Below are 56,775 nucleotides of genomic sequence, written 5' to 3' on the forward strand. Positions count from 1 at the left end.
CCCTGTAGTGGGGCAGGACACGATCAGCATAAGCGAGGTTTGAAGAGCGGGGATAGGTATACATTCACAAGTACGTGAACGCGCCGCCCGGCCTGCCCTCGATTTGTAGACATGGACGTTTCCATAGCGCAGGCGATAGAGAACCGGAGCGGCGTAGGACATCTTCAGGGAGCTTTCGATGAAACGCATTGTACTATCCGCCATGCTCGCCGCCATGCCGCTGGGCGTTGTTCACGGCGCCGATGGTGCGCCGCGCGAACCTTATGGCATCGGCCTCGAGGGTTTTGCCTATCCCTATCCGGTCAGCATGCTGCCGCTGGTCGACGACGGGGAGCCGGTTCGGATGGCCTATATGGACGTCGCCGCGGCGGCGCCGAACGGACGCACCGTGGTACTGCTGCATGGCCGCAATTTTCCGTCCAGCTACTGGGCGCCGGTAATCAAAACGCTCGGCGGGGCCGGCTACCGCGTGGTGGTGCCGGACCAGATCGGCTTCGGCAAATCATCGAAGCCCGCGGCCGAGCTGCACTTCGACACGCTGGCGCGCAACACCATCGCCCTGCTCGACCATCTGGGAATCGCAAGGGCGGACATCGTCGCGCATTCGCTGGGCGGCATGCTCGGTGTGCGCATCGCCCGCGCTTTTCCCGACCGCGTCGCGCATCTGCTGCTTGCCGCACCGATCGGGCTGGAGGATTACCGGCTCTATGTGCCGCCGACGCCGACCGAGAAGATCCTGGAAAACGAAGACAAGCTCACCGCCGACGGCTATCGCAAGCAGTTGGAGACCAACTATTCCTTAAAACTGCCGCCGGAACAGGTGACGCCATTCATCGACGCCCGGTTCAACATCAAGGGCGCCTCGGACTATCCGCGCTGGCTGCGCGCCTTCGTCAACTCGGCGCAACTGATCTATCGCGAGCCGGTGGCGCATGAGATCCCGCTGATCACGCAACCCACGCTGTTCGTGATGGGCGAAGACGACCACAACGCGCCGGGACGGCTCAACGCGCCGGAAGCACTGCGGGCGAAGATGGGCCGGAATGCCGAGCTGGCCAAAGCGCTTGCCGCCCGGATGCCGAATGCCGGCGCGGAGGTTATTCCCAACACCGGCCACCTCGTATTTCTGGAAGCGCCGCAACAATTCGACGGCCTGATGCTGGGGTTTCTATCCCGGTGACGCCCGGCATGTTTTTAAGAAAAAGCGCGCATTCATTCCGCGTTCAGGCTCCGGCATTAAGCTCGCCGGCAATATTCAAGGTGCTGTAACAATGAACGTGCCGAATCACACGGCTTGAATAACGCGGCGCCCCGGCGGCGACCCGACAAAACGGAGGAAACATGAAGACGCTTTTTGCAGCAGTTCTGGTTGCCGGCACGTTCGCGGGCTTTGGTGCCGCCGACGCCGCCGGCGGATGCGGCCCCGACTTCCATCGCGGACCCTATGGCGACTGCCGCCCCAATGGCGGCGCGATCGTGGTCGCGCCCCGGGTGGTGGCTCCCCGCGTCGTGGTCGCTCCCCCCGTCGTGGTAGTGCCTCGCGGCCGCGTCTGCCCGCCGGGCTTGTTCTGGCGCTACGGCCGTTGCCGCCCGATCTGATCGTCCCGCTGCAACGCCTGTGCGCTGCACCATGCAAAAACCTGCCCCGCGGCGAAACAATCCGGGGAAAACGGCGTACTTAAAATGCCAGCAATTCGTTGGCATCATTCCAAACGAGGTCATCGATGAGAAAAGTTTTTTTCGCGGCCGCGATGTTGCCGGCTTTGGCTTTCACCCCGGCGTCGGCCAAAATGATGAGCTGCTCGGGCGAGAACATGATGAAGTCCAACGCAGCCATGAGTAGCATGCCCTATGGCCCCAACACGATGGCCATGAACAAGGAGATGGGCATGGCCAACATGGAAATGAGCAAGGGCAACATGCGCGGCGCCTGCATGCACTACATGAAAGCGCAGAAGATGGGGTCATCCAAGTAGCAACGCCGGTTGTTGGACCTGTCATTCCGGGGCGACGCGAAGCGTCGAGCCCGGAATCCATGACCACCACCGGGGTGCACGGATTCCGGGCCCGCGCCAAGTGGCACATCCCGGAATGACGGGCTTGGTTTCACGCCGCGCCGAATTCCTCCGCCAGCACCAAAACCTCGCGCGTGCGGGTTATATCAGGCCAGTCCCGGTTGAAGTCGGCCACCAGCCGCTTCATCTCCTGGCCCTCGGTCGCGCGGTCCAGCGCGGCCTTGTCGGGGAATTGATATACCGCCTGATGCAAGGCGGGATCGGTGACGCTCCAGTATCGCCACGCCTTCTCCGCGCCGAAGGTTTTGACCGCATCGGGCAAATGCTCGCGTGCGTACCAGGCGTCGAACGCCGCGCGTTTGCCGGGATCGGCGACGGCAGCGCGGACGACGAAGAAGTAGCGCGGCATGCAGTATCCTTCAGCAATCCAGGGCGGGGTAGGCGAAGCCGTAACCCGCCACAAAACGATACGGACGAAACGATGGCGGATTACGCTGCCGCTAATCCGTCCTCCGAGCTACAACGGCAGATTGTCATGCTTCTTGGCCGGCACTTCCACCTTCTTGTCGCGTAGCATCGCCAGCGCGCGGGCAATCCGCCGCCGGGTCGAGTGCGGCAGGATGACGTCGTCGATATAGCCGCGCTCGGCGGCGATGAAGGGGGAGAGGAAGCGGTCCTCGTATTCCCTGGTCCGCGCGGCGATCTTGTCGGGGTCGCCGATATCGCTGCGAAAGATGATCTCGACCGCGCCCTTGGCGCCCATCACCGCGATCTGCGCGGTCGGCCAGGCGTAGTTCATGTCGGCGCCGATTTCCTTCGAGGCCATCACGTCGAACGCGCCGCCATAGGCTTTGCGGGTGATCACCGTGACCAGCGGCACCGTGGCCTGCGAGAACGCGAACAGGAGTTTCGCGCCGTGCTTGATCAGGCCGCCATATTCCTGCGCGGTGCCCGGCAGGAATCCCGGCACGTCGACAAAAGTGACGATCGGGATGTTGAAGGCGTCGCAGAACCGCACGAACCGCGCGGCCTTGCGCGAGGCGTCGCTGTCGAGCACGCCGGCCAGCACCATCGGCTGGTTGGCGACAAAGCCCGTGGTACGCCCCGCGATGCGGCCGAATCCGGTAATGATGTTCTTGGCGAAGGTTTCGGATATTTCGAAGAAGTCACCTTCGTCCACGACCTTGAGGATCAGTTCCTTCATGTCGTACGGCTTGTTCGGATTGTCGGGGATCAGCGTATCCAGCGAGCTGTCTTCGCGTTCGATGTCGTCAAAACTCGGCCACTCCGGCACGCCGTCGGTGTTGTTGCTGGGCAGGAAGTCGATCAGCCGGCGCATCTGCAGCAGGGTCTCGACATCGTTCTCGAACGCGCCGTCCGCGATCGAGGAGCGCGTGGCGTGCACCGACGCGCCGCCGAGTTCTTCCGCGGTGACCACCTCGTTGGTGACGGTTTTTACCACGTCGGGCCCGGTGACGAACATGTAGGAGGTGTTCTTCACCATGAAGATGAAGTCGGTCATCGCCGGCGAATAGACGTCGCCGCCGGCGCACGGCCCCATGATGACGGAAATCTGCGGGATCACGCCCGAGGCGATGACATTGCGGCGGAACACGTAGGAATAGCCGGCCAGCGCCGCGACGCCTTCCTGGATGCGCGCGCCGCCGGCGTCGTAGAGGCCGATGATCGGGGCGCGCGCCTTCATCGCCATGTCCTGGATTTTGACGATTTTTTGCGCGTGGGTTTCCGACAGTGACCCGCCGAACACCGTGAAGTCTTTGGCGAACACAAACGTCTTGCGGCCGTTGACGGTGCCCCAGCCGGTGACCACGCCGTCGCCGGGCACCCTGGATTTCTCCATGCCGAACTCCACCGAGCGGTGCTCGACGAACATGTCGAACTCCTCGAATGAACCCTTGTCGAGCAGCAGCTCGATGCGCTCCCGCGCCGTCAGCTTGCCGCGGGCATGCTGCGCCTCGATGCGCTTGTCGCCGCCGCCGAGCTTGGCGCCGGCGCGGCGTTCTTCGAGGGTATCCAGGATGTCTTTCATGGGTAGCTTCCGGGTGATTTGAGCGGGTTCTACCACGGCATTTTGCGGGCTGGAAACCGCCGATTGACCGTCTGGTGGCCTCCAACCCCTCGTCCTGCGCGGGCTTGACCTGCGTATCCATCGATCTTCGCAAGATTCGTTCGAAGGGAATGGATGCCGGGTCAAGCCCGGCAATGACGGCTAGGGCCTCCCCGGCTGCTTGCCCAGATCGCGGTTGTCGACATAGCGGATCATGATCGGCCGTCCGGCCAGCGTGCCGCCGAGGCCGCCGGTGAATTTCAGCGGCAGGCAGGCGTCGAGCGAGGCCGATATCGCCTTGCGATAGAGGTCGCGGGTCTGCTGCGGCACATCGCGGGTCGAATAGGTGACGCGGGGGGCCGCGATGAGTTCGCCGGAGCGCTTGAATGAAAACAGCACCGACATCTGCATGCCCTCGCGCGCGTCGTCGGACGGCGGCGGCGACCAGCAGGAGCGCAGCGCCGCGAACAGGTCGCTGATGGTGTCGAGATCGCGGTCGGGCTTGCGGTACTTTGCGGCGTCGTCGCGCGGCGGCACGCTCTGGATGGTGAGCTGCAGGTTCTGGCCGATCGGATAATCGATCTCGGGAATGCACGGCCCGTGGTTGAACACGCTGCAGAACGACGGCGTGCACGGCTCGCCCGACAGCACGCCGCACGGCGCATGCGCGAACGGCGCGGCGTCGACCGGGTGCCGACGTCGCGCGTCAGCGGAGGTAGCGAGCACGGCGCTCGCCGCGACGATGAGATATTGAACCACGCGGCTAAGCATGAATCCCTCTCTCTCTCGTCGTCCCCGCGAAGGCGGGGACCCATAACCACCGATGGTTATTGTTCGGCAGATGTTTCCGCAGGCTACCGACACCTTCCGCACCTCAGCGACAGAGCGTATGGGTTCCGCCTTTGCGGGGGACGACGAGACTATCCTTTCTTCTTCACATCCTTGATGCTGGAGAACGTAATGCCCTCGGCGCGTTCTTTGGTGTAGCCGAGGTAGAACTCGTTCTTGGCGAGATACACCGGATCGCCGTCGACGTCGTCGGCGACGCCGGAGCCGTTGGCGGCGATGAAGGCGGCGAGCTTCTTGGGATCGTCGGAGGAAATCCAGCGCGCGAGCTGGAATTCCGAAACCTCGAAATCCACCGGCAGCGAATATTCGGCGTCGAGCCGCGCCTTCAGCACGTCGAGCTGCAGCGGGCCGACCACGCCGACCAGCGCCGGGGCGCCGTCGCGGGGGCGGAACACCTGCACCACGCCCTCCTCCGACATCTGCTGCAAGGCCTCCTTCAACTTCTTCGCCTTCATCGCGTCGGTCAGCCGCACCCGGCGGACGATTTCCGGGGCGAAGCTTGGCACGCCGACGAAATTGATGTCCTCGCCCTCGCTCAAGGTATCGCCGATCCGCAGCGTGCCGTGATTGGGGATGCCGACCACGTCGCCGGCAAACGCCTCGTCGGCCAGCGCACGGTCCTGCGCAAAGAAGAATTGCGGGCTGGAAAGGCTCATGTTCTTGCCGGTGCGCACCAGCTTCGCCTTCATGCCGCGCGTCAATTTGCCCGAGCACAGCCGCGCGAACGCGATGCGGTCGCGGTGGTTCGGGTCCATGTTGGCCTGGATCTTGAAAACGAACGCCGTCATGCGGGCCTCCGACGCTTCCACCCTGCGCAGATTTGAGTCCTGCGCGCGCGGCGGCGGCGCGAAACGGCCGAGGCCCTGCAGCAGATCGCCGACGCCGAAATTGCGCAGTGCGCTGCCAAAATATACCGGCGTCAGATGGCCCTCGCGAAACGCATCGAGCTCGAACGACTTGCAGGCTTCCGACACCAGCGCCAGTTCGTCCTTGACCTCGGTGACGTCGAGATTGGCATTGCGCCCCGCAAGATCGGCAATGTCGATCTTAAGCGCCGCGCCGATCTTGGCGCCGCCGCCTTCGAGCAGGCGTACCCCGCCGGTTTCGAGGTCGTAGGTGCCGAGGAAGTCGCGGCCGCGGCCGACCGGCCAGGTCATCGGCGTCGTGTCCAGCGCCAGCGTCTTTTCGATTTCATCCAGCAATTCGAAGGTGTCGCGGCTTTCGCGGTCCATCTTGTTGATGAAGGTGATGATGGGAATATCGCGCAGACGGCAGACTTCGAACAGTTTTCGCGTCCGCGCCTCGATGCCCTTGGCCGCGTCGATCACCATCACGGCGGAGTCGACCGCGGTCAGGGTGCGATAGGTGTCCTCGGAAAAATCCTCGTGGCCCGGCGTGTCCAGGAGATTGAACACCAGGTTCTCGAACTCGAAGGTCATCACCGAGGTCACCACCGAGATGCCGCGGTCGCGCTCGATCTTCATCCAGTCGGAACGGGTGTTGCGACGCTCGCCCTTGGCCTTGACCTGTCCGGCAAGATTGATGGCGCCGCCGAACAGCAGCAGCTTTTCGGTCAGCGTGGTCTTGCCGGCGTCGGGATGCGAAATGATCGCAAAGGTACGCCGGCGCGCGACTTCGGCCGCGAGCGGCGAACGCGGCGGCTGTTCGGTGGTGAGGGCGAGATCGGACATCGAGCGAGCGTGTGGCAGGGAAACGGGACCGGATCAAGGAGATATATGGGAACAGGCCGAAGCGGTGTCCAGCCGCGTGCCTTCTCCCGCCGCAAGCGGAGCAGCGGATGCACATATCCCGTCATACGCCGGTTTGACCCCGCCTATCCGTAGCGGGGAGAGGTGAACGTCAGCGCAGCAGCGCCACCGCCCAGTACGACAGCGCCGCCACGACCGCGGAGGCCGGAATCGTGATCACCCAGGCATAGACGATCGAACTGGCGACGTTCCAGCGCACCGCGGAAACGCGGCGCGCGGCACCGACGCCGACGATGGCGCCGGTGATGGTGTGGGTGGTCGACACCGGCACCCCGAGGAAGGTGGCGATGAACAATGTCGCCGCACCTCCGGTTTCCGCGCAAAATCCCTGCATCGGCGTCAACTTGGTGATCCGCAAGCCCATGGTGCGGACGATCCGCCAGCCGCCCATCAACGTTCCCAGCGCCATCGCCGCCTGGCAGGCGAGCACCACCCAGAACGGCACCGAAAAATGTTCGCCGAGATGTCCCTGCGAATACAGCAGCACGGCGATGATGCCCATGGTCTTCTGCGCGTCGTTGCCGCCGTGGCCCAGCGAATACAGCGATGCCGAGACGAACTGCAGGATCCGGAATGCGCGGTCCACCGCAAAGGGGGTCGAGCGCACCGACAGCCATGACACGATCGCGACCAGCACCAGCGCCAGCAGGAATCCGACCAGCGGCGACAGCACGATGGCCAGCAGCGCCTTGGACAATCCGCTCCAGAGCGCGGCCGACAGCCCCGCTTTGGCTACGCCGGCGCCGAGCAGCCCTCCGATCAAGGCATGCGAACTGCTGGAGGGTATTCCCAGCGCCCAGGTGACCAGGTTCCAGACGATGGCGCCCATCAGCGCGGCAAAGATCACCCGTTCGTCGATGATGCCGGGATCGATGATTCCGGTGCCGATGGTGTTGGCGACGTGCAGCCCGAACACCAGGAAGGCGACGAAATTGAAGAACGCCGCCCACAGCACGGCGTATTGCGGCCGCAGCACGCGGGTCGACACGATGGTCGCGATCGAATTGGCGGCGTCGTGCAACCCGTTGAGGAAGTCGAACAGCAGCGCGACTGCGATTAATCCGACCAGAATCGGAAGACCTAGCGTGGCGTCCACGGCGCGGCCCTGCCCTATACCTGCTCGATCACGATGCTGTTGATCTCGTTGGCGACGTCGTCGAAGCGGTCGGCGACTTTCTCGAGATGATCGTAGATTTCGGCGCCGACGATGTAATCCATGGCGTTGGCGCCGCGGTGCTTGAGGAACAGTTCCTTCAGGCCGATGTCGTGCAGGTCGTCGACGCGGCCTTCCAGCTTTCCGAGTTCCTCGGTGATCGCGCTCAGCATCGCGACGTTGTCGCCGATCGACTGCATCAAAGGCAGCGCCCGGCCGACCAGGTTGGCGCATTCCACCAGCAGCGTGCCGATTTCCCGCATCGGCGGCTCGAAGCTCCGGACTTCGAACAGGATGACCGCCTTGGCGGTCTGCTGCATCTGGTCGATGGCGTTGTCCATCGAGGTGATCAGGTTCTTGATGTCGACACGATCGAACGGCGTAATGAAGGTGCGGCGCACCGCGGTGAGAACTTCGCGGGTGATGCCGTCGGCGTCATTTTCGAACTGGCTGACGCGCTGGCAGAATACCGGCGTATCCTCGCCGCCGCGCAGCATGCCTTGCAACGCTTCGGCACCCTTCACCACGGTCTGGGAATGCCGCGCGAACAGCTCGAAAAACCGTTCCTCGCGCGGGAGAAAGTAGCGAAACAGGCGCATCATCGGTCAGGTCCATCTCTGCAGGCAAACGGCGGCAACGACTGCAACTGTCACCGGACTGTCATAGTGCATTTCGTGCAAAAGCGGGCGCTTGCAGGTGCGCAAAGCGAGGTCATCCACCGCTTTGTCGGTTCCCCGGATCGCGTCATCAACGCCGGAACCCGTCATTGCCGGGCTCGACCGGCAATCGATCCTCTTCGAAAAGACGCTTGGCGAAGATGATGGATAGGCGGGTCAAGCCCGCGATGACACCGAATATGCTGCCTACAGCGACCGCCGGAAATAATGCGCGATCTCGCCGATCACGCCGCGGCGGAATGTCAGCACGCAGATGACGAAAATCACGCCCTGGATCACGGTGACCCATTGCCCGAATCCGGCCAGATACTGCTGCATGGCGATGATGACGAAGGCGCCGACCACCGGGCCGAATACCGTACCGAGGCCGCCGACCAGCGTCATCAGCACGATTTCGCCGGACATGGTCCAGTGCACGTCGGTCAATGAAGCGTTCTGCGCGACGAACACCTTCAGCGAACCCGCCAGGCCCGCCAGCGTTCCCGACAATATGTAGGCCAGCAGCTTGTAATGGTCGGTCTTGTAGCCGAGCGAAATCGCACGCTGCTCGTTCTCGCGGATCGATTTCAGCACCTCGCCGAACGGCGAGTTGATGGTGCGGTAGATCAGCAGGAATCCGAGCAGGAAGCCGGCGAGGATGACGTAATACAGCGTGGTGGGCCGGGCCAGATTGAAAATTCCGAACAGATATCCCTGCGGGATGCCCTGGATGCCGTCTTCGCCGTGGGTGAACGGCGTCTGCAGATAGATGAAATACAACAGTTGCGACAGCGCCAGCGTGATCATCGCGAAATAGATGCCCTGGCGGCGGATCGCCACCAGCCCGGTAATGACGGCAAGCGCCGCCGCTCCGACGGTGCCGATCAAGATGCCGAGCTCGGGCGTAACGCCCCATACCTTGAGCGCATGGGCGGTGAAGTAGCCGGCGCTGCCCAGGAACATCGCATGGCCGAACGACAGCAGTCCGCCATAGCCGATCAGCAGATTGAAGGCGCAGGCCAGCAACGCAAAGCAGAGCGCCTGCATGACGAAGAACGGGTACACGCCGGTAAACGGCACGAGCGCGAGCGCCGCGGCCATAACCACGAACAGGATCATCTCGTCGCGAATGGCGCGCGGGGTCACCGGCAGCGTATCATCGGTCATGGCTGTCATGTCAGGCCGCCCTTCCCGTCAGTCCCGATGGTTTTACCAGCAGCACCAGCACCATCAGCACGAATACTACGGTGTTGGAGGCTTCGGGATAAAAGTATTTGGTCAACCCTTCGATCACGCCGAGCGCAAAACCGGTGATGATCGATCCCATGATCGATCCCATGCCGCCGATCACCACCACCGCAAACACCACGATGATGAGGTCGGCGCCCATCAGTGGCCGCACCTGATTGATCGGCGCCGACAATACCCCGGCCAGTGCGGCAAGGCCGACGCCGAGACCGTAGGTCAGCGTGATCATCCGCGGCACGTTGATGCCGAAGGCGCGCACCAGCGTCGGATTTTCGGTGGCGGCGCGCAGATTGGCGCCGAGCCGCGTTCGCTCGATCAGGTACCAGGTGAGCAGGCAGACCACGAGCGAGAATACGACCACCCAGCCGCGATAGATCGGCAGGAACATGAAGCCGAGGTTCATGCCGCCTTTCAGCTCATCGGGAATTGCGTAGGGCAGGCCGGAGGAGCCGAAATAATTCTGGAAAATGCCCTGGATGATCAGCGCCAGCCCGAACGTCAGCAGCAGGCCGTAGAGATGGTCGAGGCCGGACAGCCATTGCAGCATCGTCCGCTCCAGGATCATGCCGAAGATGCCAACCGCGATCGGCGCCAGGATCAGCGCCGGCCAGTATCCGATACCGGCCACGTTGAGCAGGAAATACGCGCAGAACGCGCCCATCATGTAGAGCGCGCCATGGGCGAAGTTGATGATGTTGAGCATTCCGAAGATCACGGCGAGGCCGAGGCTCAGCAGCGCGTAGAACGAGCCATTGATCAATCCTACCAGAAGCTGTGCGTAGAGAGCCTGCATGACCGGTGTTTCCGCTCAATCCCACATGACGCAAGATGGATGCCCGCCGGCGCGAGGCCGGCGGGCAATGTCGTTATTTCTTCAACAGCGCACACTTGCTTTCCGAAAGCGGCGTGAAGGCTTGTTCGCCCGGGACCGTTCCGACCAGCTTGTAGAAATCCCACGGGCCTTTCGATTCGGACGGCTTCTTTACCTCGAACAGATAGGCCGAATGAATCTTGCGCCCGTTGGGTTGAATCGAGCCCTTGCCGAACAGCGGGTCATCGGTCGGCATCGACTTCATCTTTTCCACCACCTTGACGCCGTCATGCGGATTGCCGCCGAGCGCTTCCAGCGCCTTGAAGTAATGCATCAGTCCGGAATAGACGCCGGCGTGAACCATGGACGGCGGCGAGCCGTTCTTCATGCGCGCGGCGAACTTCTTGGAGAAGGCCCGGGTGTCGTCGTTCATGTCCCAGTAGAACGTCTCGGTGAAGTTCAGGCCCTGCGCGGTCTCCAGGCCCATGGCCTTGACGTCGGTGATGAACAGCAGCAGCGCGGCGAGCTTCTGTCCGCCCTTGACGATGCCGAATTCGGCCGCCTGCTTGATCGAATTGGTGGTGTCGGCGGCGGCGTTGGCAAGCCCGATGATCTTGGCCTTGGACGACTGCGCTTGCAGCAGGAACGACGAGAAGTCCGACGAATTCAGCGGGTGCTTGACGGCGCCGACGACCTTGCCGCCATTTGCCGTGACGACCGCGGTGGTGTCGCGCTCGAGTGCTGCGCCGAAGGCATAGTCCGCGGTCATGAAGAACCAGGTATCGCCGCCCGCCTTCACCAGCGCCTGCCCGGTGGTATGGGCGAGCATGTAGGTGTCGTAGGTCCAGTGTACGGTATTCGGCGAGCACTGCGCGTTGGTGAGATCCGAGGACGCCGCGCCCGAATTGATGTAGACGCCGTTCTTTTCCTTGATGACGTTATTGACCGCAAGCGCCACGCCGGAGTTGGGCACGTCGACAATGACGTCGACCTTCTCGACGTCGAACCACTGCCGCGCGATGCTGGTGCCGATGTCGGGCTTGTTCTGGTGATCGCCGGAGATGATGTCGATCTTCCAGCCCTTGGCGGTCAGGCCGGAATCCTCGACCGCCATCTGCGCGGCCAGGGTCGAGCCCGGCCCGCCGAGATCGGCGTACAGACCCGATTGATCCCCGAGCGCGCCGATCTTGACGGTCTTGTCCTGGGCAAGCGCGAAACCCCCGTTGGCGAGGGTCAACGCCGTGCCGAGCAGAAGCGCCGAGATTTTGCTTTTCATAGTGGTCGTTCTCCGTTGTTCTCGTGGTTCCTAGACACCGAGATAGGTGTGAAGCTTGTCCATGTTGGCCTGCAGTTCCGAGTTGGCAAAGCCGTCGATGACCTTGCCGTGTTCGACAATGTAGTAGCGGTCGGCTACTGTCGAGGCGAAGCGGAAGTTTTGTTCAACCAGAAGGATGGTAAATCCTTCCGATTTCAGCCGCGCGATGGTGTGGCCGATCTGCTGAATGATGACGGGAGCGAGCCCTTCAGTCGGCTCGTCCAGCATCAGAAACCGCGCGCCGGTGCGCAGGATGCGCGCGATCGCCAGCATCTGCTGCTCGCCGCCGGACAGTTTGGTGCCCTGGCTGTTGAGCCTTTCCTTCAGGTTCGGAAACAGCTCGAATATCTGGTCCAGCGACAGGCCGCCACTGCGCACGATCGGCGGCAACAGCAGGTTCTCGCGGACGTCGAGGCTGGCGAAAATGCCGCGTTCCTCCGGACAAAACGCCACGCCCATGCGGGCGATCTTGTCCGAGGAAGCCCGCGTGATGTCCTGATCGCCGAAGCGGATCGAGCCGGTGCGTTTGCCGATGATGCCCATCACCGACTTCAGCGTGGTGGTCTTGCCGGCGCCGTTGCGGCCAAGCAGCGTGACGACCTCGCCGGCGTTCACATCGAAGTTGATGCCGTGAAGGATATGGGATTCGCCATACCAGGCTTCGAGATTCTGAACCGCCAGCACGGGACTGCCGGTGGCGGAGGCAGCGGCGCGGCCGGCCATTTTCGCTTCAGCCATGACCTGCCCCCAGATAGGCTTCCTTGACGCGCTCGTCCTTGGTCAATTCGGCGTAATGACCTTCGGCGAGCACTTTGCCGCGGGTCAGCACCGTGATGATGTCGGACAGATTGGCGACGACGCTGAGATTATGTTCGACCATCAGGATGGTGTATTTCGCCGAGATGCGCTTGATCAGCGCCGCGATCTTGTCGATGTCTTCATGACCCATGCCGGCCATCGGTTCGTCGAGCAGCATCATTTCCGGATCGAGCGCCAGCGTGGTCGCGATCTCCAGCGCGCGTTTGCGTCCATAGGGCATCTCGACCGCCGGCGTCTTTTCGAATTCGCTCAAGCCGACGTCGTTGAGCAGTTCGCGGGCGCGGCCGTTGAAGCGGTCGAGCACCGCCTTGGAGCGCCAGAAATCGAACGATTGTCCGTGCTGGCGCTGCAGCGCGACGCGCACATTCTCCAGCGCGGTGAGATGCGGAAACACCGCCGAAATCTGAAACGAACGCACGAGGCCGAGCCGCGCCACGTCGGCCGGGGCCATCGCGGTGATGTCCTGTCCCTTGTACAGGATCTGGCCGGCGGACGGCTTGAGGAATTTGGTCAAAAGATTGAAGCACGTAGTCTTGCCGGCCCCGTTGGGGCCGATCAACGCGTGAATGCTGCCACGGCGGACCCGCAGGTTAACATCGCTTACAGCGAAGAACCCCGCAAATTCCTTGGTCAATCCGTGGGTTTCAAGAATGAACTCATCGGCCAATCGAATTTCCCCCACCGGCCTTCGCACGCGAGTGCCCCGCGCACGTGGCCGAATTTTGTAACTGCCTGGCCCCGTGACGTCTTGGAAACCGTCCCGGACCGGCCGCCTCTCCGGGCGGGAATATGCCGTCAATGGACCGGTTTGCGCAAGGCGCAAAGCTCAGCATGCGACCCACGGGCGCGGCGCCGGTGTCGGCAATTAGTCGAATTGCCGGAAAGACTTACTGATTTGCAGAGGTTCCGGCGATCGGGTCCCTGATCGCGGCACGGACCGTTGCGCCGGCTGCCGAGGCGGCCGTTAAGGCCGTTTCGCTGCAGTTCGGGTTTTACCGGGCCGCACGCTAGGCGACTTCCTTCTCATACACGTCGGGCTTGAATCCGACGAGCAGCTTGCCGCCGGCTTCAAGCACCGGCCGCCTGATCAGCGACGGCTGCGCCAGCATCAGCGCGATGGCGCCGCGCTCGTTCAGGCCGTCCTTGTCGGCATCCGGCAGTTTGCGGAACGTGGTGCCGGCGCGATTGAGCAGCGTTTCCCAGCCGAGTTCGTCGGCCCAGCGCGTGAGCTTCTGTTTCGAAATGCCCTCGGTCTTGTAATCATGAAAACTATAGGCGACGCCGTGACTGTCCAGCCACGCGCGAGCCTTCTTCATGGTGTCGCAGTTCTTGATGCCGTAAATGGTCGTTCTCAACGTAAACCCCCGCCCGTCCGATCGGGCCGAAGCTAGCCGCGCCTGCAGCGCCACGCCAGTTGCAAATACTCGCTTCCGATGGAACCGACGCAGTCCTTCGCCGTTGCACCGCTATTCGATGGTTCCCGCGCCCACGTCCAGGCGATCCGGAGAGTACGATGGCCGACATCAGCATGGCAACGCGGCCGCTCAAGGAAGCCATTCCGTCACCGGCAAAAATCTCGATTGCGCTGACCGTCAACGGCATCCGCAAACAGCTTGCCGCGGCACCGTGGACCACCCTCCTCGACCTGCTGCGCGACCACCTCGATCTCACCGGCACCAAAAAAGGCTGCGCCCACGGCCAGTGCGGCGCCTGCACGGTTCTGGTCGACGGCCGCCGCATCAACTCATGCCTGACGCTGGCGGTGATGAAGGACGGTGCGGAAGTCGTCACCATCGAGGGCCTCGCCAAGGACGGCGCCTTGCATCCGTTGCAGCAGGCGTTCATCGACCATGACGCGTTCCAGTGCGGTTACTGTACGCCCGGCCAAATCTGCTCGGCGGCGGGAATGATCGCGGAAGGCAAGGCGAAGACACCGGACGAGATCCGCGAACTGATGAGCGGCAACATCTGCCGTTGCGCCGCCTATCCCAACATCGTCGCGGCGATCCAGCAGGCGATGAGCCGGCCATGATCAATTTTCAATACGTCCGCGCCGACGACGTTTCCGACGCGGTGCGCCAGATGGCGGCAGATCCCGCAGCAAAGTTCATCGCCGGCGGCACCAACCTGATCGACCTGATGAAGGAGGATGTCGAACGTCCGACCCGGCTCATCGACATATCGCGGCTGCCGCTGGCGACGGTCGAGGAAACCGAAGGCGGCGGCCTGCGGGTCGGCGCACTGGTGCCGAATTCCGATCTCGCCTGGCATCCCAAGATCGAGCAGCGTTATCCGCTGCTGTCGAGCGCGATCCTTGCGGGCGCTTCGGCGCAACTGCGCAACATGGCATCGACCGGCGGCAATTTGTTGCAGCGGACGCGCTGCTGTTATTTCTACGACACCGCGACGCCGTGCAACAAGCGTGAGCCCGGCAGCGGCTGCTCGGCTATTGAGGGAATCAATCGCATGCATGCGATCCTCGGCACCAGCGAAGCCTGCATCGCGACGCATCCCTCCGACATGTGCGTGGCGCTGGCGGCACTGGAGGCCAGCGTGCATGTGGCCGGGCCTTCCGGCAAACGCGCGATCGCATTTTCCGATTTCCATCGCCTGCCCGGCGACACGCCGCAGCGCGACAGCAATCTCGATGCGGACGAGATCGTCGTCGCGGTCGAACTTCCCGCGCGGGGCTTTGCGGCGAATTACAGCTATCTGAAAATCCGCGACCGGCTGTCCTACGCCTTCGCGCTGGTTTCGGTCGCGGCCGCGCTGGAACTCGACGGCGACAGCATTAAGGATGCGCGGCTGGCGCTCGGCGGTGTCGCGCACAGGCCATGGCGCGATCCGGCGGCGGAAGCCTTGCTGCGCGGGCAGCCCGCGACGCCGGCGACCTTCGAACACGCCGCCGATCTGCTGCTGCGCGGAGCAAAAGGGTTCGGCCACAACACCTTCAAGATCGATCTGGCGCGGCGGGTCATCGTCCGCGCCCTGACCCAGGCCGCGCAAGCCACGCCGCAGTCGCAGTCCAGCAAGAAAATCCGGTAGACGTCATGGCTCCCTACATCGGCACACCCACGTCCCGCGTCGACGGCCACGCCAAGGTTACCGGGGCTGCGAAGTATGCCGGCGAATTCGGCGCGCCCGACCTCGCTTACGGCAACCTCGTTACCTCGACCATCGCGAGCGGCCGCATTGTCTCGATCGACATCAGCGAGGCAAGTTCGATTGCCGGCGTAATCGCGATTTTGACGCACAAGAATCGGCCGCCGATGGCGGATGATGACGGCTCCTACAAGGACGACGTCGCGCCAGAAAACGGATCGCCCTATCGACCGCTTTATGATGATAAAATACAATTCAGCGGGCAACCGGTTGCGATCGTGCTCGCCGAAGATTGGGAGACCGCGCACTTCGCTGCCACAAGGGTGCGTGTCGCATACGAAGAACAAGCGCACGTCACCAGTCTGCGGCAGAAACTCGACCAGGCAAAGCCGGCTGGGGAGCCGCCAAAGCCGCGCGGCAGCGCGGAGAAGGCGCTCGCCGCCGCCGCGGTACGCCACGAGGCCGATTACTTCGTTCCGATCGAGCATCACAATGCGATGGAGTTGTTTGCCTCCACCGTGATCAGGGAAGCCGACGGCAAGCTCACGGTCTACGACAAGACCCAGGGGGTGCAGAATGTGCATCGTTATCTCTGCGGCGTGTTCCGGATGAAACCGGATGAGGTGCGGGTGATGTCGCCGTTCACGGGTGGCGCGTTCGGCTCCGGACTGCGCCCGCAGCATCAGGTAACGCTCGCCGTGCTGGCGGCGCGCGCGCTGCAACGCTCGGTGCGGCTGGTGCTGACGCGGCAACAGACGTACACGCTCGGCTTCCGCCCCGGCACCGTGGAACGCGTGGCGCTGGGCGCCGGCCGCGATGGCTCGCTGGAAGCGGTCGAGCATGACGTCGTCGCGATGACGTCGCAATACGAGGACTTTGCACGCAACGACACCGGCTGGTCCGGCGCGCTGTACACATGCGCCAACACGAAATATTCGCACAGGCTGGCGAAGCTCGACATCCCGACGCCCTGCGACATGCGTGCGCCGGGGGCCGCGACCGGGATGTATGCGCTGGAATGCGCGATGGACGAACTCGCGGTCGCGCTAAAGATGGATCCGCTGCAATTGCGGCTGCGCAATTATTCGGATCGTCAGCAGGACGAGGACAAGCCCTACACCAGCAAGGAGCTGCGCGAATGTTACGCGCAGGCGGCGGAAGCGTTCGGATGGAGCAAGCGCAGTTCCGAGCCGCGCTCGATGCGCGAGGGCACCGAGCTGGTCGGGTGGGGCATGGCGTCGGGGGTATGGGAAGCGCTGCAGATGGAAACGTCGGCGCGCATCGTGTTGACCGCCAATGGCCACGCCGAGGTCGCCTGCGCGACGTCCGACATCGGCACCGGCACCTATACCATCATGGCGCAGGTCGCCGCCGACATGCTGGGACTGCCGATCAACAATGTCAGCGTCAAGCTCGGCGATTCCTCGCTGCCCGCCTCGCCGGTTGAAGGCGGCTCATGGATGGCGGCCTCGGTGTCCCACGCGATCAAGAATGCCGCCGACGCCTTGCGCAAGGATTTGCTGGCGCTGGCGCAGAAGATGCCGGATTCGCCGCTCGCGGGTGTGAAGCTCGACGATGTCGTACTTGCCGACGGCAAGATCGTTTCCAGACATGACGCCGGCCGCGCCGTGTCGATCGCGGACGCGATACGGTACGGCAAGCTCGACCGCATCGAGCAGGAGCAATCCACCACTTTCGAGGACAACGACAAATACGCCCGTAACGCGCATTCCGCGGTATTCGCCGAGGTAAAGATCGACGAACAGCTTGGCGTGATCAGGGTCACCCGGATCGTCAGCGCGGTCGCCGCCGGGCGCATCCTCAATACCAAAACCGCGGCCAGCCAGATCATGGGCGGCATGATCTGGGGGATCGGCATGGCGCTGCACGAAGAAACCCATATCGATCACCGCTTCGGACGCATCATGAACGCCAATTATGCCGAGTATCATGTCCCGGTGAACGCCGACGTCCACGACATCAAGGTGATCTTCGTCGAGGAAAAGGACGACATCATCAATCCGCTCGGCATCAAGGGCGTCGGCGAAATCGGCCTCGTGGGCGTCGCCTCGGCGATCGCCAATGCCGTGTATCACGCCACCGGCAAGCGGGTGCGCGACCTGCCGATCACGCTGGACAAGCTGGGCCGTTAGAGCGCGGCCGTTGCGCCGAAACCGCATCGCGGCTTGACGCGCCTAATTCGTTATATAATAATATACTTATATAACGGACAACTTAGATGTCGAACCTTGATAGCGCCTTCTCCGCTTTGGCAGACCCTACCCGGAGGGCGCTGCTGGCTCGTCTGGCGCTGGGCGAGGCATCGGTGATGGAGCTGGCAAAACCGTTCGAGATGACACAGCCGGCGATATCGCGGCATCTCAAGGTGCTCGAAGGCGCCGGGCTGATCGTCCGGCGCGTCGAGGGCACGAGGCGGCCGTGCCGGCTGGCGCCGGGGGCGATCGGCGAGATTGATCAGTGGCTCGGCACGCTCCGCGAGGCGCTCGCCAGGAATTACGACCGCCTGGACGACCTTTTGACCACCATCAGACCCAGCAAGCGAAAGCCGCGCCGATGAGCAAGCTGACACTCACGACCGAGGACGACCGGCATATCGTGATCACGCGGCGTTTCAAAGCCTCGCCCGAGGCGGTGTATCGCGCCCATACCGAGCCGAGCTTGATCCAGCGATGGATGCTTGGACCGGATGGCTGGACGATGCCGGTCTGCATCTGCGACGCCCGGCCCGGCGGCAAATTCCGCTACGAATGGATCAACGACAAGGCCGGCGGATTTTACATCACCGGCGAGTTTGTCGAGCTGAAGCCGTTCAGCCGGATCGTTCATGTCGAGCGGATGCATCTGCCGGATCCGACACCCGACAATCACGTCGAAACAAGATTCGACCCTGACGGCGGCGGCACGTGGATGATCATGCGAATGACCCTGCCCGATGCCGAATCGCGCGCAAAAATGCTTGCAAGCGGAATGGAGCACGGCATGGAAGCAAGCTACGTGCGGCTCGAGACGGTGATCTGAAGACTCGATCAGGACGACCCACTCGACCTTGCCGCCGCGTTTGCACAAGACGGCCTCTCCGGCATCCGACACTTCGACCCATGCCGGATCGCCGCGGCGCCGGCATCGTAGCGAGTTCGGAGATTGGCCAAGCGCATGCCCCGCCGGCCCATGGCGTCGACCAGCGCTGATCGAGAGTTGGCGGCGCGACGTCCGGGGTTGTGACCGCCGAGCCGATATGGAATGATTTCGGATCGTCGGAACGCAACATTGCGCGGGTGGGACGCTGTGGCAGCCGGAGATCTCACGGGCCTGGAACAGGCGTTCGATCTGGAACGGTGGGTCCGGCACGGTTTCGCCATAGCCGATCGACCGGTTCTGGCTTCCTCCGTCGCCGACCTCAGATGCGAATATGCGCGGCTGATCCGCGACTTCGACCAGCTTCCCCGCCCGCCGGCGCGCTACACGATCAAGGATCCCGACGGGCAGGACAGTCTCGACATGCTCTCGCACCCGCACTGGTCGAGCGGCGTTGTCGCACGGATCGCGCTGAACGCCGGCCTGGGCCGGCTTGCCGCGGCGATGTTGGGCGTCCGGCGCATCCGGCTTTGGGGGACGTCGTTCATCTGCAAATACGCCGGCGCTTCGAGCAAGAACGCGATAAGATGGCATCGCGACATGACCTCGTGGCAGTGCCTGAACGCTCCGCGTCTCCTGACTTTCTGGGCGGCGCTCGATTCCGTTTCGCCCGCCAATGGCGGCATGGAATTCGCGCCGGGAAGCCACAGAGTCGAGGCGGCCGGCCGCGGCGACGATGCGGATCTCGACGGTTACGAGGGCTATCCGCTGGTGGGACCGGCGGGGATCGTATCGGCGCATCACTGCCTGACGGGCCATCGCAGCCGGCCCAACGCATCGCCCGGCGATCGAATTGCGCTGACGCTTCACTATATGGACGCCGACCTCCACTACGTCCCGGGCACGGCGTCGGACAAGCACATCAACGTGTCCTTGATTGCTCATTGCAATAATGAGATCGACCAGGCCTATTTCCCGATCGTGTACGAAGCCTGAGCCGCCCTTTAGCGCGCTCGCTGCAGGCTAATCGTCGAACGACGTCCTTACATCGTCTTCCTTCGGCCTGAAACGCAGGTCCCGGTCTGATTTGATAACTAATATAACGTTCTAGACATTTCAGAACATAGGACGTTCAAATTCATCGCTTTTCTCCCCGACCTCACACGAATAGGTTTATGACATAATTATTCTGCAACTACAGATAGGTGTCCGATGATCAGACGCGATGTCATTCTGGAAGACACAACGTTGCGCGATGGCGAGCAGGCTCCAGGTGTGGCCTTTTCAAAGGCCACCAAGCTCAAGATCCTCGACAAGCTGATCGCGACTGGCGTGAAGTGGGTCGAACCCGGTATTCCGGCGATGGGCGGGGAAGAGCTGGATACGCTGCATGCGATGCTTGAACGCAAGGATGAGGTCAAGCTTATCGGGTGGAACCGCGGCATCATGGAAGATGTCGCGGCGACGATCGATATGGGTTTCGAGGCGATCCATATCGGTTTACCGACCTCCAGCATCCATCTGAAGGAAAGTGTCGGCAAGGATCGAACCTGGCTTTTCCAGCGGGCTGCGGAACTGATCAAATATGCCAAAGATCGAGGCGTCTTCGTATCCATCAGCGCCGAGGACGTCGGCCGAACCGAAATTATCTTTCTGCAGGAATATGCGATCGCAGTGTCCGAGGCAGGTGCCGATCGACTGCGCTTGTCCGACACGATCGGCATCCTGTCGCCGGAAGAATATTGGCGTCGGGTCGAAGCGGTCGCGCAAGTGTCGGCGATCGACACGCAATGTCACTGCCACAACGATTTCGGCCTGGCGGTCGCCAATACTCTCGCCGGACTTCGCGCAGGGGCGAGGTACTTCCACGTCTGCGTCAATTCCATGGGCGAACGCGCGGGAATGCCCGACCTTGCCCAGATGACGCTCGCGCTCAAGCACCTTTACGGCCGCGATCTCGGCATCAGGACCGAGCATCTGAAGGAACTGGCCGAGATGGTCGCCCAGGCGAGCCATCAACCGTTGCCGGCCTGGCAGCCCGTCGTGGGCGATAATGTCTTTGCCCATGAGTCCGGCATCCACGTCAAAGGCATGCTCAACGACACGAATACGTTCGAGCCTTTCAGGCCCGAGGAGGTCGGCAATGTGCGCCGGTATGTGATCGGCAAGCATTCGGGCCGAGCCACCCTTCGCAGCGTGCTTGAGGACCGCGGCATTGACGTGGAGGATGACCGGCTTGCCCGCTGCCTGACCGAAGTCCGCGCGGCCGCCATCAACCAGGGCGCGGCGCTGTCGCCCGACCAGCTCTGCGACTTGTACAAGGACCTCAGCCGGACAGCGGAGGTTGTCCAATGAAACCGACGCTGGTCGAACAGATTATCGCTTCGCATGCAAAACGGGAACGCGTCAGTCACGGCGAATTGGTGACGGCCCAGGTAGACCGGGTCTACCTGCAGGACGGCAATTCGCCCACGATCGCCATGCTGTTCGAAAAGCACGGCTTCACGCACGTCTTCGACCGCGACCGCGTGGCGATCTTCTTCGACCATTCCGTGATCGCGCCGGACAAGCACATTGCGGCGCGTCTGCGCGAAGCCGAGCGATTGGCCGATCGGCTCGGCGTGCGGGTTTTTCGCGCCGGCGAAGGGATCAGCCACGTCGTCGCGCTTGAGGAAGGTTGGTACGAGCCGGGCACGATCGTGGTCGGCTCCGACTCCCATACCTGCACGGGCGGATCCACCCAATGCCTTGCGTTGGGGATGGGGGCGTCTGACTGCGCCGCGGCAATGGTGACGGGACAAACGTGGCTGCGTGTTCCCGATACGGTCTGGATGGATGTCCGCGGCCGGCCCGGTCCGGCGACACGGGCGCGGGACGTGGTGTTCTATGCGCTGAGGCAAAACGGCCAGGAGCCGTTCCTGTATAAATCTGTCGAATGGACCGGTTCGTGGTTTGACGAACTGGGTCTCGATTCCTGCGCGAGCATCGCCAATCTGGGCGTCGAGATGGGCGCAAAATGCACGTTCCTGCCGCCAGGTCCCGGCCGTCCGGAAGGCATGAAACCCATTGAACCGCCGGACGCGTGCGACCCGCGTGTCATCGTGGTCGACGTCGAGGGTCTTCCGCCCATGGTGTCGAAGCCGCACTCGCCGGGCAACGCCGTGCCGCTCGACGAATGCGAGGGTTTCAAGATCAACTACGTCTTCATCGGGACCTGCACGAATGGCCGTCTGGAAGACATCGCAGAGGCGGCTGCCGTGCTGGGCGATGCCAAGGTTCGCGCCGGCGTCCAGTGCCTCGTCACCCCCGGATCCAGACGGGTCTATATCGAAGCGATGGAGCGGGGCTATATCGCAAAGCTGATGCAGGCCGGAGCGATTATTTCGCCGCCGGGATGCAGCGCCTGCCTTGGCACGCAAGGCAGCATTCCGGCCTCGGGCGACCGCGTTCTGTCGACGATGAACCGCAACTTCCTGGGCCGGATGGGCAACTCCGAGGCAGACATTTACCTCGCTTCGCCGCTCGTGGCCGCCCACACCGCAATTCGAGGGGAACTGCCGAAGAGCTCGGAGTTGCTGCAATGATCAACCTCGGTCTGCTCCGGGTCCGCAGGATCGACCGTGTCATATCGACCGACGATATCATTCCCGGCCGCTACAAGCACATGTTCACGGACCCAAGCGAGCTTGCGAAACACGTTTTCGAGAATATTTTCCCGGGACTTGCCGGCACGTTCCGGCAAGGAGACGTGATCTGCACCACAGCCACATTCGGCATCGGCAGTTCACGCGAACAGGCGGTGAGCTCGCTGCTCGCTGCCGGCGTCAAAGCCGTGATCTCGCCGGGCTTCGGGCGCATCTTCTTCCGGAATGCGTGGAATCTCGGGCTTATTGCGATCGAGGCTGCGAATTTGCATGCGGCCGAGGGCGATACGATCAGCATCGACCTCGAGGCAGGCGGGATCACGGGTGCGTCTCAGACCGTTGTCAGCTTCGCGCCGCCGTCAGAACGCATGCTCGAAATGGTCGCAGAAGGGGGACTGCTGCCACTGGTGGTCAAGCGCCTGGCGCAGGCCGGCGCGCAGCACGAAGGACGACGGCCATGACGATGATCCGCCGCATACTGCCGGAGAAACGGCGGCCCCAGCTCCGCGAGCTCGTGACCTCGGGCCGCCTTGTGCGCGCCATTGAAGCTCACAGCGGAATTTCGGCGCTGGTGTCAAGCGAGACGACAGGGTCCAGCAATGGTCATGAAGGACGGAGTTTCGATGCGCTGTGGTTGTCGAGCTTGACGAGCTCCGCCGCGCGCGCGCTTCCCGACATGGAGCTTTACGCCCTGGAGCGCCGAATAGAACTCATCGACGAGGTTCTCAATGCCAGTCCGAAGCCCCTCATCGTCGATGGAGATACCGGCGGGGAGGAAACGGCTTTCGAATACCTCTGCGCTCGTCTTGAAAACATGGGTGTGAGCGCTGTTGTCATCGAAGACAAGCAACATCCGAAACGCAACAGCCTTTCACTGCAGTCCAGACATGTGCTCGAGGAGCCGGCGGTTTTCGGGAAAAAGCTGCGGCGCGGACGAAACGCGCTTCTGTCGACCGATTTCATGATTTTCGCGCGGCTGGAAAGCTTGATTGCAGGGGAAACCGTCCGTGATGCGCTCGAACGCGCCAAGGTCTATCTCGACAATGGAGCGCACGGCGTCATGATTCATTCGAAAGATCGTCAGCCGGACAGCATCTTCGATTTCCTGCACCGCTATCGCAATGCCGCAAACCACAGCCAGCCGGTCATCTGCGTGCCGACGACCTACAACAATGTACGCGCGGAGATGCTGCACGAGCGCGGGGCCAACATCGTGATCCACGCAAACCATCTCTTGCGCGCCGCGCATTTCGCCATGCGTCAGGTCTGCCGGTCGATCCTGGACAACGATAGATCGATGGAGGTCGACAACTCAATCACCCCCGTCTCGGAAATCTTCCTTGAGGTCGGCTACGACGCGGCGCTGGAGAGAGAAACCCAGGGCGCCGCCGGCCGCTGACTGGAATCTCACCATGGACGTTTTGATTCTGGACGGCGACGGCATCGGCCCCGAAATTTCCGCCGCGGCCGCTGCAATCCTCACTCATGTGAATGAGCATGCCTGCTTGCGGCTCAACATCGAGCGTCGCGAACTCGGCCTTTCGACGCTCGCACGGGAGGGCACCACTCTTCCGGAGTCGGTCCGCAGGGCAGCGGAGGCGGCAGATGGGATCGTGCTGGCACCCCTCTCAACGTTCCAGTATCCGGGACGCGATCACGGGGGCATCAACGCATCAGCCGAGTTCCGCGCCGGCCTCGATCTGTTCGCCAATTTTCGGCCATGCCGGCAGCGCGGGCGAAACGCAGCCTCCGCGGGGATCGACCTGGTTGTCGTTCGCGAAAACACCGAAGGCTTCTACGCATGTCGGACCATGCACGCGGGATCGGGCGAATTCATGCCGGATCCGGCGACCGCCTTCGCCTTGCGGAAAGTCACGCAAGGGGCCAGCAGCGCCATCGCGCGGGAGGCTCTGCAGCTTGCCGCGACCCGCCACAAGCGGCTCGCGGTCATCCACAAGGCCAATGTGCTGAAATTATCCGACGGGCTGTTCCTCGACACCGTGCGCACTGTCGCCACCGAATTCCCGGACGTCATCGTCAGCGAGGTGCTGGTCGACGCGGCCGCCGCGCTGCTGGTGCGCGACGCGGCTCAATTCGACGTCATTCTTGCGACCAACATGTTCGGAGACATTCTCTCAAACGAGGCCGCGGAGATAGCCGGCGGACTCGGAATGGCTCCTTCCCTCAATGTCGGTCGGAATCAGGCGATGGCGCAGGCCTCGCACGGCTCGGCGCCCGATATTGCCGGACAAAACTGCGCCAACCCGACCGGCCTGATCCTGTCCGTCGCGATGCTGCTCGATTGGCTCGGCCGGCGTTGCGCGCGCAGCGATCTTTGTTCGGTGGCGGGTTCGATCGAAGAAGCGATCGATTTGACGCTGACCGATCCAGCCTCCTGCACGCCCGATCAAGGAGGAGCCGCCACGACGACGGAGTTCACAAGCGCGGTGATCCGCAATTGGCGATGACGAACGCGGTCGGCCTCGGCAATGTGATGCGGACGTTGGTCGCCGCCGGCGCCCTGACCTGCGTGACCGCGGCGTCCCCCGCCCAGGAACAGTCGAAACCGCTTCTCGCCGCCGCCGAGCATCTCGTGGTGCCGTTTCTCGAGATCACGAAGAAGATGGTCGATATCGAATCGCCGTCGCTGGATGAAAACGGCATCCTGGCAATGGAGGAGGAACTGGCGCGTCAGATTCGGCAGCTCGGCGGCGACGTGCATACCGCGGCTGCCGGCGTCGGCCCTGGGAGGAACGTAATGGGCCGCTGGCGGGGAAGCGGCAAGGCCCGCATCCTGCTCGTTTCACACATGGACACCGTCTATCCAGCCGGGACATCGAAGACTTTCTTCTGGCGGCAAGATGGCAACAGGATCTACGGACCGGGCGTTCTCGACGACAAGGGAGCTATCGCCATCGGACTTATGGCCGTAAGGGTTCTGCGGGAACTGGGGCGCGACACATATGGGACGGTTACTCTTCTGAGCACGACGGATGAGGAGAAACGATCGGCCGGCTCCCAAGCGTTGATCGAGAGACTGGCCCGGGACCACGACGTCGCGTTCGTGCTTGAGTTCGGTGCGCCTGATGACAGAATCGTATCGTCCAGAAAGGGCATCGGATATTTTCGCGTCGAAGTGGCCGGCAAGGCGGCGCATGCCGGCGCGGAACCGGAGAAGGGCTGCAACGCAGCCGTGGAAATGGCGTATCAGATCCTGCAGATGAAGGATCTCTCGCGCCCGGAGAAGGAGACATCTCTCAATTTCACGCTATTGAGCGGTGGCGAGCGAAGCAACATCATTCCGGCTGAGGCGAAAGCGCAGGCCGACATTCGCGTTCTCGATCCCGCCGAATTCGATCGTATCGAGAACGATGCGGCGGTTCTGGCTGCGACGAAACGATTGTTGACGTGTTCCAAGGTCCGGACCAGTCTTGAGCGAGGGCGCCCGCCTTTTCCGTTCAGCGACGGCACGAGCAAGCTCGTCGCGCGCGCGCAGAGCATCTATCGCGAGATCGGCCGGGAACTGAAGACTGAAGCCAGTGGCGCCGGCACCGACGGCAACTATACGGCCGCGGCCGGCACAGCGACCTTGGACGGACTTGCGCCGGTCGGAGGAGGCGCTCACGCCGCGGGAGAGGAATACATCGAACTGGACAAGATCGCGCCACGCATCTACTTGCTGGTCAGGCTGATGGAGGAAGTTTCGCGCGATACGCTGCCGAAATGACGAAGTTCCAGATTCGAGGATTGCATAAAATCGGCGGCGGAGTTCTTGAGCCAATTCGTGAATGTCGCCGCTTTTCTGTTTCGTCGCCTGCGCCGCAGCGCGACATAGTCCTGTCCACTTTCGACAAAGCCAAAGGGGGCAATCAGTCTCCCGGCCACGATGTCATCTGCAACAAGCGGCCATGGCGCAATGCAAAGGCCGAGGCCGGCAATGGCCCCCTCGAGCATGAAATAGAAATGTTCGAACTCGGTGCCGCACAAAGGATCGAAAGCGATGCCCGTCCGTTTACTCCAATCCTTCCAGGCTGAGCGCCGGGTTTGTGTTTGCAGCAGCGGCAGCCGAAGGACTTCATTCGGCTCAACTTTTATAGCCGGTGAACAGACAGGCCCGAACCATTCTGCGAACAACGGCATCACCTCAGAATTGTCCGGCCACGGTCCTGTACCGACGCGAATTGCGACGTCGAAATTCTCGCGCGAAAAATCAACCGGTGTATCGGCGGTGCTCATCCGAATTTCGATGGTCTGGTGCTCCTTTCGAAAACAATGCAGGCGCGGGATCAGCCATCTCATCAGAAAGGTTCCCAGGCAGGAAACATCCAGGGGCCCTTCCTCGGTGTCGCTGACCAGGCGGACCGCTGTATCCATTTGGTCGAATGCGGCGCTGAGGGCAGGCAAAAGTGCTTTACCCGCTTCTGTGAGCTTCGGCGCGTGTTTGGGGCCTTCAAACAGGCGTATGTCCATCATCTCTTCCAGATGCTGTATCTGACGGCTGATTGCGCTATGAGTAACGTGCAACTCGTCGGCGGCGAGCTTCATCAGGCCAAGACGACCAGCCGCTTCGAAGGCGCGGAGTGCATTGAGGGAGGGCAGTCGGCGTGCCATGTGCGCTGGTCTCACATACGTTCTTCAAAAAGATCAGTTACCTTGACACGATAGCATAGGGTATCACTGATCGAATGATCCTCTGCAACGTTCAAGAATGTAATTTTCTGCAAGTCTCAATCGCTGCCGATGCATACTTCAAAGGTGGATTGATCGCCCCCATCAGCGGAGAAGTCCGGCAGGGCTCAAAATATGGCAAGTGGACGATGTCGATTTTCCGCCCGCCGAACGCCTCCGCGACTGCAGAAACCTGTGGCGAGAGCGAAATGTTGAGAAACCGGGTGCGCCGCTCGCAAGGCAGGCCGGCATTGACCGCGAGCTTTGGCTATTTTTAATTGAGATGTCGTAAAAACTCGGAAAATAGATCCATCATCGCTACCCTGAAGGTTCTAACGCCTCGATGACTATTGGCGCTTTTTCACTCGTTATCATCGCAGCATTCATCCATGCCACCTGGAATTTGCTGTCGAAGCGGGCTTCCTCTGTCGGGCCGGTTTTTGTTTTCGCCTATAATCTTTTTGCCAGCCTGGCTTATCTGCCGTGGGTCGTCTACCTGATGGTGGAAGAGAGCGTGCAGTGGAACTGGACCGTGGCAGGATTCATCGTCCTCAGCGGCTTGATTCATCTCGGCTATAGCCTCTGCCTTCAGCGCGGATATCAGAATGCAGATTTCTCGGTGGTATATCCGGTCGCACGCGGTACGGGACCGATGCTATCGACGTTGGGTGCCGTGCTTTTCCTTGCGGAGTCTCCGTCCCTTCAAGTGATGACCGGCCTTGTAACCGTTGTCTCGGGTATCTGGCTTATCGCGACGCAGGGAAGCCTCCGCGCATTTCGTCAACCTGGCGGCTTGGCCGGCGTGCGATGGGGAACCGCAACCGGCGGTCTGATTGCCACATACACGGTCGTTGATGCCTATTCCGTCAAAACGCTCGGTATCGCACCGGTGGTGCTTGACTGGTTCTCCAACCTGCTCCGCTTCGTCCTGCTCGCTCCCCTGATCATCGCAAATCCAGGTCGCGCTCGAGAACTGATGAAAGGCTACTGGCTTCTCGCTGCGGCAGTCGGCCTGCTATCGCCGCTCTCCTATATCCTCGTGCTAACAGCCCTCAACACCGGAGCGCCATTGAGTGTTGTGGCTCCCATGCGCGAAATGTCGATGATGTTGGGCGCGATCATGGGCATGGTCATTCTTGGAGAAAATGTCGGGCCATGGCGTATCGTTGGCTGTGCCGTCCTGATCTTCGGCGTCGTCATGCTGACATTGTCATGAAGACGGATCATCGGACGGATTCTCAGTAAAGTCGCGCCCGACCTCGTGCCGGGCATCCACGTCTTCGCGGTAGTTGAGCAGAGAAAAACGTGGACGGCCGGACAAACCCTACCGGATTCACACATCTCGTCATACGCGGGCTTGACCCGCGTATCCATTCATCTTCGGAAGAGTCGTTTCGAAGGGGATGGATTGCCGTGGGTCAAGCCCGGCCATGACGGCGCCCGCTCTCTCAACCTCTCTCCGCACTAATCGTCGAACAACGCTCTCACATCGTCTTCCGTAAGAGCGGCGCCGATGCGTCCATCGCGGTCGAACACGCTGTCGGCCAACGCACGCTTCCGGGCCTTGAGTTCATCCATCTTCTCCTCAACCGTGCCGGCTGCCACCAGGCGATGGACAAAGACCGCCTTGTCCTGGCCGATCCGATGAGCGCGATCGATGGCCTGCTGTTCGACAGCCGGATTCCACCAGGGATCGAAGATGATCACCGTATCGGCGGCGGTCAGGTTCAGCCCGACGCCGCCCGCCTTCAGGCTGACCAGAAAGACATCGGTGGCGCCGCCCTGAAATGTTTCGATGGCGCCTTTGCGGTCCGAAGTTTTACCGGTCAGCACGCTATAGCGGACGCTTTCCGCATCGAGGCGGAACCGGATCAAGGCCAGCATGGAGGTGAATTGCGAAAAGACGATAATCCTGCGGCCTTCGCTCAGCAATTCCCGCACCATTTCCAGCAGCCGGTCGAGCTTGGCGGAAGGCCGATCGACGCCGTCATCGAGCTTTAGAAGCGCCGGATCGCAACACACCTGACGCAACCTGAGCAGAGCCTCCAACACGACGATATGGCTCTTTGCCAACCCGCGGGCCGCGATGGCCTGGCGAACCTTGGCTGACATCGATAACCGGATCGAATCGTAGAGATCGCGCTGGCGGCCTTCAAGGACAATGGTTTCCAGAATCTCGGTCTTGAGTGGCAGCTCCGCCGCGACTTCCGCCTTGGTCCGCCGCAGCAGAAATGGCTTGACCCGGTGCGCGAGCACCGCCGCTCGCGCGGCATCGGCGCGCTTTTCGATCGGGGTGCGCCACTGGCGGGCGAATGCCGCCTTGTCCCCGAGATAACCGGGATTGGCGAAACTCATGATCGACCAGAGTTCGCCGAGATGGTTTTCCATCGGGGTTCCGGTCAGGCAAAAACGGTGTTTTGCCTTCACGTCGCGGATCAATCGACTGGTGGCGGCATCCGGATTCTTGATGGTCTGCGCCTCGTCCAGGACCGCGATATGCCAGTGGCGGGCGATCAGGGTTTCTCGATCGCGGGCGATCAGGGGGTACGTCGTCAGGATCAGGTCGTGCTCGGCAATCCTGGTGAAACTTTGTTTGCGATCCGCGCCGTGCAGCAACAGGACCTTCAGGTCCGGCGCGAATTTTCGCGCCTCATTGACCCAGTTGCTCATCAGACTGGTCGGCGCGACGACGAGCGCGGGACTGATGAGATTGCCGCGGGATTTCTCCAGCGCAAGGAGCGCCAGGATCTGAACGGTTTTGCCGAGCCCCATATCGTCTGCCAGCACGCCGCCGAGGCCGCTCTCGCAGAGCAGATCGAGCCATGCCACGCCTTGCGCCTGATAGGGCCGGAGCTCGGCGCGGAACTGAGGTGGCATGCGTGCGGGGACCAACCCGCGCCCTTGCAGCAGACCGGTAAGGCGGCGGAGGTTGTCGGCGCCCTTGAAGGCGAAGGCCTCGTTCTCGAGCGCCAGTAGCGGCACGACATCCGCGCGCGAGAGCTTAATGTTTCCGGATGTCTCGACGAATATGCCGCTGAGCTTCAGACTATGGAGCGCCAGCACCAGGGGAAGAAAACGATCCGCGGCAAGCGCAACATGCCGGCCGTCGGCAAGCGGCACATAGAGACTGTCTCCCCCTTCGGCGAGCTGTTTGATGACATCCGGAGTAAAGGAGGGATCGGAAACCAGCGCCGCCAGCATCGGCGCAAGATCGCGCCTTTCGCCGTCGATTTCGACGCCGAGGGCCAGTTCGAACCAGTCGATGCCGCTATCTTCGAATTCCGCATCGAATGCGCCGGAAGCGCCCGCCAGTCGATACGGAAAATCATCATCAATCCGAATTTCGAATCCTTCGGCCCGCAAGTCGGCGGCATCATGGTTGAGGAAGTCAAGCCAGTCGTGAGCTTCCCTGAAGGTAAAATCCCGGTGATGGTCGACCTCAAGATAATGATGCACCGATCTTGCGTTGATGAAGTCCAGTCCGGACAACCGCTTGAATGCGCCTCTTTCCTTTGCGAGGCGCCGGGATACCGCGTAGACTTGCCCGTCCCGAAATGCTTCGAGCTGGCTCGCCCGCTCCATCGAACCGACTTCGACTGGGCCGTAACGGAAGCTGAGCTGTGCGACCGGCAATACGGCGGGTCTATCGCCGTAATGGCCGTACGCCATGGCGCGGCCCGATCGCAGTCGTAATATCGGGGTCGGATCCTGCTCGATCTTCACCGCCGCCGCCGGCGGCGGGGGCAACACGCCGTGATGAACCTCCGGGATCTTGTACCCGAGGCGGCTCGCGACCTCGGCGATCTCGGCGCATGGAATGGGTGGAGCCGACAGGATCTGATACGCCAGTCGCGGCGGCAGCGTCAGTTCCACCGGTCCTATCACTCCGGCGCTCTCATCGACATAGACCGGCGGTTCGGCGTTGAGCGCCGTCATTCCCGGAACGATCAGACGAGGAGCGACGCTGTTCCTATCGGCTTGGTACCATTCGATGCGCCCGTCACGTTTCTCGCCCCAGCGCAGCGGCGAACGCTTGTAATCGAGCCAGAAGGCCCTTCCGGTCGCGATGATCTGCTGCAAGAGTTCGGCAGATTGCAGGCGTTGACTGGAATTGTTGTCATAGATGCGGTGAATACTCGAGAGGCGGCCCAGAATATCGATATCCATATCGCGATAAAATTTCGGCGCGCGCTCAGGGGAAAAATTCCACAGGCTGGGCTGCGTATACTTGCCGCCGTACTCCCCGCTGTTGAGCAGCCGGACTGATATCAACGATACGGTCAGGAACGGGAAACATACGCTGCTCCGGGGTGGCTGTAAGCAGTACAGCAGCCGTTGGGTAAGATCGGCAGGATAATCGTCGCCACGCACGGCCTTCCCGACGATGTCGAGCCATGTCGTGACCTCGTAAGACAGAACCGGCACGGCCGGCGTCACAATGGTAGTCTGCGCGTTTCGCTGGCCTGGCAATGTCGGTCCGCTCGGCGGCTGTTTCCCGCTGAGGACTTCGAGGACGGTCGCCGCCACGTGCTTGCAATTGAACGCCATCGGACAACTGCATTCGCCGTCGAGATCGGCGAGCCGCCCGCCATTGAACTCCAATTGGATCCCGACGCTGTAAGTATTGGATCCGCTTCCCTTCACCTTGGCGCGAATGCGGGTGAGATCGTCACTGATCTCCACTCCGGCGACCCGCCCCTGAGCCTGATAGACATACGCCTTTTCGAACGCCGAACGGCTGAAGAAGGTATAGATGTCCTTCTGCTGCAATACATCCGATAACACGAGACACATCCACGATGGCGAAGACTTGCTATATCAACCGGCAGCGCTCAATAGCCAGTGATTCGAAACGCCGTTCGATGACAAACCCCTGGTATTGCGCCGCCGCAAGCTAGCCGGATGCGCCGTCATCAAGACTCACAATGACGGCGGCATTGGCGATGATGATGGCATCGCCGCCGCTCTCTGCGGCTATTTCGAGCCCGCCTTTGACCGCGGTCACCGTCACGGTGCCGTAAGGCAGTTCCTTGGCGACCGCTGATGTATCGACTGCCCCGGGGTCCGGCACGCCGATCGTGACATCGACGAACATGTCGCCCGACGTTTTGCCGACCATCCGGAAAAAGCCGAGGCTGGAGTGCCGAATCGCGTCCGAAACCGCGCGCCTCGCCGCCTTGGTGGCATCGCGGCCGTGAACGTCGACGCCCATGCCCATTTCAGTGATACAGCGCACGCGTGCCATGTGGTCCCGCAATTGTTGGACGCTTGGGGTCTGTGAGCTTCCTTGATTCTCGTCGCGACGGCCATAGCCAATACAACCCTTGCGGTAATACCGACAACCAACCTACCATCGGAATGACCGGACCATGCCCGCACGGAGCAACAGCCATGGCAGTCAATAAAGTAGCGGCGGCCTATCTGGCCTATTTTGCGTATATCGACGATGCGCTGCCGGTCATTCCGGCCAGCGACTTCAAAACGCTGCTGGCAAAAGTTCCTGCCGGCGCGGCAAACGGACCTTGGACGTTGCGTTGGGGACCGGCGGTGAACGACGGCATCCTAGGCTATGTCGCGCAAGGCGCCGACGGCAGCTATGCGCTGGCTTTCCGCGGTACCGACGTCGACGGATCGATCTCCGGCTCCTTTACCAATGTGCTCGCCGACGCCAACGGCTTCATGATCCCCTGGCTGTATCCGCAGCAGCCCAACGCGCCATTGCAGATCAGCGCCGGCATCAACAGCGCGCTGGCGCTCGCTATAGGGCTGACCGATCCCGTCACGGGCCTGTCGCTGCTGGACTATCTGCGCGGGCTTGCCAAAACCGGCACGCTCAACCTGATGGTGACAGGGCACAGCCTCGGCGGAGCGATGGCTGTCGTTGCCACGGCATGGCTCAATGATCAACTCGCAAAAGTCGCACCGCTAACGTTTTCACTGTGGCCACATACGTTCGCGGCTCCGACCATGTGGAACGCCGGGTTCGCGACGAATTTCGGCAACACCTTCAAATACTATGCGGCGGTCAACACCAACGATATCGTTCCAATGGGCTGGGCCAATCTGAAAGGCGTGCTCGCGACATTTCCGGCGCCGGGCCCCGATCTGTATAAGACGGATTGGTGGCTGTACGATACGATCTATGTTCTGAGCGGGACGATCCCCGCCTACACGCAGATCACGCCGAGCGATCCCGACACGTTCACGGTCACCCCGGTCTCGAATCCCTCCTGGACCTCCGAAGCCGGCGCGATGCATTCGATGCAGTACCAATATTTCCCGCATGCGACGGGCACTGCGGCGCCGCCCCTGCCAGGCACGACCATGACGGGCCGTCCGCGTACCCGCAATGTGGCGGTGTAAGGCACGATAGCGGAGCGCTTTGCGCCGGCCGCCCCGTGGTTGGCGGATGCGCGATTTTCCCCCGCGAGCCCTCCTCTCTTCTTGCGCGCCGCGGGTTGCGTAGTATATACTGAACCAAATGGTTCAGTATTCCCCAGCCTTGCTCGATGCATCATTTGCTGCGCTTTCGGACGCCACCCGACGCGGCGTCCTGGAGCAGCTTGGGCGTGCAGACGCTTCGATCACGGATCTGGCCGACAAGTTTCACATGACCCTTACGGGCATGAAGAAGCATGTCGGCATTTTGGAGCAGGTCGGGCTCGTCAAGACGGAGAAGGTCGGACGCGTGCGCACCTGCAAGCTCGGCCTGCGCGGATTGGGGGAAGAGGCGGCATGGATCGAGCGATACCGTCAGGTATGGGAAGCCCGGTTCGACGAGCTGGACAAGGTGGTCGAGGAATTGAAACGGAAGGAAAAGGCCGATGCACGACAGAAGACAAAATGAGCCCGCCCCCATGAAGAACCGCACGACGGTGGAACGGAAGTCCGAATGTGAGCTCGTCGTCACGCGGACCTTCAACGCGCCGGCGCGCATCGTATTTCAGGCCTGGACCACGCCGGAGCTGCTCAGGCGGTGGTGGGCACCGAAGTCGTTCGGAGTGTCCTTTCTTTCCTGCGACGCCGATGTTCGTACGGGGGGTACGTACCGTTTCGTGTTCGGCCACGCCTCCTCGGAGCAGCCTATGGCGTTTTTCGGCAGGTACATCGAAGTGACGCCGCACTCCCGCCTGGTCTGGACGAATGACGAAGGGGGCGAAGGAGGGTCCGTTACCACGGTGACCTTCGAAGAACGACGTGGCGAGACCCTGGTCGTCATGCACGACCGCTATCCTTCCAAGGAAGCCCTCGACGGCGCGATCGCCTCCGGAAGCACGGGTGGGTTCAGCGAGACGTTCGAGCAACTGGACGGGCTTCTCGTCACCCAAGGCACGGGCGTGGGAGGCCCGTGAAGGCGTCGATCAGAAGGTCGGCCCCATCGCTGGCGACCGCGGCGTTATCAACAGCGTCCGCGATCGGCGCGATACGCTTCGCTATTCCGATCTACATCCTATTCCCACTCGATCGTCCCCGGCGGCTTTGACGTCACGTCGTACACCACCCGATTGACGCCCTTGACCTCATTGATGATCCGCGTTGCCGTCTCGCCGAGAAAGGCCATCTCGAAGGAATAGAAATCCGCGGTCATGCCGTCCGTCGATGTCACCGCGCGCAGGCCCACGACGTATTCATAGGTGCGGCCGTCGCCCATCACGCCCACTGTCTTGACCGGCAGCAGCACCGCGAACGCCTGCCAGATCTTGTCGTAAAGTCCGGCCTTGCGGATCTGGTCGATATAGACGGCGTCGGCGTTGCGCAGGATGTCGAGCTTTTCCGGGGTGATGTCGCCGGGGCAGCGGATCGCGAGGCCTGGGCCGGGAAACGGATGGCGGCCGACGAAAATCTCCGGCAGGCCGAGTTCGCGCCCCAATATGCGGACCTCGTCCTTGAACAATTCGCGCAAGGGTTCGACCAGCTTCATGTTCATGCGCGCGGGCAGGCCGCCGACATTGTGATGCGATTTGATGGTCACCGAGGGACCGCCGGTAAAGGAGACGCTCTCGATCACGTCGGGATAGAGCGTGCCCTGCGCCAGAAATTCCGCGCCGCCGATCTTCTTCGCTTCGGCGTCGAACACGTCGATGAACAGCCGGCCGATGGTCTTGCGCTTCAGTTCGGGGTCGGCAACGCCGGCCAGCTCGCCAAGAAATTGCTTCGAGGCATCCACATGCACCAGCGGGATGTTGTAGTGATGCCGGAACAGATCGACCACAGTTTCAGCTTCGTTGAGCCGCAGCAGGCCGTGATCGACGAACACGCAGGTGAGCTGGTCACCGATCGCCTCGTGGATCAGCACCGCGGCGACCGCGGAATCGACGCCGCCGGACAGGCCGCAGATCACTTTGCCTCGGCCGACCTGCGCGCGGATCTTCTCGATCGCTTCCTCGCGGAAGGCACGCATGGTCCAGTCGCCGGTCAGGCCCGCGACCTTGCGGACGAAATTGCGGATCAGCTTTGCGCCGTCGGGTGTATGCACCACTTCAGGATGGAACATCAGCCCGTAATATTTGCGGCGCTCGTCCTGGATCACCGCGAACGGCGCATTCGCCGAGACGCCGGCGACCTCGAAGCCATCGGGCATTCTGGTGATGCGGTCACCATGGCTCATCCACACCGGATGACGCTCGCCCATGCGCCATGTTGCATCGAACAGGCGGCTTGCGGCTTTGACCTCGACATCGGCGCGGCCGAATTCGCGGTGATGGCCGCCCTCGACGGTGCCGCCGAGCTGCGCCGCCATGGTCATCTGGCCGTAGCAGATGCCGAGCACCGGTACGCCGGAATCGAAAATCGCCTGCGGGGCGCGCGGCGATCCGGCCTCGTGCACCGATTCCGGCCCGCCGGACAGGATCACCGCCTTCGGCTTCATCGCGGCGAACGCGGCCTCGGCCTTCTGGAACGGCACGATCTCGGAATAGACGCCCTCCTCGCGCACCCGCCGCGCGATCAGTTGCGTCACCTGGCTGCCGAAATCGACGATCAGAATCTTGTCATGCGCCGAGGCCACCGAAGGCGTCGACTCGCGTATCTGCTGGGCTGGGGTCATCGCAAGGAATTAGACGACCGGGGGGCGGCTCGCAACCCCTCAACAAACGTCCTGACCGGGCGCGTCCCGGCCATCCACGTCTTTCGCTGCGGACGGACGCAAGAAGGGATGCCGGCGACAAGCCGGGCCTGACGCGCTACGTTTGCCGCGCAAGCACCGATACGAAAAACCCGTCCGTGCCGGTGCGGCGCGGGGTCATCAGCAGCCCCTCCGCGGATTGCAGCGTGGCGGCAGCGAAATCCTCCGCCTTGTCCCAAAGCACCGACATGATTTGCGACGGCGGCAGCACCGCGAATCCAGGATGCCGGGTCACGAACGCCCTGATCTGCTCCCCATTTTCCTGCGGCAGCACCGAGCATGTGATGTAGGCAATCCGCCCGCCCGGCTTGACCAGGGCGGCCGCGCGGTCGAGCACCGCGACCTGGTCCTTCAGCCGCATGTCCAGCGCTCCGGGCCGCATCCGCCATTTGGCGTCGGGATTGCGCCGCCACGTCCCGGTGCCGGTACAGGGCGCGTCCAGCAGTACCAGATCGGCCGATGCATGGATGTCGCTCAGCGTGTCGTTCGGCCCCTTCGGCGTGCGGATGTCGCAATTATGCACGCCCGCCCGCGACAGCCGCTCATAGATCGGCGCCAGTTGCCGCTTGTCGTGATCGGTCGCGATCAGCCTGCCCTTGCCCTGCATCATCGCCGCCAGCGCCAAGGTCTTGCCGCCGGCGCCGGCGCAGAGGTCGATCACCTGCTCGCCGGGCTTTGCGCCGGACAGCAATGCCGCGAGTTGCGAACCTTCGTCCTGCACTTCCACCGCGCCCTTGATGAAATCCTCCTCGGCATGGATGCCGGGATTGCGGGCGTCGGCGCCAAGCTCGATGCGCAGGCCGATCGGTGACCACGGCGTCGCCGTTGTCCCCAGATGCGCCGTCGATCCCAGCACTTTCTCGCGTTTCGCCTTCAGCGTATTGACGCGCAGATCGAGCGGCGCGCGGCTCGCCATCGCGGCCGCTTCGGCGACGCGATCATCGCCGAACACCTGCGTCAGATAGCCGTCGAGCCATTCCGGATAGTCGCCGGCGATATAAGCCGGCGCATCCGCAGTCGAACGCGACGCCAGCGCGACGCGCTCGGCCTCGGTCAATGGATCCGGCGCGAAGCGTCCGCCGTCGCACAGTGCCGCGATCGTCTCGACATCGAACCCGCGCTCGAGCTTGAGCATGCCGAGCACGCGCGCGCGCGGCGTGTCGTTGTCCAAAACCCAGGCGCTGGAGGCGCGGCGGCGCAGCACGTCCCAGACCAGGCCCGAGATCGCGGCGCGGTCGCCGGAGCCGGCATAGCGATGCGCCGTGCCCCACTCTTTCAGCGCCTTCGCCGCCGGGACGCGCTGGGTATCAATCGCCTCGATCAGTTCGATGGCCGCGGAGAGCCGTGCAGCAGGCGTCATACAAGACTTTCAATTCGACGGAGCGGTACCGGGTCAGATCAGCAGCAGAATCTTCAGCGCGAAATAAAGCCACATCGCGAACAGCACCAGCACGCCGGCGAACCAGGCGGGCCCGCGGCGCCGCAGATCGTTGGTGGTGACGAAAATACCGGCATGGACGAAACGGGTGACCACGAATACCCACGATAGCAGCACGATCACCAGGTCGGCGCGGCGCAACGGCAGCGCAATCGCGATCAGGATGTAGAACAGCACCGGAATTTCAAACTGGTTGCTGAAGCAATTGCCGATCTGCGCGGCCCGGGTCGGCCAGTTCGGCTCCCCCAGCGCGACGTCTTTCATTCTGGTTTCCCCACCAGCCAGCGCGCGCGTGCGCATCGTCGCCATCCCGAGCAGCAGCGCGAAAGCGAGGCCGACCAGTACGAAGACCGGCAACAGAACCATTTGAACCGACATTGCAATCCCCCTCAGTCCAACCGCAGGCCCTGCGTATAGCGGCCACGCCCCGCCCTGACAATGAATCCCGGCAGATCCCGGCCGCCGTCCTGAACCCGACGCCGCCGGTGCCAGGCCGGTGCGAAGTTCCTCCGCGCAGGGCTGGAGCGCTTTGGAGCGCGTCGATGGCTTATCCTGGCGGGAAAGGGCAGGATTACCGCGCCCGCGGGACCTGGGGCGCCGGACAGCCGGAACGACCATCGTCTGCGCATTTCTCGGCATGTATGATGGCATCGGAGGATTTTCCGATGCCCGAATTTCGCCTGACCCAGATCTCCGATCCGCACCTCGCCCGCCGTCTGCCGATGCTGACCGACAATTTTCACCGCGTCAGTGAATACATCGACGCCACTCGGCCCGATCTTGTCATCAACAGCGGCGACCTTTCCTTTGACGGTCCAATCCAACGCGACGATCTCGATTTCGCCAAAACGCTGCACGCGGCACTTCCCGTCGAATGCCGCTACCTGCCCGGCAACCACGATATCGGCGACAACCCGACCGCGGTCGGGCCGCCACCGGCACAATCGGTCACGCCGCAAACCGTAGACGCTTTCATATCGATCTTCGGCGAGGACTGCTTTCGCTTCGAGGCCGCCGGCTGGTGCTTCATCGGCCTGAATTCACTGGTGATGAATACCGGCCTTGCGCGCGAGGCCGAACAGTCAGACTGGCTCGCCTCGCAACTCGCCGGCGTCAATGGCAGGCCGCTGGCGCTGTTCCTGCACAAGCCGTTTTATCTGAACACGCCCGACGATCCGGAGCTGGCGGCAAGCGCAATCCGCTACATTCCGCAGCCCGTCCGCGCCCGTCTGATTGAAATGCTGCGCAGCGTCGATCTGCGGCTCGTCGCCTCAGGGCACGTCCATCAGCGCCGCGACTATATGCACGGTCACGTCCGCCACGTCTGGGCGCCTTCATCCGGCTTCATCATTCCCGATCGAAAGCAGGAGGTGATCGGCATCAAGGAAGTCGGCCTCGTCGAATACCGCTTCCAGCCGGACGGGTTCGAAGTCCGTCACGTCCGGGCGCCAGGGCAGATCGATGTCGACCTGGATTCGCTGTCCGGCATGTAGGCGGAAACTCGTCATGCCCGGGACAAGCTTGTCGTGTGCACACATCTCATCGTCATTGCCGGGCTTGATCCTGCCATATGCACGCATCTCCGCCGTCATTGCCGGGCTTGACCCGGCAATCCATCCGCTTCGAAACGCTTCTTCCGAAGATGGATGGATACGCGGGTCAAGCCCGCGTATGACACGATAGGTCAAGCCAGCGTATGGCGGGATGCGTGACTCCAGCAGGGACAAGCCCGGCCACGACGAAGAAAACTCATGCCTTGTCCGGCCCCACCCGCACCAGTTGCTTGCCGAAATTAGCGCCCTTTAGAAGTCCGATGAACGCGGCGGGCGCGCTGTCGAGGCCTTCGGTGACGAATTCGCGATGCTTGACCCTGCCCTCGCGCACCCACCCCGACATGTCGCGCAGGAAGTCCGCGTGACGCGCGGCGAAATCGCTGACAATGAAGCCGCGGATGGTCAGGCGCTTGGTCAGCACGTTGCGCATCATCGACGGCGCCCATTTCGGCGCCGATGCTTCGGTGTCGTTGTAGTGCGCGATCAGGCCGCACACCGGAATCCGCGCAAACGCATTGAGCAGCGGAAACACCGCTTCGAACACGGCGCCGCCGACATTTTCGAAATAGACATCTATGCCCTTCGGGCAGGCCGCCTTGAGCTTCGCCGCGAGCCCGGGATCGCGGTGATCGACGCAGTCGTCGAAGCCGAGTTCTTCCTTGACATACCGGCACTTGTCGGCGCCGCCGGCGATACCCACGGCGCGCGCCCCCTTGATCCTCGCAATCTGTCCGACCGCCGAGCCGACCGCGCCCGACGCCGCCGCAACGACGACCGTTTCGCCTGCTTGCGGCCTGCCGATATCGAGCAGGCCGGTATAGGCGGTCATCCCAGGCATTCCGAGCACCCCGACCGCGGTCGAAACCGGCCCGAGGTCAGGATCGATCTTGGCCAGTCCCTTGCCGTCGGACAGCGCATGGGTTTGCCACCCTGCGCGTGAAAGAACGATATCTCCCCTGGCGAAACCCGGATTGTTGGTGGCAACCACCTCGCTTACCGTGCCGCCCTCCATCACGCCGCCGATCGGGACGGGCTGGGCATAAGACGGGCCGTCGCTCATGCGTCCGCGCATATAGGGATCAAGCGACAGCCAGATGGTGCGGAGCAGCACCTGGCCATCGCCCGGCGTCGGCACCGCATGGTCCTCGACGCGAAAGTCCGACGCCTTCGGCTCGCCGACGGGACGAGAAACGAGAACGACACGCTTGGCCGATTGCGACATGGTGGTTCCTCCGGATTTTGGTGCTCTTTGTCACTGCGAGCAAAGCAAAGCAACCCATTCCCGTCGTTGCCGGACTTGACCCGGCAATCCATCAACTTCGAAGGTTCTTGTGAAGACTGATGGATACGCGGGTCAAGTCCGCGCATACGAAAGGTGGATTGCTTTGCTTGGCTCGCAATGACGATCTAGGCCGTGATCTTCGCCAGCGCTGCAGCGAATGCCAGGGCAGCGCCCGGCAGATCCTTGAACGCGAGCGCGCTGTCGGCGGGCTGCTTTTGCTTCTCGGTCGCGGTTGGACGTATCTCGGCCACCGGTTTGCCGCCCTCGAGCAGCGCGCCGGGCGCGATGACGTGAAACTCGTGATCCTCGAGCGGAGCATCCTTGTTCAGAAAGACACCGAGATACACCGTGTCCTCGCCGCGACGATAGGAGATGTAGCGCTCGATGGCGACCGAGCCGTCGCGCTGCATGCCGCCGAGTTTTGCATAACCCTTGGAATCCAGAAGCTTGTGCGCGCGAAACCCCTTTACGTCAGCCGAGCGGGCTTTTGCGGTTTCTTCCGAAAGGTCGTATTTTTCGGCCATTTCCTTGCCTACGGTCGCAAGCTGCGCCGATATCTCGTGCTCGAATTCCTTGATCTCGGTGCGCGGCTTCGCGGTTTTGCGCGGTTTTGCGGCATTGCGCTTTTCGAGTTCGGCCTGGCACTGCAAGATAATTTCAGCGGCCGATTTCCGCTCCGCGTTGACAAGCAGGTTCTTCAGGTCCTGGTCCGAAAGCGCGGCAATTCTGTCGTCTGTCCAGTCAACCATCGTGTCCAATGTTTCTCTTGATGAAATCGTGTCGAGATGACCACGAACTGCGCCACAGGCCATAACGCGGCCTGCGGCCGGCAACGCCCGGACAGTAGCGCGTTCCGGCGTGCTTGGGGGATCAATTCGGACCTGCGGGTCACCCCCCGCCCGGGTAATTGGGGCTTTCGCGCGTGATCGTCACGTCGTGGACGTGGCTCTCGCGCAGGCCCGCGCCGGTGATGCGCACGAAATCCGCCTTCTCGTGGAACTCGGCGAGGGTCGCGGCGCCGACATACCCCATCGCCGCGCGCAGGCCGCCGGCGAGCTGGTGCATGACATTTCCAACCGGGCCCTTGTAGGGCACCTGGCCCTCGATACCCTGCGGCACCAGCTTGAGCGTATCCTTGATATCGTCCTGAAAGTAACGATCGGCGGACCCGCGCGCCATGGCGCCGACCGAGCCCATGCCGCGATAGGACTTGTACGAGCGGCCCTGCCACAGGAACACCTCGCCCGGCGTTTCATCGGTGCCGGCGAGCAAGGAGCCGACCATGGCGATATCGGCGCCGGCAGCAAGCGCCTTGGCAAGATCGCCGGAAAATTTGATGCCGCCATCGGCAATCACCGGCACGTCGGCCTTCTTTGCGGCTTCAACCGCATCCATGATCGCCGTCAGTTGCGGCACGCCGACGCCGGCGACGATGCGGGTGGTGCAGATCGAGCCGGGGCCGATGCCGACCTTGATCGCATCGGCCCCGGAATCGATCAAAGCCTGCGCGCCTTCCATCGTCGCAATGTTGCCGGCGATGACCTGCACGGCGTTGGAGAGCCGCTTGATGCGGTTGACCGCCTTCAACACATGCGACGAGTGGCCATGCGCCGTATCGACCACGATCAGATCGACCCCGGCCTCGATCAGCCGCTCGGTGCGTTCAAAGCCGCCCTCGCCGACGGTGGTTGCCGCAGCGACGCGGAGCCGCCCCTGCGCGTCCTTGCTGGCGAGCGGATGGGCGACCGCCTTTTCCATGTCCTTGACGGTGATGAGGCCGACGCAGCGGTAGCTGTCGTCCACGACCAGCAGCTTCTCGATGCGATGCTGGTGCAGCATTCGCTTCGCTTCATCCTGGCTGACGCCTTCGCGAACCGTCACGAGGTTTTCATGCGTCATCAGCTCGGAAATTTTTTGCCGGGGATCGGTGGCAAAGCGCACGTCGCGGTTGGTGAGAATGCCGACCAGTTTGCCCGGCACGCCGTTGGATCCGCCGGTGACGACGGGAATGCCGGAAAAGCCGTGTTCCTTCATCAGCGCCATTGCGTCCGACAGCATCGCATCGGGGCCGATGGTCAGTGGATTGACCACCATCCCGGATTCATACTTCTTGACCTGCCGCACCTGGGCGGCCTGGCCATCGACGTCGAAATTGCGGTGGATCACGCCGATGCCGCCGGCCTGGGCCATGGCTATCGCCATTCGCGCTTCGGTGACGGTGTCCATCGCGGATGCGATGATGGGGATGTTGAGCGGAATCGAGCGGGTGACGCGGGAGCGGATATCGGCATCCGCAGGCAGGATGTCGGAGAGCCCGGGCTTCAGCAGTACGTCGTCGAACGTGTAGGCTTCGCGTATTCCATTCAGTCCCTGCAGCAGCGCCATTGCCAACTCCATTCAGCGGCTCGCCCGCCGCGATGTGACCCTGGGGATGAACGGGTTCTGCGGCGACGCTGTGGGCGCCGCCGTCGAATCAAAGCCCATCTGTGGGGTTGGCGGTGGTCGATAGCATGGCCGCCTATCGAATCAAAGGGTCTGGCAGCCATGCACAGACTTTTTGATCAGTGCGGATAGCCGGGCGGCGGCCCGTGCTGGCGGATCGCCTCCACCACCTCCCGGTGCATCCGGCGCTCGCGCTTCATATGCACGGCGATCAGCGCATGCGCGGAGGGCACCAGCAGCAGAATATGGAAAACGAGCCCGAAAATCGCGCAAAACACGATCAGAACCAGGTTGAAAACCGCCGAAAATGGCTGCCCGTTGACTAGCAGGCCAATCGGCGGCAGCAGGGCGGCAAGGACATAGATCATCGTCGATCTCCAGCGGTTTTTGGTACGCAGGATTTAGGTGGCTTTGCCGGTTCCGCAATAGCCGACGCCGTTGATGGGTGATACAGCCCCTTCAGCGCTCCCTCCTCGCATCTTCCGAATCCCATGAACAAAGAACGCCTGATCCCGCTTATCGTGGCTACCGCCCTGTTCATGGAGAACATGGATTCCACGGTGATCGCGACCTCGCTGCCGGCGATCGCCGCCGATATCGGCACCAGCCCGCTGACGCTGAAACTCGCCATCACTTCCTATCTGCTGTCGCTCGCGGTATTCATTCCGGCCAGCGGCTGGACCGCGGATCGTTTCGGCGCGCGCGCGGTGTTTTCGATCGCCATTGCGGTCTTCATGATCGGTTCCATCGGCTGCGCGCTGTCCTCCTCGGTCACCGACTTTGTGATTGCGCGGATTCTGCAAGGCGTCGGCGGCGCCATGATGACGCCGGTCGGGCGGCTGGTGCTGTTGCGCTCCATCGACAAGAGCGCGCTGGTCAACGCCATGGCATGGGTCACCGTGCCGGCGCTGATCGGCCCGGTGGTCGGTCCGCCGCTCGGCGGCTTCATCACCACCTATTTCTCCTGGCACTGGATCTTCCTGATCAACATTCCGATCGGGTTGCTCGGCATCTTCATGGCGTTGCGCTACATCGACCCGATCCGCAGCGAAGACCCGGAACGCTTCGATCTTTATGGACTGATCCTGGCCGGAATCGGACTTGGCGGAATCGCGTTCGGCCTTTCGGTGGCCGGGCTCAATCTGTTGCCATGGACCATCGTCGCGGCGCTGATCGCGGTCGGCGCGATCTCGATGACGCTCTATGTAATTCACGCCAGACGCACCGCCTCGCCGGTGCTGGACTTCACGTTGATGCGGCTGCCGACGCTGCGCGCCAGCCTCATCGGCGGCTTTCTGTTCCGGCTCGGCATCGGCGCGCTGCCGTTCCTGCTGCCGCTATTGATGCAGGTCGGCTTCGGCCTGTCGCCGTTCCGCTCCGGACTGGTGACGTTTGCCTCCGCGGTCGGCGCCATGGGCATGAAGACGCTGGCCGCGCGCATCATCCGGACGTTCGGGTTTCGCAACATCATGACCATCAACGCGGTCGTAAGTTCCGTCTTCCTCGCGGCCTGCGCTCTGTTCACCGTGACGACGCCGCTGCTCTTGATCATGATCCTGCTGGTGGTCGGCGGCTTCTTCCGCTCGCTGCAGTTCACCGCCATCAACACCGTCGCCTATGCCGAGGTCGAGCCGGCGCAGATGAGCCGCGCCACCACGCTGGTCAGCGTCAACCAGCAACTGGCGATCTCGACGGGCGTGGCGGTGGGGGCGTTCTCGGTGGAATCCGCCATGATGCTGCACCACGTCAGCGAACTCAGCGCCGCCGACTTCGCGCCGGCGTTCATCGTGGTCGCCATCATCTCGACGGTGTCGGCCTATTTCTTTTACAAGATGCCGGTCGATGCCGGCCATCAGGTCTCGGGCCGCCGCATGGTGGTGATCTCCGATCCAACCCGGGAGCCGGAGGCCGAGGAAGAGGCGGCGAGCGAAACTGTCACCGCGCGGGATCAGCGGTTGGGATAGTGCAGACAGCCGCACCTTGGTCATGTCCGGCCTTGTGCCGGGCACCCACGTCTTTCTTCCTGATGTGGAGCCAAGACGTGGATGGCCGGGACGAACCCTACTGGATTCACACATCTCGTCATACGCGGGCTTGACCCGCGTATCCATCCATCTTCGGAAGAGTCGTTTTGAAGGGGATGGATACGCGAGCCATGACGAAGGGAGGGACTCATCGATCTCTCTGCCTGCGGAACCCCATCGCCAGCACATAGCGCTCGGAGGAATCCGTCCGGCTCGAGGCCGGCTTGACGTGCCTGACGGTGGTGAAATCGCGCTTGAGCTGCGCCAGCAGCTCCGCGTCGGCGCCGCTCTGAAACACCTTTGCGACAAATGTCCCACCGGGGTTGAGGACGTCGGATGCAAAGGCGGCGGCCCCCTCCACCAGGCCGAGGATGCGAAGCTGATCGGTCTTGCGGTGACCCGTGGTGTTGGCGGCCATGTCCGACAGCACCACATCGGCGCGGCCGCCCATCAACGCCAGCAATTTTTCCGGCGCGTCGTCTGCGAGAAAGTCGAGCCGCGCAAAGGTGACGCCGACGATTTCCGGCATTTCCAGCAGATCGATGGCGACGACCCTGCCCTTGCCGTCGGCAGCACCTACGCGCCTGGCCGCAATCTGGCTCCAGCCGCCCGGTGCCGCGCCGAGGTCAACCACCGTCACGCCACGCTTGAGGAAGTGATGCCTGTCGTCGATTTCGATCAGTTTGTAGGCGGCGCGCGAGCGCAAGCCGTCACGCTTGGCCTGCGCCACATAGGGATCGTTGAGCTGGCGCTCCAACCAGAGCTTTGACGACAGTTTTAACCTGCCGCCGCTCTTGACGGTAACCCGCAGCCGGCCGGTGGTGTCTTTCGCCATGATCCGTTGTGCCCATTGTTCACCGGATCGTCATACGCGGGCTTGGCCCGCGTATCCATCCTGCTCCGCAGGAGTTTTTGCAAAGCGGATGGATGGCCGGTTCAGGCAATGGCGGCGGAAATGCGATAGGGGTCAGGTTCAGCGCCCGACAAGCGCGCCGTCTTCGCGCATCATTTCAACCAGCATGCCCTCGCGCAGCCCGCGGTCGGCGACCCGCAGGCGTGGCAGCGGAAATGCGCCGCGGATCGCATCGAGGATGGCGCAGCCGGCCAGCACCAGATCGGCGCGCTCGACGCCGATACAGTGATTGCCGGCGCGTTCCTGATAGCTCATGCCGAGCAGGCGCGCGATGGTCGCGGTGACATCGACGTCGCTCATCCACACGCCATCGATCCGGCGCCGGTCATAACGGACAAGGTTGAGGTGAACCCCGGCCATCGTTGTTACGGTGCCGGAGGTGCCGAGCAGGTGCATGCCCCCGAGGTCGCCGCCATGCTCGGCCGCGAAGGGGGCCACATAGTGCGCCACCTCCTGCACCATCAGGGCATAGGATTGCGGCGTGACGTCCCTGCCGCCGAAATGTTCCGCCAGCGTCACAACGCCGAGCGGGATCGATATCCACGCCTTGATGCGGGGAGTGGCCCCGTGCTGTCTGGGATCGCGTTCGATCCGCACCAACTCGGTCGAACCGCCGCCGATATCGAACAGGATAGCGCCGCGCCCGTGCGGATCGAGCAGCGGCGAGCAGCCGATCACCGCGAGCGATGCCTCGGTTTCGCGATCGATCACTTCCAGCCGGATGCCGGTTTCGGCTGCCACCTGGTCGCGAAAGCTGTCGGCGTTGTCAGCCGCGCGGCAGGCTTCGGTTGCAATCAGGCGCAGCCGCGTGGCGTTTTTGGCGTTGATCTTGTCGCGGCAAATGCTCAAGGCGGCGACCGCGCGCCCGATGGCGGCGTCGCTGATCCGGCCGGTCGCGGAGACGCCTTCGCCCAGGCGGATGATCCGCGAGAACGAATCGATGACGCGAAAACCATCGCTGGCCGGACAGGCGATCAGCAGCCGGCAGTTGTTGGTGCCGAGATCGAGCGCGGCATAGACGCCGTAACTCCGGCCGGGCGACGGTGCCCGCGCACGCTCGCCTGCCGCCGCGACAGCCGACCCCTGCGAACGTTCGCGCGGCCCAAGGCCGGCGCGAAGCCGCGTATCATCGCTCATCAAATTGTCTTTCCGCGGCCGCCCAGGCCGACGAGGAATCCGTTCACGGAAACTTTAGCAGCCGGCACGGGCGGCGCAACAGCCCTGACATGGGACCATGCCCAATCAGGCGTTGTCGCCGGGGTTTGGCTGCGTTATCTGGAGGAAGCCCCACGAAATCGCGCAAAACACCGAAATTCCAGGACTTCGCAATGCAAGACTACTCGCCCTCCGCAGCCGTCGAAAACGCCATCGCACTGCAAAAATTCGGCGTCGGCCAGCCGGTTCTTCGCAAGGAGGACGACACGCTGGTGCGCGGCAAGGGCAAATATACCGACGATTTCAACCTGCCCGGCCAGGCCTATGCCTGGATCGTGCGTTCCAGCCACGCCCACGGGGTGATCAAAAACATCGATACCTCGGCCGCCAAAACGATGCCGGGCGTGCTCGGAGTCTGGACCGGCGCCGACCTCGCCTCCGCGGGCTATGGCCCCTACACCTGCGGCCTGCCGCTGAAGAACCGCGACGGCACCCCGCTGTTGCAGACCAACCGCACCGCGCTGATGAGCGACAAGGTGCGCTATGTCGGCGACCCGGTGGCGTTCGTGGTGGCTGTCACCCCGGCGCAGGCACGCGATGCCGCCGAAGCCGTGGTGCTCGATATCGAGCCGCTGCCCGCCGTCACCAGCGCCGTAGAGGCCGCAAAGCCCGGCGCGCCGCAGCTCTACGATCACATCCCCAACAACGTGGCGCTGGACTATCACTATGGCGACGCCGCCAAGGTCGAGGCCGCCTTCGCCGGGGCGGCCCATGTCACAAAACTCGATATCACCAACACCCGCGTCGCCGTGGTGGCGATGGAGCCGCGCGCGGCGCTGGCCTCCTACGACAAGGCGAGCGGGCGCTATACGATTCAAGTCCCGACCCAGGGCGTTGCGGGCAACCGCACCAACCTCGCAAAAAATCTGCTGAAGGTGCCCAACGACAAGGTCCGTCTGCTGACCGCCAATGTCGGCGGCTCGTTCGGCATGAAGAACATCAACTATCCCGAATACATGTGCATCCTGCACGCCGCCAAGTCGCTGGGCCGGCCGGTGAAATGGACCGATGAACGTTCGACCAGTTTTCTCTCCGACAGCCACGGCCGCGCGCAACAGATTCACGCCGAACTTGCGCTCGATCCCGAGGGCAGGTTTCTCGCGGTGAGAATTTCCGGTTACGGCAATCTCGGCGCCTACATCACCGGCGTGGCGCCCAGCCCGCTCTCGCTGAACGTCGGAAAAAATATTTCCAGCGTCTACCGCACGCCGCTGCTCTCGGTCGATATCAAGACCGTGCTGACCAATACCACGCTGATGGGCGCCTATCGCGGCGCTGGCCGGCCCGAGGCCAATTACTTCATGGAACGGCTGATCGACCGCGCCGCCGACGAGATCGGCATCAACCGGCTTACCCTGCGCAAGCGCAATTTCGTCAAGCCGGCGCAAATGCCGTTCGCGGCCTCATCCGGCGTCACCTACGACAGCGGCGACTTCCAGGGCGTCTTCAACAAGGCGCTGGAAATCTCCGATCACGCGAACTTCGCCAAGCGGAAAAAGGAGAGCCGCCGGCGCGGCATGCTCCGCGGCATCGCCGTCGGCTCTTACCTTGAAGTCACCGCGCCTCCCGGCGTCGAGCTTGGCAAGATCCTGTTCGAAGACGACGGCTCGGTGAAACTGATCACCGGCACGCTGGACTATGGCCAGGGCCACGCCACACCGTTCGCGCAGGTGATGGCCGAACAGCTCGGCGTGCCGTTCGAGGCCGTCAGGCTGGAACAGGGCGACAGCGACATCGTGCACACCGGCAACGGCACCGGCGGATCGCGCTCCATCACCGCCAGCGGCATGGCCATCGTCGAAGCCTCGAAGCTGGTCATCGAGAAAGGCAAGAAGGCGGCGGCGCATCTGATGGAGGCCGCCGAAGCCGACATCGAGTTCGCCGACGGCCGATTCACCATTGCGGGGACCGACCGCAGCATCGACATCATGGAACTGGCGCGGCGGATGCGCGAGGGCAAAATGCCGGAGGGCGTTCCGTCATCATTGGATGTCGACCACACCACCAAAGAAGTCCCGTCGACCTTCCCGAACGGCTGTCACGTCGCCGAAGTCGAGATCGATCCAGACACCGGCGTCGTACACATCGTGCGCTACACCGGCGTCAATGATTTCGGAACCATCGTCAATCCGATGCTGGTTGCGGGACAGTTGCACGGCGGCGTCGCCCAGGGCATCGGACAGGCGCTGATGGAATGCGTCAGCTATGATTCCAGCGGCCAACCCATTACCGGTTCATTCATGGATTATGCGATGCCCCGCGCCGAAGACATTCCGATGATGGCGGTCGGCGATCATCCGGTGCCTGCAAAATCCAATCCGCTGGGCACCAAGGGCTGCGGCGAAGCCGGCTGCGCCGGCAGCCTCTCCACCATCGTCAACGCCGTGGTCGACGCGCTCTCGGAATTCGGCATCGCCCATATCGACATGCCGCTCACCTCCGAGCGGGTGTGGCGCGCGATCCAGGACGCCAAGACGAAGGTGGCCTGACACTCCGGTGCCCCCGATGCGGTGCAGCGCCTCTTGGCGCGTCCGGAGCGCGCCGAAAATGCATTCAGCGTCATGCGCGGGCTTGACCCCACCATATGCACCGCACGGCCGTCATTGCCGGGCTTGACCAGGCAACCCATCCCCTTCGAAACGACTTTTTCCGAAGATGGATGGATATGCGGGTCAGGCCCGCGTATGACGGGATGCGTGAATCTCGTAGGGTCAAGCCCGGCGATGACGACCCTCTACGCCGCCGCCTGTTCGCGCGGCTGGTAGATCGCGATGTGCCGGCAATGCGCCACCGGGGTGGAGCGGTTGGCGACGACCAGCGCGTCGAGCTCGACGAAGCGGTGACCTTTCTTCTCGTAATTGCCGGTCACCTTGGCGCGCGCGGTCAGTTCGTCGCCGTTGCGCGCCGCCGCGAGAAGCTGCATCCGGCTGCCGACATGAATCCACGGCCCCAGGATGGCATTGTCGACCAGCACCTTGTTCATGATCCGCTGCACCAGGCCGGGATGGGAAAACCCTTCTTGCGCAAAGACCGGATCGGTCTCGCGCACGTCCCTCAGATATTCCGCCGCCGCGTCGCCGGCCCATGCGCGCGGTACCGTGCCCAGCCATTTGCCAAGCCGATACGACGTCGCATCGACCGGCCGGCGTTCGACCGCCGGGGCGGTTTCGCTGAAATCCGCTACCGATACCGAAGGCGCGGACGCCGGCAACGATGCGCTTCCGGCCGCGCAGCGCTGGTCGCGGCTCTCGACCGCGATGGTCAAACTGCCGTCTTTTTCTTCGCCGGTGACATCGGCGGTTTCGCCGTCATACACCGGCTTGAGGAAGCGCGCCTCGATCAGTCCGCGTTCGAGAAAGGCGCGTCCCCATTTCGCGACCGGCAGGTGCATCATATAGGCCATCACATCGACGCCGGGCACCAGGCCCCCGCTAAAGCCGTACCGCCGCGCCACCGTATCGTCGTGCATCCTGTTTTCGGACTGTTTTGCGGTATTGTAGGCCGAGACGCGGTAGGTCTCGATGCGGCTCGTCATGGGCGTATCCCGGCGCGTTGCGTGTTCGGTTCGGTAACGATCGTACGCAAAGAAAACGCCGTGGCAAGCGCGTTCCCCACCGTGTTTGCCTCGCAATTGCCGGATGGATGGGTTACCACGCCCGCATCGGCGCACCCAGATGCTTCAGGGCAAAACCCCAATCAATGACGCCTTCCTTGAACACCATACGGATCTATGTCGATGCCGACGCTTGCCCGGTCAAAGACGAAATCTACCGCGTCGCCGAGCGTCACAACCTGCCGGTCAGCGTCGTCGCCGGTCAGTTCATCCGCGTGCCGCAGGATCCGCGCATCGAGCGCATCGCGGCGGGTTCCGGCATGGATGCGGCCGATGACTGGATTGCGGAACGCGCCGGAACGGGCGATATCGTCGTTACCTCCGACATCCCGCTGGCGAGCCGCTGCGTGAAGACCGGCGCCGAGGTGATCGCGCCGAACGGCAGGCCCTTCACGGAAGCATCGATCGGGATGACGCTCGCGGTTCGCAACCTGATGACCGACCTGCGCTCGTCCGGCGAAATCACCGGCGGACCCAGATCGTTCGGGCCGCGCGACCGCTCGGCATTCCTGTCGGCGCTCGACCAGGCCGTCCGCCGGATCCAGCGCGGCCGGGAAAAAGGCAGAGAACAGAAATAGACATGGCGCCTCCGCTGATCCAGTTGAAAGACATCGCGCTTACCTTCGGCGGGACGCCGTTGCTGTCAGGCGTTGAATTGTCGGTATCGCAGGGCGAGCGGGTCTGCCTGATCGGCCGCAACGGTTCCGGCAAATCGACGCTGTTGAAGATCGCCGCCGGCCTGGCCGAGCCGGACAAGGGCAGCCGCTTCGTGCAGCCCGGGGCCACCATCCGCTATCTGCCGCAGGAGCCGGACTTCGCAGAATGCCGGACCACGCTTGCCTATGTCGAAGCCGGCCTCGCCCCCGGCGACGATCACTATCAGGCACGTTTCATCCTGGAGCAGCTCGGGCTGCACGGCGACGAAGAACCCTCCAATCTCTCCGGCGGCGAGGCGCGGCGTGCGGCGCTGGCGCGCGTGCTGGCACCCTCGCCCGACATCCTGCTGCTGGACGAGCCCACCAACCATCTCGACCTCACCACCATCGAGTGGCTGGAAGGCGAACTCGACAGCCGCCGCAGCGCGCTTGTCATCATCAGCCATGACCGGCGCTTCCTGTCGAACCTGTCGCGCTCAACCGCATGGCTCGATCGCGGCCAGATCAGGGGGATCGAGCGCGGTTTTTCCGCGTTCGAATCCTGGCGCGACGAGCTGCTGGCCGAAGAGCAGCGCGACCAGCACAAGCTCGACCGCAAGATTGTCATGGAGGAGCACTGGCTGCGCTACGGCGTCTCTGGCCGCCGCAAGCGCAACGTCAAGCGGCTCGGCAATCTCTTTGCGTTGCGCGAGGCGCGGCGCGACTATCGAGGCGCCGCCGGCAATGCCAACCTCGCGGCGGCGGAAGCCGACAAATCCGGCAAGCTGGTGATCGAAGCTAAAACCATCAGCCGATCGTATGGCGACCGCAGGATTGTCGACGGTTTTTCAATCCGGGTGCAGCGCGGCGACCGCATCGGCATCGTCGGGCCGAACGGCGCCGGCAAGACTACGCTGATCGACATGCTGACCGGCGGCAATCCGCCTGACAGCGGCACCATCCGGTTCGGCGCCAACATCGAGATGGCGACGCTGGACCAGCACCGCGAAAGCCTCGATCCGAAATCGACGCTGGCGGACGCCTTGACCGGCGGCGGCAGCGACAACGTCATGGTTGGCGGCAAGCCGAAGCATGTGGTCAGCTATATGAAGGACTTTCTGTTTGCGCAGGAGCAGATGCGCACGCCGCTGGAAGTGCTGTCGGGCGGCGAACGCGGCCGGCTGATGCTGGCGCGCGCGCTGGCCAAGCCGTCCAACCTTCTGGTGCTGGACGAGCCGACCAACGACCTCGATCTCGAAACGCTCGACGTGCTCGAGGAGATGCTCGGCGATTACGAAGGCACCGTGATCCTGATCAGCCATGACCGCGATTTTCTCGATCGCGTGGTGACCTCGGTGATCGCGCCGGAGGGAAACGGCCGCTGGATCGAATATGCCGGCGGCTACACCGACATGCTGGCGCAGCGCGGCGCCGATCTGAAGCGCGCCGCGGTGAAAGCTGCCACTGTCGAGAGCAGCAAGGCATCTAGAAGCAGTGCAGCTTCGGGTACGAAGCGGCGGCTCAACTTCAATGAAAAGCATGCGCTGGAAACGCTGCCCAAGACCATCGCCAAGCTGCAGGCCGAGATCGCCAGGCAGCAGCGGCATCTCGCCGATCCCAATCTCTACAAGAAGGATCGCAAGAAATTCGATTCCGCCTCGGACGCGCTGACGGCGGCACAGCAGGAATTGCAGGAAGCCGAGGACAGATGGCTGGAGCTCGAGATGCTGCGTGAGGAGATCGAGCAAGCGTAACCGGTCGGCCGGCTAGCGCGAAGCGCGTCTTGGCGCATATGTCCTGGGCTTAGGCACGCATCTCAGCCGTCATTGCCGGGCTTGCTCCACATCGGAAAGAAGACGTGGATGCCCGGCACAAGGCCGGGCATGACGGCGCGGTCTACGTCATGCGCGGCACAAAGGCCGGGCGGCGTGTTCTACGTCATGCGTGGCGCAAGGGCCGGGCAGCGCATTCTACGTCATGGCCGGGCTTGTCCCGGCCATCCACGTCTTTGCTCTACATCGGAAAGAAAGACGTGGATACTCGGCACTGACGATAAGATGTGTGCGTCCCCTAGGGCTTGACCCGGCAATCCATCTTCTTCGCTAGGGTCGTTTCGAACAGGGGATGGATACGTCGATCAAGCCCGCGTATGACAAAATGCGTGAATCTCGTAGGACGAGCCCGGCCATGACGACAGATCATAGGACGACCATGACCACGCCCCTTGCTGCAAAAATCGCCCGCGACTACGGCACTCCTGCGGCCGTCATCGACATGGATCGCGTCGAGCGCAATATCGCGCGGGTCCAGGCTGCCTGCGACGCCGCCGGGGTCGCCAACCGGCCGCACATCAAGACCCACAAGAGCCCGGTGTTGGCAAAGCTGCAGATCGCGGCCGGCGCCAAGGGTATTACGTGCCAGAAACTCGGCGAAGCCGAGGTGATGGCGGACGCCGGGATTGACGACATCCTGATCAGCTACAATCTGGTCGGCGACGAGAAGATGGCGCGTCTCGGCGCCCTTCAGGCCAAAGCCAATATGACCGTCGCCACCGACAATTCGACGGTCATCGCGGGGCTGCCGAAGGCGGCGCTACTGAGCGGTCGTCCGTTGTCGGTGGTGGTCGAATGCGACACCGGCCGCAAGCGCGCCGGCGTGGAGACGCCGGCCGAAGCCGTCGCGCTTGCGCGCGAAATCGCGGCCTGCAGGGACCTGCGCTTTGCGGGCTTCATGCTGTACCCGACCGAACCCGGCTGGACCGAGGCGCAGCGATTTTTCGACGAAGCGCTGGCCGGCGTCCGCGCACATGGCCTGGAGCCGGGCATCGTCTCCACCGGCGGGACGCCGAATCTGAAGAACGTCGGCAAACTGCGCGGCGCCACTGAACACCGTCCCGGCACCTATATCTACAACGACCGCATGCAGGTCGCCGCCGGCGTCGCCGGCTGGGACGACTGTGCGCTCAACATCTACGCGACGGTGGTCAGCCGCGCCGGCCCCGACCGCGGCATTCTCGATGCCGGCTCCAAGACCCTGACCTCGGACACCAGCGGTCTCGAGGGCCACGGGCTGATCCTGGAGCACCCCGAGGCCAGAATCGTGCGCTTCGCCGAGGAGCACGGCTTTCTCGATCTCACCCGCAGCAACACCCGCCCCGATGTCGGCGACGTCGTGCGGATCGTGCCGAACCACGTCTGTGTTGTCGTCAACATGATGGACGAAGTGGTGATGGTGCGCGGCGACGAGATCGTCGGGATATTGCCGGTGGCGGCGAGAGGGAAGTTGCGGTGACCTTCGCGCCGTCATTGCGAGAAGCGAAGCGACGAAGCAATCCAGCCATGCTTGAGACACTGGATTGCTTCGCTCGGCTCGCGATGACGTCGAAAGGCCGGCATTCTAGTGACCAAGCCACTTTAGCGCGCCTCGTCCCGCCGCCGCACCTGTCGCAAACGATGCGTGCAGCAGATAGCCGCCGGTCGGCGCTTCCCAGTCCAGCATCTCGCCGGCGGCGAATACGCCGGGCAAGCGGCGGATCATGAAGCCGGCATCGAGTTCCGCGAACGAAATTCCACCTGCGCTGGAGATCGCGCGCGCGATCGGCGACATTCCGGTCAATTGAACCGGAACGGCGTTGATCAGGCCGGCAAGGCTTGCCGGCGACAGCGATGGCAGGGAAACGCCGGACCCGACTGCGGCCTCCTGCAGCAGACCGATGGCCACGGGAGGAAGATGGGCCGCTTTCCGCAGCCAACTTGAAAACGATTGTTTGCCTCTCGGCGCCGACAGCCTCGCGGTCAGTCGGCCGCTTTCAAGATCAGGCCGCAACGAAACGTTCAGGGTCGTCTCCCCTCCCGCCATGACGGCCTCGCGCAAGCCAGCCGACAACGCATAGACCGCGCCGCCTTCGATGCCTGCCCGCGTGATCATGGCTTCGCCGCGCGCGCTGTAAGGCCCGAACGAGAGCGCCACGCCCTTCAGCGGATGTCCCTCAAAGCGATTACGGAATATCTCCGACCACGACACGGTGAATCCGCCGTTTGCCGGATGCAACGGCGATACCGCCACGCCTTTCGCGGCGAGCGTTTCCACCCACGCACCATCGGAGCCTAAGCGCGGCCAGCTCGCGCCCCCAAGGGCCAATACGCTCGCGACTGCATCGACGGCGCATTGACCGCCCGGCGTTTGAAACAGCAGTCGGCCGCCGTCGTCCCAGCCGATCCAGCGGTGCCGCAAGGCCAGCCGCACACCCATCGCATCCAGCCGCCGCAGCCATGCCCGCAGCAACGGCGAAGCCTTGAAGGCCTCCGGAAACACCCGGCCGCTGGAGCCGACGAAGGTCGGCTGCCCCAACGCCTCGCTCCAGGCCCGCAGTGCATCGGGAGGAAATCCATCGATCACGGGCGCCAGACGCGGCGCGGCCGCGCCATACCGCGCCAGAAATTCCGGCCGTGGCTCGCTATGGGTGAGATTGAGGCCGCCGCGCCCGGCCATTAGAAATTTGCGGCCCGCCGAGGGCATCGCGTCGTAGACGGTCACGCGGGCGCCGCCTTGCGCCAGCACTTCAGCCGCCATCAGCCCGGCAGGACCGGCGCCGATGATTGCGACCTCTGCAACAGGCGTCGCCACCGCGCCCGTATAGCCCGTCATTGCAAGCGAAGCGATGCAATCAAGAGGCCGCAAAGGAAGCCTGGATTGCCTCGCCGCTTCGCTGCTCGCAATGACGGCATCACAATTTGACGCCCGCTCGCGCTGCGGCCTGCGCCACGTATTTCTGGGTCTGCTGGAACGCACCGTCCAGCGCTTTCGCGGTCGACATGTCGCCGATCTCCTTGAAATGCGCGGCGACGGCATCGGGAGTCCAGTCGGACTCGGCCAGATTGATGCCCTCGGTTTCCAGGATCTTGATCACCGCGAACGAGCCCGCGCCGGCGCCCATGATGGTGCGCGTCGGCGCATCCTGCGCCAGCAGAAACAACACCGCCGGCGTGATCGCCTCCGGCCTCATCAGCGCCAGCGCCTGCGGCGGCAGCAATTCCTCGGTCATGCGCGTCGCCGCGGTCGGCGAGATCATGTTGACGCGGATGTCGGTCTTGCGGCCCTCCTCGGCGAGCACGTTCATCAGGCCGATCATGCCCGTCTTGGCCGCACCGTAATTGGCCTGGCCGAAATTGCCGTACAGGCCCGACGACGACGTGGTGACGACGATGCGGCCGTAGTTGCGTGCGCGCATGCCGTCCCACACCGCCTTGCAGCAGTAGAAGGTGCCGGTGAGATGCACGTCGAGCACCTTGGCAAAATCGGCGGCTTCCATCTTGGCGAACGA

54 protein-coding genes (1 of these 54 only partly in view) are annotated in these 56,775 nt (G+C 62.9%); 26 read left to right on the top strand and 28 right to left on the bottom strand.

Annotation, left to right across the window (positions count from 1 at the left end; translation table 11 throughout):
- Positions 1-189, bottom strand: a 189-nt coding sequence (locus ACFE72_RS00005) for a hypothetical protein (protein ID WP_375410985.1), incomplete at its 3' end; no start/stop codon positions are given.
- Here ACFE72_RS00005 and ACFE72_RS00010 point away from each other — a divergent pair.
- From ACFE72_RS00010 to ACFE72_RS00020, 3 genes are all read left to right on the top strand, one after another.
- Positions 179-1,180 (top strand): alpha/beta fold hydrolase, encoded by a 1,002-nt coding sequence (locus tag ACFE72_RS00010; protein ID WP_375410986.1) that lies wholly within the window; start codon positions 179-181, stop codon positions 1,178-1,180. The genes ACFE72_RS00005 and ACFE72_RS00010 overlap by 11 nt on opposite strands.
- 161 nt (positions 1,181-1,341) lie before the next feature.
- On the top strand, positions 1,342-1,599 hold the full coding sequence (locus ACFE72_RS00015; protein ID WP_375410987.1) for a GCG_CRPN prefix-to-repeats domain-containing protein: 258 nt from the start codon (positions 1,342-1,344) through the stop codon (positions 1,597-1,599).
- A 125-nt stretch (positions 1,600-1,724) separates the two neighbouring features.
- Positions 1,725-1,976, top strand: coding sequence for a hypothetical protein (locus tag ACFE72_RS00020; RefSeq protein WP_375410988.1), 252 nt, complete (start codon positions 1,725-1,727; stop codon positions 1,974-1,976).
- Positions 1,977-2,106: 130 nt separating this feature from the next.
- Here the strand turns inward: ACFE72_RS00020 and ACFE72_RS00025 are convergent, their stop codons facing one another.
- The 12 genes from ACFE72_RS00025 to ACFE72_RS00080 all read right to left on the bottom strand — a co-directional run bounded on the left by ACFE72_RS00025 (position 2,107) and on the right by ACFE72_RS00080 (position 14,058).
- Positions 2,107-2,424 carry a hypothetical protein gene (locus tag ACFE72_RS00025; RefSeq protein ID WP_375410989.1) on the bottom strand — a complete coding sequence of 106 codons (318 nt, stop codon included), beginning with the start codon at positions 2,422-2,424 and terminating at the stop codon, positions 2,107-2,109.
- A 108-nt stretch (positions 2,425-2,532) separates the two neighbouring features.
- On the bottom strand, positions 2,533-4,065 hold the full coding sequence (locus tag ACFE72_RS00030) for an acyl-CoA carboxylase subunit beta (RefSeq protein WP_375410990.1): 1,533 nt from the start codon (positions 4,063-4,065) through the stop codon (positions 2,533-2,535).
- A 180-nt stretch (positions 4,066-4,245) separates the two neighbouring features.
- Positions 4,246-4,854, bottom strand: coding sequence for a hypothetical protein (locus tag ACFE72_RS00035; RefSeq protein WP_375410991.1), 609 nt, complete (start codon positions 4,852-4,854; stop codon positions 4,246-4,248).
- Positions 4,855-5,003: 149 nt separating this feature from the next.
- Positions 5,004-6,623, bottom strand: a complete 1,620-nt coding sequence (locus ACFE72_RS00040) for a peptide chain release factor 3 (protein ID WP_375410992.1) — start codon at positions 6,621-6,623, stop codon at positions 5,004-5,006.
- Positions 6,624-6,792: 169 nt separating this feature from the next.
- The gene (locus tag ACFE72_RS00045) at positions 6,793-7,797 is read right to left on the bottom strand and encodes an anion permease (protein WP_375410993.1); all 1,005 of its coding nucleotides are present in this window, start codon (positions 7,795-7,797) and stop codon (positions 6,793-6,795) included.
- 14 nt (positions 7,798-7,811) lie between these two features.
- Positions 7,812-8,456 (bottom strand): DUF47 domain-containing protein, encoded by a 645-nt coding sequence (locus ACFE72_RS00050; RefSeq protein ID WP_375410994.1) that lies wholly within the window; start codon positions 8,454-8,456, stop codon positions 7,812-7,814.
- A gap of 261 nt (positions 8,457-8,717) precedes the next feature.
- Positions 8,718-9,686 (bottom strand): branched-chain amino acid ABC transporter permease, encoded by a 969-nt coding sequence (locus ACFE72_RS00055; RefSeq protein ID WP_375410995.1) that lies wholly within the window; start codon positions 9,684-9,686, stop codon positions 8,718-8,720.
- 1 nt (position 9,687) lies between these two features.
- Positions 9,688-10,551: a branched-chain amino acid ABC transporter permease gene (locus tag ACFE72_RS00060; RefSeq protein ID WP_375410996.1), complete on the bottom strand. Its 864-nt coding sequence runs from the start codon at positions 10,549-10,551 to the stop codon at positions 9,688-9,690.
- A 73-nt stretch (positions 10,552-10,624) separates the two neighbouring features.
- Complete coding sequence (locus ACFE72_RS00065) at positions 10,625-11,845, bottom strand: ABC transporter substrate-binding protein (protein WP_375410997.1); 1,221 nt, start codon at positions 11,843-11,845, stop codon at positions 10,625-10,627.
- A 30-nt stretch (positions 11,846-11,875) separates the two neighbouring features.
- Complete coding sequence (locus ACFE72_RS00070; protein ID WP_375410998.1) at positions 11,876-12,622, bottom strand: ABC transporter ATP-binding protein; 747 nt, start codon at positions 12,620-12,622, stop codon at positions 11,876-11,878.
- A complete protein-coding gene (locus tag ACFE72_RS00075) occupies positions 12,615-13,370 on the bottom strand; it encodes an ABC transporter ATP-binding protein (RefSeq protein WP_375410999.1) in 756 nt (251 codons plus the stop codon). Before ACFE72_RS00075 ends, ACFE72_RS00070 begins: the two co-directional genes overlap by 8 nt.
- 340 nt (positions 13,371-13,710) lie before the next feature.
- A complete protein-coding gene (locus ACFE72_RS00080; RefSeq protein ID WP_375411000.1) occupies positions 13,711-14,058 on the bottom strand; it encodes an ArsC family reductase in 348 nt (115 codons plus the stop codon).
- A gap of 158 nt (positions 14,059-14,216) precedes the next feature.
- Here ACFE72_RS00080 and ACFE72_RS00085 point away from each other — a divergent pair, with 158 nt between their 5' ends.
- The 12 genes from ACFE72_RS00085 to ACFE72_RS00140 all read left to right on the top strand — a co-directional run bounded on the left by ACFE72_RS00085 (position 14,217) and on the right by ACFE72_RS00140 (position 26,272).
- Positions 14,217-14,735: a (2Fe-2S)-binding protein gene (locus ACFE72_RS00085; protein WP_375411001.1), complete on the top strand. Its 519-nt coding sequence runs from the start codon at positions 14,217-14,219 to the stop codon at positions 14,733-14,735.
- Positions 14,732-15,748 (top strand): FAD binding domain-containing protein, encoded by a 1,017-nt coding sequence (locus tag ACFE72_RS00090; RefSeq protein WP_375411002.1) that lies wholly within the window; start codon positions 14,732-14,734, stop codon positions 15,746-15,748. The genes ACFE72_RS00085 and ACFE72_RS00090 overlap by 4 nt, the downstream gene beginning before the upstream one ends.
- A 5-nt stretch (positions 15,749-15,753) precedes the next feature.
- Positions 15,754-17,958, top strand: a complete 2,205-nt coding sequence (locus ACFE72_RS00095) for a xanthine dehydrogenase family protein molybdopterin-binding subunit (RefSeq protein WP_375411003.1) — start codon at positions 15,754-15,756, stop codon at positions 17,956-17,958.
- A gap of 86 nt (positions 17,959-18,044) precedes the next feature.
- A complete protein-coding gene (locus tag ACFE72_RS00100; protein WP_375411004.1) occupies positions 18,045-18,383 on the top strand; it encodes an ArsR/SmtB family transcription factor in 339 nt (112 codons plus the stop codon).
- Positions 18,380-18,844, top strand: a complete 465-nt coding sequence (locus tag ACFE72_RS00105; RefSeq protein WP_375411005.1) for an SRPBCC domain-containing protein — start codon at positions 18,380-18,382, stop codon at positions 18,842-18,844. Before ACFE72_RS00100 ends, ACFE72_RS00105 begins: the two co-directional genes overlap by 4 nt.
- A 267-nt stretch (positions 18,845-19,111) precedes the next feature.
- Positions 19,112-19,897 (top strand): phytanoyl-CoA dioxygenase family protein, encoded by a 786-nt coding sequence (locus ACFE72_RS00110; protein ID WP_375411006.1) that lies wholly within the window; start codon positions 19,112-19,114, stop codon positions 19,895-19,897.
- Positions 19,898-20,113: 216 nt separating this feature from the next.
- Positions 20,114-21,256: a homocitrate synthase gene (locus ACFE72_RS00115; protein WP_375411007.1), complete on the top strand. Its 1,143-nt coding sequence runs from the start codon at positions 20,114-20,116 to the stop codon at positions 21,254-21,256.
- Entirely contained in the window at positions 21,253-22,485 is a 1,233-nt protein-coding gene (locus tag ACFE72_RS00120; RefSeq protein ID WP_375411008.1) for an aconitase/3-isopropylmalate dehydratase large subunit family protein, read from the top strand. The genes ACFE72_RS00115 and ACFE72_RS00120 overlap by 4 nt, the downstream gene beginning before the upstream one ends.
- Entirely contained in the window at positions 22,482-23,006 is a 525-nt protein-coding gene (locus ACFE72_RS00125; protein ID WP_375411009.1) for a hypothetical protein, read from the top strand. The genes ACFE72_RS00120 and ACFE72_RS00125 overlap by 4 nt, the downstream gene beginning before the upstream one ends.
- The gene (locus ACFE72_RS00130) at positions 23,003-23,944 is read left to right on the top strand and encodes an isocitrate lyase/phosphoenolpyruvate mutase family protein (protein ID WP_375411010.1); all 942 of its coding nucleotides are present in this window, start codon (positions 23,003-23,005) and stop codon (positions 23,942-23,944) included. Before ACFE72_RS00125 ends, ACFE72_RS00130 begins: the two co-directional genes overlap by 4 nt.
- Positions 23,945-23,957: 13 nt before the next feature.
- Positions 23,958-25,013 (top strand): isocitrate/isopropylmalate dehydrogenase family protein, encoded by a 1,056-nt coding sequence (locus tag ACFE72_RS00135; RefSeq protein ID WP_375411011.1) that lies wholly within the window; start codon positions 23,958-23,960, stop codon positions 25,011-25,013.
- The gene (locus ACFE72_RS00140; RefSeq protein ID WP_375411012.1) at positions 25,010-26,272 is read left to right on the top strand and encodes a glutamate carboxypeptidase; all 1,263 of its coding nucleotides are present in this window, start codon (positions 25,010-25,012) and stop codon (positions 26,270-26,272) included. The genes ACFE72_RS00135 and ACFE72_RS00140 overlap by 4 nt, the downstream gene beginning before the upstream one ends.
- Here the strand turns inward: ACFE72_RS00140 and ACFE72_RS00145 are convergent.
- The gene (locus tag ACFE72_RS00145; protein ID WP_375411013.1) at positions 26,218-27,156 is read right to left on the bottom strand and encodes a LysR substrate-binding domain-containing protein; all 939 of its coding nucleotides are present in this window, start codon (positions 27,154-27,156) and stop codon (positions 26,218-26,220) included. The two genes, ACFE72_RS00140 and ACFE72_RS00145, sit on opposite strands and share 55 nt — an antisense overlap.
- A 74-nt stretch (positions 27,157-27,230) precedes the next feature.
- Here ACFE72_RS00145 and ACFE72_RS00150 point away from each other — a divergent pair, with 74 nt between their 5' ends.
- Complete coding sequence (locus ACFE72_RS00150; RefSeq protein WP_375411014.1) at positions 27,231-27,491, top strand: hypothetical protein; 261 nt, start codon at positions 27,231-27,233, stop codon at positions 27,489-27,491.
- Between the two features lie 65 nt (positions 27,492-27,556).
- A complete protein-coding gene (locus ACFE72_RS00155) occupies positions 27,557-28,429 on the top strand; it encodes an EamA family transporter (RefSeq protein WP_375411015.1) in 873 nt (290 codons plus the stop codon).
- A 248-nt stretch (positions 28,430-28,677) separates the two neighbouring features.
- Here the strand turns inward: ACFE72_RS00155 and ACFE72_RS00160 are convergent, their stop codons facing one another.
- Both ACFE72_RS00160 and ACFE72_RS00165 read right to left on the bottom strand, forming a co-directional pair.
- Positions 28,678-31,998: an SNF2-related protein gene (locus tag ACFE72_RS00160; protein ID WP_375411016.1), complete on the bottom strand. Its 3,321-nt coding sequence runs from the start codon at positions 31,996-31,998 to the stop codon at positions 28,678-28,680.
- Between the two features lie 109 nt (positions 31,999-32,107).
- Positions 32,108-32,458 carry a Lin0512 family protein gene (locus ACFE72_RS00165; protein WP_375411017.1) on the bottom strand — a complete coding sequence of 117 codons (351 nt, stop codon included), beginning with the start codon at positions 32,456-32,458 and terminating at the stop codon, positions 32,108-32,110.
- A 146-nt stretch (positions 32,459-32,604) separates the two neighbouring features.
- On the opposite strand from ACFE72_RS00165, the gene ACFE72_RS00170 reads away from it, so the two are divergent.
- From ACFE72_RS00170 to ACFE72_RS00180, 3 genes are all read left to right on the top strand, one after another.
- The gene (locus ACFE72_RS00170) at positions 32,605-33,576 is read left to right on the top strand and encodes a hypothetical protein (RefSeq protein ID WP_375411018.1); all 972 of its coding nucleotides are present in this window, start codon (positions 32,605-32,607) and stop codon (positions 33,574-33,576) included.
- Positions 33,577-33,694: 118 nt separating this feature from the next.
- Positions 33,695-34,060, top strand: coding sequence for an ArsR/SmtB family transcription factor (locus tag ACFE72_RS00175; protein ID WP_375411019.1), 366 nt, complete (start codon positions 33,695-33,697; stop codon positions 34,058-34,060).
- Positions 34,038-34,565, top strand: coding sequence for an SRPBCC family protein (locus ACFE72_RS00180; RefSeq protein WP_375411020.1), 528 nt, complete (start codon positions 34,038-34,040; stop codon positions 34,563-34,565). Before ACFE72_RS00175 ends, ACFE72_RS00180 begins: the two co-directional genes overlap by 23 nt.
- 98 nt (positions 34,566-34,663) lie before the next feature.
- On the opposite strand, the gene guaA is transcribed toward ACFE72_RS00180, so the two are convergent.
- The 3 genes from guaA to ACFE72_RS00195 form a co-directional block, all read right to left on the bottom strand.
- Positions 34,664-36,259, bottom strand: coding sequence for a glutamine-hydrolyzing GMP synthase (gene guaA / locus ACFE72_RS00185; protein WP_375411021.1), 1,596 nt, complete (start codon positions 36,257-36,259; stop codon positions 34,664-34,666).
- Between the two features lie 136 nt (positions 36,260-36,395).
- Entirely contained in the window at positions 36,396-37,697 is a 1,302-nt protein-coding gene (locus tag ACFE72_RS00190; RefSeq protein WP_375411022.1) for an RsmB/NOP family class I SAM-dependent RNA methyltransferase, read from the bottom strand.
- 33 nt (positions 37,698-37,730) lie between these two features.
- On the bottom strand, positions 37,731-38,153 hold the full coding sequence (locus ACFE72_RS00195) for an MAPEG family protein (protein WP_375411023.1): 423 nt from the start codon (positions 38,151-38,153) through the stop codon (positions 37,731-37,733).
- 287 nt (positions 38,154-38,440) lie between these two features.
- Between ACFE72_RS00195 and ACFE72_RS00200 the strand changes: the two genes are divergently transcribed.
- Positions 38,441-39,268: a metallophosphoesterase family protein gene (locus tag ACFE72_RS00200; protein WP_375411024.1), complete on the top strand. Its 828-nt coding sequence runs from the start codon at positions 38,441-38,443 to the stop codon at positions 39,266-39,268.
- A gap of 256 nt (positions 39,269-39,524) precedes the next feature.
- On the opposite strand, the gene ACFE72_RS00205 is transcribed toward ACFE72_RS00200, so the two are convergent.
- From ACFE72_RS00205 to ACFE72_RS00220, 4 genes are all read right to left on the bottom strand, one after another.
- On the bottom strand, positions 39,525-40,550 hold the full coding sequence (locus ACFE72_RS00205; RefSeq protein WP_375411025.1) for an NADP-dependent oxidoreductase: 1,026 nt from the start codon (positions 40,548-40,550) through the stop codon (positions 39,525-39,527).
- Between the two features lie 185 nt (positions 40,551-40,735).
- A complete protein-coding gene (locus tag ACFE72_RS00210) occupies positions 40,736-41,359 on the bottom strand; it encodes a hypothetical protein (protein ID WP_375411026.1) in 624 nt (207 codons plus the stop codon).
- A 139-nt stretch (positions 41,360-41,498) separates the two neighbouring features.
- On the bottom strand, positions 41,499-42,995 hold the full coding sequence (guaB, locus tag ACFE72_RS00215; RefSeq protein ID WP_375411027.1) for an IMP dehydrogenase: 1,497 nt from the start codon (positions 42,993-42,995) through the stop codon (positions 41,499-41,501).
- Between the two features lie 176 nt (positions 42,996-43,171).
- A complete protein-coding gene (locus ACFE72_RS00220; protein ID WP_375411028.1) occupies positions 43,172-43,420 on the bottom strand; it encodes a hypothetical protein in 249 nt (82 codons plus the stop codon).
- Between the two features lie 123 nt (positions 43,421-43,543).
- Here ACFE72_RS00220 and ACFE72_RS00225 point away from each other — a divergent pair, with 123 nt between their 5' ends.
- Entirely contained in the window at positions 43,544-45,016 is a 1,473-nt protein-coding gene (locus ACFE72_RS00225; protein WP_375411029.1) for a DHA2 family efflux MFS transporter permease subunit, read from the top strand.
- A 208-nt stretch (positions 45,017-45,224) separates the two neighbouring features.
- On the opposite strand, the gene ACFE72_RS00230 is transcribed toward ACFE72_RS00225, so the two are convergent.
- Both ACFE72_RS00230 and ACFE72_RS00235 read right to left on the bottom strand, forming a co-directional pair.
- On the bottom strand, positions 45,225-45,911 hold the full coding sequence (locus ACFE72_RS00230; protein ID WP_375411030.1) for an RlmE family RNA methyltransferase: 687 nt from the start codon (positions 45,909-45,911) through the stop codon (positions 45,225-45,227).
- A gap of 138 nt (positions 45,912-46,049) precedes the next feature.
- On the bottom strand, positions 46,050-47,126 hold the full coding sequence (locus ACFE72_RS00235; protein ID WP_375411031.1) for a Ppx/GppA phosphatase family protein: 1,077 nt from the start codon (positions 47,124-47,126) through the stop codon (positions 46,050-46,052).
- A 191-nt stretch (positions 47,127-47,317) separates the two neighbouring features.
- Here ACFE72_RS00235 and ACFE72_RS00240 point away from each other — a divergent pair, with 191 nt between their 5' ends.
- Positions 47,318-49,693 carry a xanthine dehydrogenase family protein molybdopterin-binding subunit gene (locus ACFE72_RS00240; protein WP_375411032.1) on the top strand — a complete coding sequence of 792 codons (2,376 nt, stop codon included), beginning with the start codon at positions 47,318-47,320 and terminating at the stop codon, positions 49,691-49,693.
- Between the two features lie 245 nt (positions 49,694-49,938).
- Here ACFE72_RS00240 and ACFE72_RS00245 read toward each other — a convergent pair whose 3' ends face one another.
- Positions 49,939-50,739 carry a hypothetical protein gene (locus ACFE72_RS00245; RefSeq protein ID WP_375411033.1) on the bottom strand — a complete coding sequence of 267 codons (801 nt, stop codon included), beginning with the start codon at positions 50,737-50,739 and terminating at the stop codon, positions 49,939-49,941.
- A 164-nt stretch (positions 50,740-50,903) separates the two neighbouring features.
- Between ACFE72_RS00245 and ACFE72_RS00250 the strand changes: the two genes are divergently transcribed.
- The 3 genes from ACFE72_RS00250 (at position 50,904) to ACFE72_RS00260 (ending at position 54,743) form a co-directional block, all read left to right on the top strand.
- Positions 50,904-51,395, top strand: coding sequence for a YaiI/YqxD family protein (locus ACFE72_RS00250; RefSeq protein ID WP_375411034.1), 492 nt, complete (start codon positions 50,904-50,906; stop codon positions 51,393-51,395).
- Positions 51,396-51,397: 2 nt separating this feature from the next.
- Entirely contained in the window at positions 51,398-53,206 is a 1,809-nt protein-coding gene (locus ACFE72_RS00255; RefSeq protein ID WP_375411035.1) for an ABC-F family ATP-binding cassette domain-containing protein, read from the top strand.
- Between the two features lie 457 nt (positions 53,207-53,663).
- The gene (locus ACFE72_RS00260; RefSeq protein ID WP_375411036.1) at positions 53,664-54,743 is read left to right on the top strand and encodes a D-TA family PLP-dependent enzyme; all 1,080 of its coding nucleotides are present in this window, start codon (positions 53,664-53,666) and stop codon (positions 54,741-54,743) included.
- A gap of 105 nt (positions 54,744-54,848) precedes the next feature.
- Here the strand turns inward: ACFE72_RS00260 and ACFE72_RS00265 are convergent, their stop codons facing one another.
- Together ACFE72_RS00265 and ACFE72_RS00270 are read right to left on the bottom strand one after the other, a co-directional pair.
- Positions 54,849-56,099 (bottom strand): NAD(P)/FAD-dependent oxidoreductase, encoded by a 1,251-nt coding sequence (locus ACFE72_RS00265; protein ID WP_375411037.1) that lies wholly within the window; start codon positions 56,097-56,099, stop codon positions 54,849-54,851.
- A gap of 79 nt (positions 56,100-56,178) precedes the next feature.
- Positions 56,179-56,775, bottom strand: partial view of an SDR family NAD(P)-dependent oxidoreductase gene (locus ACFE72_RS00270; protein WP_375411038.1) — the 3' portion only. It continues 321 nt past the right edge of the window; the window shows 597 of its 918 coding nt (coding positions 322-918); its start codon lies beyond the right edge, outside the window — the gene reads right to left on this strand; it ends in the stop codon at positions 56,179-56,181.

This window comes from uncultured Bradyrhizobium sp. (assembly GCF_964252615.1).
Taxonomy (GTDB): domain Bacteria; phylum Pseudomonadota; class Alphaproteobacteria; order Rhizobiales; family Xanthobacteraceae; genus Bradyrhizobium.

Bases quoted from the DNA above. Each gene is read 5' to 3' on its own strand.
- ACFE72_RS00010 (WP_375410986.1), top strand. From the start codon at position 179: ATGAAACGCATTGTACTATCCGCCATGCTCGCCGCCATGCCGCTGGGC.
- ACFE72_RS00015 (WP_375410987.1), top strand. From the start codon at position 1,342: ATGAAGACGCTTTTTGCAGCAGTTCTGGTTGCCGGCACGTTCGCGGGC.
- ACFE72_RS00020 (WP_375410988.1), top strand. From the start codon at position 1,725: ATGAGAAAAGTTTTTTTCGCGGCCGCGATGTTGCCGGCTTTGGCTTTC.
- ACFE72_RS00025 (WP_375410989.1), bottom strand. From the start codon at position 2,424: ATGCCGCGCTACTTCTTCGTCGTCCGCGCTGCCGTCGCCGATCCCGGC.
- ACFE72_RS00030 (WP_375410990.1), bottom strand. From the start codon at position 4,065: ATGAAAGACATCCTGGATACCCTCGAAGAACGCCGCGCCGGCGCCAAG.
- ACFE72_RS00035 (WP_375410991.1), bottom strand. From the start codon at position 4,854: ATGCTTAGCCGCGTGGTTCAATATCTCATCGTCGCGGCGAGCGCCGTG.
- ACFE72_RS00040 (WP_375410992.1), bottom strand. From the start codon at position 6,623: ATGTCCGATCTCGCCCTCACCACCGAACAGCCGCCGCGTTCGCCGCTC.
- ACFE72_RS00050 (WP_375410994.1), bottom strand. From the start codon at position 8,456: ATGATGCGCCTGTTTCGCTACTTTCTCCCGCGCGAGGAACGGTTTTTC.
- ACFE72_RS00055 (WP_375410995.1), bottom strand. From the start codon at position 9,686: ATGACAGCCATGACCGATGATACGCTGCCGGTGACCCCGCGCGCCATT.
- ACFE72_RS00060 (WP_375410996.1), bottom strand. From the start codon at position 10,551: ATGCAGGCTCTCTACGCACAGCTTCTGGTAGGATTGATCAATGGCTCG.
- ACFE72_RS00065 (WP_375410997.1), bottom strand. From the start codon at position 11,845: ATGAAAAGCAAAATCTCGGCGCTTCTGCTCGGCACGGCGTTGACCCTC.
- ACFE72_RS00070 (WP_375410998.1), bottom strand. From the start codon at position 12,622: ATGGCTGAAGCGAAAATGGCCGGCCGCGCCGCTGCCTCCGCCACCGGC.
- ACFE72_RS00085 (WP_375411001.1), top strand. From the start codon at position 14,217: ATGGCCGACATCAGCATGGCAACGCGGCCGCTCAAGGAAGCCATTCCG.
- ACFE72_RS00090 (WP_375411002.1), top strand. From the start codon at position 14,732: ATGATCAATTTTCAATACGTCCGCGCCGACGACGTTTCCGACGCGGTG.
- ACFE72_RS00095 (WP_375411003.1), top strand. From the start codon at position 15,754: ATGGCTCCCTACATCGGCACACCCACGTCCCGCGTCGACGGCCACGCC.
- ACFE72_RS00100 (WP_375411004.1), top strand. From the start codon at position 18,045: ATGTCGAACCTTGATAGCGCCTTCTCCGCTTTGGCAGACCCTACCCGG.
- ACFE72_RS00105 (WP_375411005.1), top strand. From the start codon at position 18,380: ATGAGCAAGCTGACACTCACGACCGAGGACGACCGGCATATCGTGATC.
- ACFE72_RS00115 (WP_375411007.1), top strand. From the start codon at position 20,114: ATGATCAGACGCGATGTCATTCTGGAAGACACAACGTTGCGCGATGGC.
- ACFE72_RS00120 (WP_375411008.1), top strand. From the start codon at position 21,253: ATGAAACCGACGCTGGTCGAACAGATTATCGCTTCGCATGCAAAACGG.
- ACFE72_RS00125 (WP_375411009.1), top strand. From the start codon at position 22,482: ATGATCAACCTCGGTCTGCTCCGGGTCCGCAGGATCGACCGTGTCATA.
- ACFE72_RS00130 (WP_375411010.1), top strand. From the start codon at position 23,003: ATGACGATGATCCGCCGCATACTGCCGGAGAAACGGCGGCCCCAGCTC.
- ACFE72_RS00135 (WP_375411011.1), top strand. From the start codon at position 23,958: ATGGACGTTTTGATTCTGGACGGCGACGGCATCGGCCCCGAAATTTCC.
- ACFE72_RS00140 (WP_375411012.1), top strand. From the start codon at position 25,010: ATGACGAACGCGGTCGGCCTCGGCAATGTGATGCGGACGTTGGTCGCC.
- ACFE72_RS00145 (WP_375411013.1), bottom strand. From the start codon at position 27,156: ATGGCACGCCGACTGCCCTCCCTCAATGCACTCCGCGCCTTCGAAGCG.
- ACFE72_RS00150 (WP_375411014.1), top strand. From the start codon at position 27,231: ATGATCCTCTGCAACGTTCAAGAATGTAATTTTCTGCAAGTCTCAATC.
- ACFE72_RS00155 (WP_375411015.1), top strand. From the start codon at position 27,557: ATGACTATTGGCGCTTTTTCACTCGTTATCATCGCAGCATTCATCCAT.
- ACFE72_RS00165 (WP_375411017.1), bottom strand. From the start codon at position 32,458: ATGGCACGCGTGCGCTGTATCACTGAAATGGGCATGGGCGTCGACGTT.
- ACFE72_RS00170 (WP_375411018.1), top strand. From the start codon at position 32,605: ATGGCAGTCAATAAAGTAGCGGCGGCCTATCTGGCCTATTTTGCGTAT.
- ACFE72_RS00175 (WP_375411019.1), top strand. From the start codon at position 33,695: ATGGTTCAGTATTCCCCAGCCTTGCTCGATGCATCATTTGCTGCGCTT.
- ACFE72_RS00180 (WP_375411020.1), top strand. From the start codon at position 34,038: ATGCACGACAGAAGACAAAATGAGCCCGCCCCCATGAAGAACCGCACG.
- guaA (WP_375411021.1), bottom strand. From the start codon at position 36,259: ATGACCCCAGCCCAGCAGATACGCGAGTCGACGCCTTCGGTGGCCTCG.
- ACFE72_RS00190 (WP_375411022.1), bottom strand. From the start codon at position 37,697: ATGACGCCTGCTGCACGGCTCTCCGCGGCCATCGAACTGATCGAGGCG.
- ACFE72_RS00195 (WP_375411023.1), bottom strand. From the start codon at position 38,153: ATGTCGGTTCAAATGGTTCTGTTGCCGGTCTTCGTACTGGTCGGCCTC.
- ACFE72_RS00200 (WP_375411024.1), top strand. From the start codon at position 38,441: ATGCCCGAATTTCGCCTGACCCAGATCTCCGATCCGCACCTCGCCCGC.
- ACFE72_RS00205 (WP_375411025.1), bottom strand. From the start codon at position 40,550: ATGTCGCAATCGGCCAAGCGTGTCGTTCTCGTTTCTCGTCCCGTCGGC.
- ACFE72_RS00210 (WP_375411026.1), bottom strand. From the start codon at position 41,359: ATGGTTGACTGGACAGACGACAGAATTGCCGCGCTTTCGGACCAGGAC.
- guaB (WP_375411027.1), bottom strand. From the start codon at position 42,995: ATGGCGCTGCTGCAGGGACTGAATGGAATACGCGAAGCCTACACGTTC.
- ACFE72_RS00220 (WP_375411028.1), bottom strand. From the start codon at position 43,420: ATGATCTATGTCCTTGCCGCCCTGCTGCCGCCGATTGGCCTGCTAGTC.
- ACFE72_RS00225 (WP_375411029.1), top strand. From the start codon at position 43,544: ATGAACAAAGAACGCCTGATCCCGCTTATCGTGGCTACCGCCCTGTTC.
- ACFE72_RS00230 (WP_375411030.1), bottom strand. From the start codon at position 45,911: ATGGCGAAAGACACCACCGGCCGGCTGCGGGTTACCGTCAAGAGCGGC.
- ACFE72_RS00235 (WP_375411031.1), bottom strand. From the start codon at position 47,126: ATGAGCGATGATACGCGGCTTCGCGCCGGCCTTGGGCCGCGCGAACGT.
- ACFE72_RS00240 (WP_375411032.1), top strand. From the start codon at position 47,318: ATGCAAGACTACTCGCCCTCCGCAGCCGTCGAAAACGCCATCGCACTG.
- ACFE72_RS00245 (WP_375411033.1), bottom strand. From the start codon at position 50,739: ATGACGAGCCGCATCGAGACCTACCGCGTCTCGGCCTACAATACCGCA.
- ACFE72_RS00250 (WP_375411034.1), top strand. From the start codon at position 50,904: ATGACGCCTTCCTTGAACACCATACGGATCTATGTCGATGCCGACGCT.
- ACFE72_RS00255 (WP_375411035.1), top strand. From the start codon at position 51,398: ATGGCGCCTCCGCTGATCCAGTTGAAAGACATCGCGCTTACCTTCGGC.
- ACFE72_RS00260 (WP_375411036.1), top strand. From the start codon at position 53,664: ATGACCACGCCCCTTGCTGCAAAAATCGCCCGCGACTACGGCACTCCT.
- ACFE72_RS00265 (WP_375411037.1), bottom strand. From the start codon at position 56,099: ATGACGGGCTATACGGGCGCGGTGGCGACGCCTGTTGCAGAGGTCGCA.